Source organism: Mesorhizobium sp. ESP6-5 (assembly GCF_020164695.1).
Classification (GTDB): Bacteria; Pseudomonadota; Alphaproteobacteria; order Rhizobiales; family Rhizobiaceae; genus Mesorhizobium; species Mesorhizobium australicum.
The window spans coordinates 172,479-230,149 of the sequence record NZ_JAIUGR010000009.1 but is presented as its reverse complement, the minus strand read 5'-3'; the positions used below and the strand labels follow the sequence as shown (position 1 = coordinate 230,149).

The window sequence follows — 57,671 nt, the reverse complement described above, 5'->3', positions numbered from 1 at the left end:
GGTCAATTGGCGAGCCAAAGGCTCTTGAGCTCGTGACCAACGGCCCACTGGGTAGGAGTGTTGGTTTCATTGCATTTGGACTCATACGGGTCGCGAACCATCTGGAACTCGTTGTCGACGACGGCGCCGAACAGAAAGCACTCGTCTTGGTACTGACCGCGCTCCGCGCTCGCCATCTTCACCGTCGCCTTGACGACGATGCCGTCCAGATTGCGACCCTTCCAATTGACGGTGCCGTAGTCCTCCACCTCGGATATCACGTCAGTGGCCTTCCAGTCGTCTTGCGAAAGGCCTGCGTTCCACTTTGCGAAATCTGGGAACAGGGTCTCCACATTAATCCCAGAGGAGGTGTTGGCCTTATCTGCCGTACCCAGGACGGTCCTCTTCAGGCTATCCGAGAAGAGGTTCAGCAGGGCTGTCGCTGCCGGCCCGTTCTTCTGGCGCAAATCCGCCTGTCGGGCTGACTTGGAATTCTTCTCGTCCGCCTCGTGCTGGGCGGCGATCTTCTTCGCCTCGTCGGCGGCTACGCGCTTTGCCTCCGCGGCTTTGATTGTTTCCTTATTGGCGGCATCCAGTTTGGCCGCGGCACTGGCGGCTTCGCTTTGGTCGAGCCACACCGGGGCGAAGGCAAACTGTACGCCGTCGCGCGCCAGCGCTTCAGAGGTGCCTTTCAGGTTGGCGGCCGACGCGTAGAGCGCCCGGCACTGTTCGTGCCGTACGTCCTCGTAGGCTTTGTCGATCGACGGATACCTCACGATGCTTCCCGACATGCCTGCGAAATCGGCTATCTTGCTGATGGTTGCCTCGTGCACGGCTGCATTGCCATCGGCGACGGCGCAGATCCGGTCCAACGACTTCATCAGCAGAATGCCGCCATATCCCTCGCGGGTTCCCGACGAGACCTCCTGGGCGATCTTCAAAGCCAGCGCCTGGTCCGAATCCATGCGGGCCTTGATATCCTCGAAGTGGATGGGCTCGAACACGCGGATAGTCTTGGCCTCCATCGCTTCGAGATAGGCCGCCTGCAGCGTTGGCGGGGCTTCCAGGAAGGTCTTCCGCTGGACGAGGAAGATATCGGCGCTTTCAAGATCGTTCGCCCCGCAGTCCGACTTGACGTTTGTCGCCTTGCCGCCCATCGGGTCGATGGCCTCGAGCAGGGCCTTGTCCAAGGCAGGCGTCCTCTGTGGGCCGAGCAGGCAGATCCAAGCCTGGTTCTTCGTCAGGGAGAATTGGCCGGATATCGTGCGCAGCAGTGAAGGGGCCTTCGGACCCGCGTTGTAGAGGACCACCACTTCTTCCAGCGCGCCGCGGAGGAGCGCCTTGTTCAAGTCGGTGACCGCATAAGTCGCGGTGTTGCTCTCTATGTTGGCAATGTTTCCTGACTGGCTGGAAGCAGGCGTGCTTGCATCCAGTTCCTCCGCCAGCGCCTGGCGGGCGATCATCATCCGCACGCCTTCTCTCGCGTCGGTCAGCGAGTCCAGGTCGTTAGTGTCGGAAACATCGTCGAGCGCCTTAACTTCCTGCACGACCTCTGGAAGCTTGGTCGACGTCAGATGGCTGCTCATCCAGCGTTTGAGCGCCTGGCGGTCGGCCTGGAGCTCCGCGAAGATTTCAGCCCTCTGCTTTTCGATCGCCTGGGCACGCTCCTTGTCCCGCGATGCCGAAAACTCGGAGTACCCGGGCACCGCCAGCAGCAGGTTGCTCAGCTTGAGCGCTGAATTGTTCAGCGCATCGGTGGATGCGGTCTGGACCTGGGCATTTAACGCGGCGGCCTGTCCAGCGATCTCGACGAGGTTCGAGGTCTGAGGGTTCAACTTCACAAAGGTTTCGGCATCGGAAAGAAGCGTCGTTGCGGCGCCTCTCGCCGCCTTTAGCTTGCGGGCCTCTGCCTTGTCATAGGAGGCTTTGTCGGCAAAGCCGTTCTGCTTCGCATCGCGGTACGCGGCGGGATCGGAAAACCCAGACGCGCGGTAAGCGGCCAACTCCACTGTAGTCTTCATGCCAAGTTGGACGGCCGCACGATATTCATTGGCAGCCGTGAAGCCGCCTGTCTGCGCCCGCTGGTATTCGTCGCTGGTGCGGAAGCCGCCCGACATTGCCGCATCGTAGTCGCGTTGGGTGATGAAACCCATGCTCTTCGCCTGGGCGAATGCGCTTGCAGATGTGAAGCCGCCGGACCTTGCGTCGTTGTAGCTCTGCGCGTCCGTAAAGCCGAGATCCCGGGCGGCGTTTCGCTCCTGGTCGCTGTGGAAGCCATCGCCTGCGTTACGCTCGATCTCCGCGAGGCTGTACTCTGTCAGCAATTCGCCCGGCTCCAGGTCGAAGCGGGCAAGGTAGGCCCTGAAGGCCTTCACCGTCGTGGGCCCGATCAACCCTTCGACAGGGCCGGAATATATGCCAAGCCTGGACATGGCCGCTTGGATTCTTTGGACGACTCTCAGATAGGTCGGCTGCGTTATGAAGTCGAACGAGGCTCCCCTTTGGTAGGACATCCAGACCAGCCCATCCAACCCGTCTCCGCGAGAGAGAAACGAATCCTGTGGGATGATGCGCAACTCCTTGAGAGCCGCGAGGTTCGACTTCGCCTTATCCTGGTACAGCGTGCCGGCCACGACAGCAAAAACTCCGTTTCTGCTGTGGACGACCAGAGTCGGCCCCAGTGTCGGCGCATAGGATTGCGCAAGTGAGATGGCCTCTCCTTCGCTGGGCCGGCTCGATACAACGAGCCAAAATGCATTCGACTGCGGAGGCCTGAAAGCCATCGGCCGCGACATTTGCTGGCCGTTCTGAATGATCTGGACAAACTCGGAAAGCGATGATGCCCAGCTCATAGCTGGCAAAGCAACAGCTGCCAACAACGCAGCGACGCCCACACTGCACACGCGACGCATGGTAAACCCCTACACAACCCCGAGGACCATATTCACGAATCCTATGGGCTAGGCAAGAAGGCGGCAGGGCTTTGCGGTTTTATGCTTACCGGGCAATAGCAAATGACGAGAGCGAAACACTGCTCCGTGCGGCGATCCGTTTTACAGGAAGCATTCCAACGTCCGCGGGATCACCGCTCTAGCTTGCTCCACCGGACTGTTGGTCATCGATCCGGAAAAGGCACAGCCAAAATTCTATAAGATCGCCGACATGCAGAGTGGGCCTGTGGATTAACCGACTTATCGGTTAATCCAAACGGGGTCGTTGCTGGCGCCTGCTCGAAACAAATGGCATCACCAACAACCGGGTCGTGCCTCTTTTGGGTCGTTTATGGCGTCTGCTGAAAGCGGACTTGTCCGATAAGGGCCGCCATTCGCGCTAGTCCATGACCATCACCCATGACGGCCGTTCGACGGTCGGTCGCCGCACGCCGGCCCGCCACGGGCTTGCTCGACGCGCAGGTCAGAAGGACACGCGTGCTATGATCTTCGCGGGCCTCACTGCTCGGACCGCCGGTGCGACGGTTTCTGGTACTTGGAAGGTCCTCAGATTTTGAGCTTTGGATGTCGAGCCCGGTATTGCCGCCTCTGCTGAAGCAATATCTTTCGCGCTGACCTGCAACGATTTACAGGCTCCCTTCTCGTCCCAAAGGTTCTTGGCGATTGCGCTTCCCACGGCTGCAGTGATGGCGCTGGGTGCAACATCGTTTGGCGCGACCTGGCGCGCCGCGATCAACGCCTTGATTGCCTCGCCGAGGATCGCTGCGGAGTCCTCGAACTCGACGCCACGGACTTGGTCGAACCTCTTCTCGGTGCTGCCGTCGACGATGCAGTGATGCGCGATGAAGATCCAGTCATGGATCATGTAGGCCGGAGCGTAGCCCCAAGGTGAGAGCCCCTTAAAGGCTTGCGCGATTTTCGGGATTGAGCCGCCGTCCGTGTACATGAGGCCCGGCTTGATCTTACTACCTGGAGCCGTCGGATCGGCCCGATGGAAGATTAAGGGGTCTTGAGGGTCGGGTACGAACAGGAAATTCCCGTCGCCGGAACTGTTGCCTTCACCGACCCACATGACGAACAAGCTGCCGGATATCTGACCGGTGGTGAGCTTCCGGTAGTCTATGGAGCTGCACCCAGCTGCCGTTGCAACTGCAAGCGCGATCACGCTCGTAATGAAGCGACATGCAAATTGCCGAGACAGGCGGATCTGATCGCTGAACGCATTGTGTCGCATCGTTCCACCTCGGTCGAATAGGGTGCTGATAGTATGAGACGCTGCCAAACGAACGGACGAAGTCAGAGAAAACCGACCCAATGGCTCTCGGCAACAATCGAGATTGGCAACCCTTCGTCGCGCCAGGCGGTCGCTTTGAAAATCTTGTCGCCAAACGATGAGTGCTTCCAAGACTCCGTAGCATAGGCTCCGATCACGAGCACATCGGTCTTTTGCGTCAAGCTGCCGGCGCGGCCGCCACGATCCGCTATGGCCTGCTCGCAGTATTTCCTCTGGCCATAGTTGAACGTCCCGGTGAAACAGTACGACCGACCTCCAAAGGTCAAATGCGGAGGCGGATTGCAAAGGGGCAGGGTGGTGGGCTTCAACACTTCCCCGAGTTCGAAATCTCGGTTTGAGAAGCTGTTCAACGTATCGAGAAGTTCGGTGTGTTCATCGGCATCGAGCACGCCGTCCGCAAGGATTTCATTGACCCGTCGGTACAAGGTCCGGACGATCGGCTGATCGCTAATCTCGACATTGGCGGCCAGCCACTTTTGAAGGAACTCGACTTCCGCCTTGTTGATACTTCCGTCTGCAGCGAGGCCGCGCGCTAACCCAATCAACTCGTCTATCTGCCGCGAAGAAATACGATCGCCGCCGACGCGGTTGTAGAACTTGTCATCCATGAACCCCTCTCCCTAGCAGAGCGTCTCGCACGCTACCCCGTCACCATCCCTATCCAGCTTGCGGCCCCACGCACAGTTGTGCAGGTACCATTGGGCGTCTTCGCAGGAGCTGATTTGCGAGCAGTATCGCCGGGGCTCGCACGAAAAGCCGCCGCTTTGCGCGACCAGCTTGCGACTGATGATGCCGAGAGGCTGGCTCGACGGTCCTGCGGCGTCGCCATGCGATGCGCGCCAGTCCCACGGCGCGTCGAATTTGCCAACCCATAGACCAAGCCTCGCCGCCTTGGCCCTGGCCTGCTGCGGCGAGTAGGCGCCATTGCTGTAGCGAGGCCAATCGAGCGCCTGGCCATGCTCTACCATCCACGCCGCCACGCTGGCGCCGTCGGCGCCCCGGCAGTCGCCGACGAACCGGTGATAGCGATCCCAAGTCACAAAGATGCATGCCAACGGCCTAGAGGCCGCGAGGAAGCTATCCAGCGCTTCGGCGGATCGCCGACCGCATGGATACTCGAAGCCCTTGGCGTCGTCGCAATATTGCTTGCTCTCTGGCGCATCGATCCCGTTGAACCGAATGCGCTGCCCGCGGATCTCAATCGTGTCACCGTCAATGACGGACGCCACGCCGGTCATGGGGGCGGGCTTTGGCTCGATCCAGCTCGAAGGGGTCAGGTCGGGCAAGCGGTCACTGTGCATCATGACCGTCTGAGCGGCTAAGGCAACGACTGCAGCAGCGGTGACGAAAATCCACCGTCGCGGGACACTTGCCCGCCGCAGTGCACGAGAGCATTTTGCTCCAGTGCGCTTGCGCCAGCGATCAGAACGATTGTCGTAACGAGACCTATCCACACCCTATCCCCCAAGCGGGAGAATGCTCCTAAATGTAGAAGAGGTCTAGTGAGGCCTATTTGCTGAGGACTCCCTTAGGAGATCACGGTTTCACTGCCCTAGCGCAACAAGTGTCAGTGCCGAGCCGAGGCTCGCCAAACCGATACGCCCCGGATTCTTGAAGTCAAACGGGGCGGCTGAAGGATACGAGCCTCCACAGGTAGTGCATCAGGAAGTGCTCGTCGATGACACCAGCCGAACCGGCAAGATGTGCCATGGCCATGATTGACCCCCACCAGAGGCACGAAGCTAGGCACCTCGACCACTTTGCCGGCGGAGCGTAGCTGGAATTCTGTTGTGATCTTGGCTGAGTCGTCGCCTGTTCACAGGCGGGTCAAACATAGAACTTGAACGGTTGACGCTTCTCCCCCTTGGCCGATCCCATTGTCAGGACATCGCCGACCATCCGCGCAAAGCGCACCGTGACAGGCAAGCCATCGTTAAAGTTGCACGAGTTGTAGTTGATCTTGGTCAGACCCATGATGTCCTCAAGCACGGTCTTGATTTTCGGCTTGGGTTTCTTGGACCGCATCACCGTGATATGCAGTGGATTGGGCGTTTCGGGCCCAATGTAGGTGTCGAGTTGTGGCACGTAGCCTGTCGTCCACAGATACGCCGTCTGATCGTCGAGCAAGAGCGCTGTGCCGCGCAGCACCGGATAGTCGCCATCCCGAAAGAGCTTGGTTTCGCCCCCGGTTGGACGGATCCTTACGCCGACGACATTTGTCTCCTTCGGCGCGGCCGCGACGAAAGCATTCCACTCTTCATCGTTGAAATAGGTCTGCCCGTGAATGAACAGCTCCTTCGGGGGAGCGCCATGCTCTTCGCTGTAGGTTTTCAGCACGAGCTCAAGCAAGTCCTTAGCCGCCGGCGCCTTGAGATGATATTCATAGTCGCCGGTCTTCCAAGGACCATTGGCGCCCCGGAAAACGACGCCGTCACCCTCGCTGAGGAACATCTGAGCGGCGCAGCAGGCGTGCCCGTCAGGATCGTTCGGCAGGCTTTTGTATACCATGCCGATGTAGCAAACGCCGGGCCGCACGTCCGCCAACCGCCATGGTGGTTTCGGCTGCGTCTTATAGTAGAGCCCGGTGGCGAGATTCCATGCGACCGTTGCCGCATCCTGCGTCTTGCGGATAGGATAGTTGGCCTTGTTGAGGAAGGCGCCGGGCGCGAGCGTCGTCTCGCGCACCAACTGCGTCGGCGCGATCCTCAGAAACTCGGCCTTGATCCTGCGATGGAAGTCGGGCACATCCTCGAAAATCGCCTCGTCGGACTGATCGATGGCGCCCATGGCGGACAACAGCGGCAAGTTTTCTTTCGCCTTCTGCCGCTTCTTGAAGTCGCCCAGCTCCAAGGCAAGGGCAGTGCGCTTAGATTGCGGCCGGCAGCGCTCATAGACAATGTCGGGCAGAACAAGGACCCAGACGTCGATTGATCGCTCGTCGTTGCGGCGATGCTGCTCGACACGATCGATGTAGAGGCGGGCGACCTTGTCGACCGCTTCATTGAGATTGAAGATGCGCGTGGCGCGCTCAATATCCTTCAGCTGGATCGACAGCGCACTGCATTCATCCGGATCGAACGATATCCCGAAGGCCTCCTCGAGCCCGGGGAAGTTCGCCAGATGCAAGCGATCGGCCTTCTCACCCTTTCCAGGCGGTGGAACCGGAACGACGGACTTCAGCTTGCGTGCCCAGCTACGAAAATGCGCAATGCCGTTGCTGGTGCCGACCACCCCGACACGGATCTCGCGCGTGCCTTTCGCCTTAGCGTGGGGTCCATAGAGGAACAGACCATCCTTCGGGTGAGGACTGCGCTGCGCGTAGGCGAATTCCAGTAGCGGCTCGTTGAAATGTTCAACCTGGAGCGATTTCTCGGGAAACTTCATTCGTCGGCCTCGTCATCGTTATCCGGGCGACCCAGCGTGCTGACGTCGGCTTCTTCTTCCTCGGAATCGAGAACATCGGGAAGTACTGTGCTCACCGGAGACGCAAACAGCATCGGCGCCGCCTCGATCACCAACTCGGCGTCCTGCGCGAGCGCCAGTCGAATGTTCGCGCTGTCGCCGGACAGGAGCTCAAGGAAAGCAAGCATGCGGCTGTGCCATTGCTTGTTGCGCCATCCCTTGCAGACGCTGCGTCGCAGGCGATGCAGCTTCTTGGGATCGTCGATATCGAGCCCCGCCGGCGTGTTGTTGTCTAGGGAAAACAATACCCGCGCCTTTAGCTTCAGATGCCAGAACGGCCAGAGATAGGGCATCGCGGTGACGCCGAACTGCCAGATATGTCCCTTGGCCACGTTGCGCAGCATCGATGACCGCCGGTCCCCCTGCCTGCCCCACGGAATGCGTTGGCCGGTCCGCATCTGCGTGGCCGATGCGTGGAAGCCGACAGCGTTGGAATAGTGATATTCGACGAAGCCTCTCTCCCTGCAGAACGAGAGCCACGCCTGCTTGATCATCGCAATAACCAGGTTCGATGCGACCTGTCGCTCGATGCCAAGGTTCGGGAAACCGCTGTCGACGAAATCCAGCAACGGGATTTTGTGCTTCATCTGAAAACGGCCAGCCGATGCGAACGCGATGTTGACCTCGGTCTGGTCCGCAAAGCTGAAGAAGCCAACGCCCTGTAGGGCGCATGGATACTTGAACTGCTCGATCGCCCGATCAAGCAACCGGCTGTCGATCGCTCCAGTGCTCTCGTAGTAGCGAATGACGTCGGGCGCTTCCGCGGCGCGCAGCCAGTTCGATGTCAGGCGTTTAGCTTCGTCGACGAGCGGGACCGCGCCACGTCGGCGGAAGATTTCCCAGTTAGGATCGATCACGGCGGGACCGCAGGATCGCGGGACCTTCTGCCTCTGCAGTGCCCCAAGGAGGCTGGCGGCGCCTTCTCCCCAACCACGGACGAAATCGACCGGCATCGTGTCGCCTAGACCTTTGACCTTCTTCCCCTGCTCGACACGAAGCGGAATGATGAAGCGCGGATCGTCGATTTCCTTCGCCACGTCCAACGCAATGTCGAGATCGTCCTGCACGTTCTGGTCGGCAAGGGTCGCATCGCGCCAGACGAGGAGGACTTTCGCCGCACGGTACTGCAGGGCCTGGTTCATCTGCCGCCGCAATTTGTCACCCGGCTGCAGCGTCAGGATGTCGGCGAAAACGCGATAGCCTTCGGCCTCGAGCTTGGGGCCCAGCCACAGCGCAAACTCGTCGTCGATCGGTGTGGCCTTGAGCAGAAATATCGTGTCGCGCACCGCTAGCGCGGCACCCGCGCCAGGCGCGTTCCCTTGCTCCGGCGGCAGCAGATTGGCGAGGACAGGAGGTACCGGTCGCGGCTTTCCGAGCGCTTCTTCGAATGCTTCCTTGATCACCGATTTCAGAACGGGGGTGCTTTGCGCCCAGAGCTTCTGATGAGCTCTCTCGATCTCCGGATATTTGCGCAGCAGCGCATTGAGATCGCCAGGTCCGAATATGTCGCCGGGACCTTGCAGAGCTGGCCCAACAATCTCCGTCAACGCCGTCTTGTTTTTTGGCGTGAGCGAAGCCGATGTGACGAGGATATAGCGCGAGGGTTTCAGGCCATCGATGGCCGTGCGCTCGCTCTTCATCTTGGATTTCAGCGCCGAGAAACCCGATCGGTGATAGTGCTTTGCCTGCAGCACAATATCGCCGTCGGCGAGGGCGAGTCGCCCGTCCATCGCGTCGTCCGGTCCCTCGGGAAAGGCCTCGAAACGCTCGCCAATCTCGCGACCTACGAGGTCGCGGGCCAAGTCCTCAAACTCGTTATGAGACAAACTCGAGAAATCATAAGCCATGCGCCCAGATTGACTGCCCATTTCCTGGGCAGTCAAGCAACCGAGGGCACAATTGCGTCGCGCCTAAGCCTTACCAACAAAAAGATAAACGCGCTTTCTCAGGCAATGCGGCCGAATGATCGTTCGCGCTTGGCAAAAGCGAACGGATCAGGCTATGGCTCTCGGCAGGGGGAGAGTTATGCGGCGTGTGCGAATCCTTCAAATAGGCGATATCCACTATCCGGACTGGCATCCGTCCTCTAGCAACATCGATGCCAAGGACAGCAAGTTCGCTCCGAAAATAACGCAGAAGTTGCGCGCGTCTTCGCTGCGTGCAGTCTTGACGAAACTTCGGCGGCTGACGACTTCGAAGCCCCTGGATTCGATCGCCTTCATGGGGGATTTCACCAGCCGTGGCGACAAGACTTTCATCGCTTCGGCATTCCAGCACTTCACGTTGCTTTGCCGCGCACAGGGGCGCAGTTCACAGGCCCTTCCGTTGATATTTGTACCGGGAAATCACGATGTGAACCGTGATGACGCGCGCGAACTTGGACCGACTGAAAAATTCAGCGAAATGGCGGGTTTAGCCGTCCGCTTCGGTTGGCAGACCGTTCCTGTGGACCAGCCAGTGCATTTCAGACTTCCGACAGGATCTGGAGGCGCGAATTTCATCCTCGTCAACACAGCGATAGGCAGTTGGGAGCTTCAGAACCTTCCCGCTTTCCTTCGTGATCGTCTCAAGGAACTCAGTCCTTCTACCGAACCCGTAGATCTCGGCTCGCCGGACACCTCAGGACATTCGCCCGCGACGCCTCCCAGCGATCCAGACAAGGAGGAGTCCGACGACGAGTATTATGGTCAGATGGACACGCCATACATCTCGCGTGAGATGCTTGCAGGCCTACAGGAATTGCTCCAGCAGCCCGACATGCGTTTTGGCATCATGATCGGCCATCACAATCTGCTGCCACAGAAGATTCCGCGCATTACGCCATACGGGGAGATGCTCAACAGCGGGTTTGTCAGAACTCAGCTGCTGCAGGGCAACAAGCCTATCGTCTACCTGCATGGACACATACACGCCGATCCGGTCGAGATCGTCAACGATCCAAGGTTTCCAGACGGCAAGTTGATCTGCATCTCAGCACCAGAGATACAGTCAGGTTTCAATGAGCTCGTCTTCTTCATGACCGATCAGGGAGAGCTCGTCGGCATCCGACTTATACCCTACCGCACCAACGTCGCCGACGGGACCGTCATGGAAGGCGAACATTGCTTTATCTCGACCATATCCAACGGGAAGGCCTTTCTGAACAACGACACGTTTGACCTGCTGCGCCGGCTCCGCGACCATGCCAGGGGGCGCGGGACTGGGCTACTCTTCTGGGACGAAATCACTGAGATTGCCGCCTCCGCCGAGCTCGGACTAGATCTGGAAGACTCTCTTCTGATGCTCCAAGCGGCGCGCGCCGTCGAGATAGACGGCCTCACGAAGGCAACCTCGGCTTGGCGCATTAAGGTAAGGGACGAATAACGATGCAAAATCCGTTCGGCCCCAACAGGATTGAGTACGAAAGCCGCCCGATATTGTGGTTCAGTCAGAAGTCGGCCTTGATTTCTGCCGCCGCCAAGCCGGTCTTCGTCGCAGGGACGAGAGGCAGTGGCAAGACCAGCATTCTTCGCTCGCTTTCCACAGTCCATATCCTCGAAGACAAAAGCCTTGCGGATCAAGTCGGCAAGCTCGGCTGGTATGGCGTCTTCTTCCAGCTTAATGAGACATTCTCGCCTCTAATCGATAACGCGGTTCTGACCCTCATTCCGGAGCAGATACGTCTTGATACGGCCGCGGTGATCCCGCGGCAGTTCGTAATTTTCTCTCACTACCTGGAGCTAAAGATAGTCGAACGCCTGCTCGAGAGCATCGGCCAGCTCAGGCGCGACGGGCACCTAAAATACCGGGCCTCGGAAGACAGGGATGTCGCCCTCTCGCTGCATCGCGAAGTGCTGCACTTCATACCGCAACCTGCCCGTCTTGATTTCTTCAGCATCGATGAGCTGCGGGGCGGGATAACCCGGTACGTGGACGAATGCTTTAACGCATTCTTCTTTGCCGCCGATGCCGGTGCGACAAACTTCAGAGCGACAGACCCTGGCGCGATCATCAACAAGGTCGCGACCGCGATTAGTCCGCTTTTGGAAGGACCATCTTTCGCCAGTGACAGGATGCCTTTCTTCAAGATCCTGATTGATGACTGTGAAGCCCTGACACCGCTCCAGCAACAGTTTCTGAACACCTTGGTGAGGAAGACCCGCGGCAACGTGAAGTGGGTCCTCGCCTACATCGGCGGCCTCTACGACACGATCCGGACGATCATACCCGGCCAGTCGCTCTCGAATGCCGACCGCGACGTCGAGAATCTTGATCTAGTCGATCCGAGAGAGTTCGCAATTCTGTGCGAGAACGTGGCGTCGCTTCGGCTCTACTATGCGCTTCCTGACCATCTGCGGAGCGCTCTCAAGCGCAACGACCCGCTCAGCGCGTTTTCGCTCAAGAACCGGCTGGGGCGGCTTTCCGTTAACGACATCATCGAGCGGGTTATCGTATCGGGTCATTCCGAGGGCAGAGAAGAGCTGGTGGCAGTCGCTGATTCAGCACGTGAATTCCTCTCCGTGAATTTGAGGACGGCGGATCAGCAGCAATTCCTCCTTGATCGAAAAGCGCGGCCTTATGCCGAAGGGCTGGCGCTCGCGCTCATGAACCCGGATATTAAGCGCCGGCCCATGAGCAAGGCGGATGCTTCAAATCTGAAGAGGTCGATCGCTCGGAAACAGGGGTGGGCTTTTCTGAAGGCGTGTCGGATGCTCCGTCTCCACGACTATCCGTACGTAGGGCACCAGATCATTACATCATTGAGCGACGTCTGTATCCGCGATTTCCTCGATATAATGGGAGAGATCTTCCGCCGCAGTGTTCCGAGTGCCAGTGATCCAGGAAAACTGGTGGAGTTCATCAACTCGGATTTACAGATTCATCTCGAACAGCAAAGGCAGGCAGTGAACGCCGCATCCCAACGGAAGCTTGATGGACTTCAGGCGCTTTCACACCCATACGAAGAAGAGAGCGTGCGCATGGTGCGGGCGTTGGGCTATCTGACAGCTCGCCTCCAGACAGAGTTTGCTGAAGAAAATGCTCTCGGAACGACAGAGAGAGGCATTTTCAGGGTCGATCTGCATGAAATGCGCTCGCTAGTAAACCGACTGGAGCAACCCAGCGGAAAACTGGACGAGGTCCTGCGTCGGGCGGAAAGGGATGGGTTTATCCGGGAGGTTTCCGCCGCCGGCAACCTTGAGGTGGACCGCGCCGACCCCGCATCGAAGGAGATGATGATCAGGTTGCATCGGCGATTTGCACCTTACTTCGGGTTCTCCTATCGCGGCCCGTACGAAATCAACACAATCCCTGCGGCGCGGATGGTCGACCTGCTTTTTACCAGGCATCGGCTGCCAGAAGACTGGGCCGACTCGGTGTTTAAGGAGCTCGTCGCGCGGCCCGCACTCAAGGCCGAATTCCAGCACTCGCTTTTCGAGAGCGATCTCGAATGACCGCTTCAACTGTCGATTATCGTGTCTTCGGCCATCTGGCCGTCACCGAGAAGGCGAGAGATCCAGGTACCTGCGAAACGGTAGAGGCAGATATCGCGATCGTCGCGCTTGGCTGGGAAACGCGTTTCGCCGCGTTCGAGAACCATCTTGACCTGAAGGTCGGCAAGATCGTGGTTCTGGACTTTGCACTGAAGGAAGCGAACGTCCCGGCCGTCGAAGAAAACCGGCGAAAGCTCGTCGCGATGGGTAACCGATGGGGCGTCGAAGTGAGTGTGATCACCCTCGAGCCTTCCATCGAGTATCAGAAGAACATCAATCTCCTCGACCACCTGCTCACTCAGATGGCCGCTTCATGTGGCTCATACGAAGGAAGCCTGAGGAGGGTTTTCGTCGAATGCTCGACGATGCCGCGAATCTATATCCAATGGCTGATTGCGGTGGCATTCAAGAAAATGTCGATTCAGTCTCTCGAGTTCGGGTACGCCGAAGGTATCTACGGGAACGCGAGCGGCAAAGAAGATTTTTCCAGCGGCTTGGACCGATACGTCACCGTCCCTCACCTTCAAGGCAGCGGAGGAATGGGCGAAGAGAAAGTCCTGCTCGTGGGGATCGGAGGAGATGCCGACGTGTTCTACGGATTAATCGATATCGTTAGTCCGGAACGGATCTCGCTACTCGTGCCCAGAAGCGAAAAGAATGCGCATATCGATGCGCTGCTCGATCAGCAGGTGGCCAAGGTTCGTGAAACCCACCGGCTCGAAGATGGCGAAGTTCGCGACATCCAGGCTTTCGGACTGATGGCCCACCTCGATGCGTTCGAGACATATCTCGACGGGTTCGGCTCACGTGCGGTGGTGAACGTTTTTGTCAGTGGCCCGAAGGTTCAGGCCATCGCCGCTGCCGTGCTCGCCTGCTCCGACAGCCGCGTCCATCTCAAGGCACGAATTCCCACCTCTTATGCCCATCGCGAAGTCTCGGCGAATGGGCGGTACCATATCTACAGGCTGATCGACCTGACATCGCCTGCCTGCAGCCTTCCCGGGACGTTCTGACGCTATCTTGCATTCGAGTAGCACCTGGTCCCAGTGGCCGTTCCGGCCGAGCCTTCGGCGCATGTTCGGGAGCTGCAGCAATCGGCCCCGATCGGGTCAACGGGCACGAATCCCACTTGGAAGCTGAGGCCTGGATCTACGTCAGGTCAGGAGGAGAATGCAGACTGGCAGGATTCAGTCTAATCCGCGACTAGCTACCACATATACTCAGGCGAGACCCTTCAGTATAGAAATACTGAGAGCTGGCCAATATGTTAGGGCTCTGTCGCGGTAGCGCAACAAGCTCAGTCTTTGGGTGGGTGCATGATGAAAATAAGACGGCTGAACGTGTACAAACTCGGGCTTTTTATTGAAGCACTCGTTTTTGTCGTAAGCGCGTTCGGTGCGACGTGGCTTACCAGCTTTGTGAAAGCACCATGGTGGGCATATGTCGTTGTCGCGGCCATCGCTATGGGCATGTTCGCAGCTGTGCGTTGGGCGCTTTCTGAGCCGCAACGTATGGCACTTTTGGCACACAATACCCTAGCGGACAAATTAGCGGACGCAGCCGTCTCGTATGGCGTGACAGATTTGTATAACATGCAGAGGCTCGCAGATCAGAACCGGCGCAACAATGACACGGCGCTCACAATAAATAATGCCCACACGATGTCGCTGGCGGCGAACTCAGGAGCGTCTTATCTATCGATTGGATTGCAACGTCACTGGCCAGCCGTCAGACAGCGGTTGTGCGAAAGGGTTCCGTTCCGGGTTATCCTGCTGGATCCATTCTGCGATGAACGCGCGCTGAGAAACTCCGTCAACGTTGCGGGGGAGCGGGATGACAGCAAGCTGCCGTTTGGCGATATTATCCGCGCGTACAACGAATTCTCGAATCTGGAGATTCGATTTGTCGATGCGGGAATGAGCTGTAGCGTTTTCATTACACAGGATGAAGCTTACTTCGATCCCTATCATCTTGCTGAGGATGGCGGCAGAATCTCCAATCGCTTCATGTGCTTAAAGATGCGCAAGGGCGATGTTCGACAAGGTATCTCGAACTATGAGATGATGAGTCGCCATTTCGATGCGCTCTGGAACGCTTCCATCCCGCTGGAGGACTGGCTAAGTAAAAACGGTTATGAGAAGAAAATTGCGCTTCCAGAGCTGCATTCTCGCAAGAAACTAATTTGATAATGCGTGTAATCCTGAATTTCGAGCACCGCTGTAATTTGAAATGTAGCTGGTGTTACGTTCCTTTCGTTCGAGCCAAGCCGGATTTCGTAGTAACTAATCGGGTACTAGCCCGGCTGCATGAGTATGGGATTTCCAAGATAACGATAGGCGGAGGTGACCCCACCCTCTATCATGAGTGGCGTGACCTGGTTGCGAACGCCAAAATGGCAGGCTTGTTCGTTCACCTAGACACTAATGGCATTGGTCTTCGCCATTGCGAGAGCGACAAAACTGCTCTGCTTTCCTATGTTGATCTGCTTGGCCTACCCATTGACGGGCCCGACTCCTCGACACATGGCCTCATAAGGCAGCATCCCAAGCATTTCGAGATCGTCATTGATCGGATGAGTTGGCTCCGTGAGCTTGGCGTGGCAATCAAAATTAATACGATCGTCACGAAAAAGAACTTCTCCCTCCTGGAAGACATGTCAGAGTTAATACGTGCTCTAGCTCCATCAATCTGGAGCGTTTATGAATACTGGCCGCTTTCTGTTGGGGGAGCCAACAGGGAACAATGGGACGAACCGAGTGGGGGTCTGGCCGCTGCTATCGCTGGCCTGCCTCGATATGTCGGAAAAACCCGTATCGAAAAGAACCTCCGACATGCACGACGGCTCACTTATCCGATCGTCGCACACGACGGTGAAATCTATATCCATTCCGCTTCGGATATCGACCAGCTACAGCCGCTAGGCTCTATCTTCGAATGTGGCGTGCTGGAGAGAGCCTTCGCGTCATGCACAGAAGAAAGGGCGGAAGCTCAAAGTAGGTACACGCCATAGCTCGCGGCTTCCGGCGCGAGATCGACATTGGTTCGCAATGTGGACTTACGTCTGCCTCCCCACAAGTGCTGCCCTAGACGCTTCCAACACCAGATTTGCTGTGGTTTCGTTCTAGGCAGTGTTCCGAAATCCACTGGCGCTTGTTGAACGCCGCTGCGGACGGAGGCAGTCGTTGAGACCAGCCGGTCTCGTCGCCGCAGTCGGTCCCGCGTCGCGCCTGCGGCGCCGCTATGCTGACGCTCCTTCGGCTGCTTCATTCTTGGAGGGAAGCCGGGCCAAGGTGCTCTTTGCGCATGAGGATATCCAACACGGCCAAACAACCGGACGACACTCACACGCGAGGGGAGAGATGGTCTTGGCCATCTCTCCCCCGCGAATGCCGTCTGCGCAGAGCGAAGCCGCCCGCTCGCAAGGCGGCAAATGATCCCCATCACTTAAATTGATCCGAGCCGCCCCGCTCGCCGCGCAGCCCAGCTCCGCTCGTCGGCATTCGCCCCCCTCTCTGCCGCGCGCTCACGCGCCCCCGGAAGGCATGCCGAGGGGCATGCCTTCGGCATGTTAAGAGAAAGGACCCAGAACCATGACCATCCATGCAAAAAACGTCGAAACCGGCACCGTTAGCCAAAGCGGCACCGAGGTTTTCATTCCGCTGAACAAGCTGAAAAAGTCGCCGCGCAATGCGCGCAAGACGCCGCATAGCGAGGCGATCATCGAAGCTTATGCAGCAAGCATTGCCGCCAAGGGTGTCCTGCAAAACCTTGTGGTTGAGCCGGAACTTGGCGGCGAGGGGACTGAAACCGGCTTCTATCTCGTCACCATCGGTGAAGGCCGCAGGCTGGCTCAGCTTTTGCGCGTGAAGCGGAAGCAGATCAAGAAGACCGAACCGATCCGCTGCGTCATCGACACCGTGAACGATGCGCACGAGATCAGCTTGGACGAGAACGTTACTCGCGAGGCGATGCATCCCGCTGACCAGTTCGAGGCATTCCGTCGCCTCAATGAGGAGCGCGGATGGGGAGCGGAAGAAATCGCCGCCCGCTTCGGTGTGACCGCACACGTGGTGCGGCAGCGTCTGCGACTTGGTTCTGTCAGCCCGAGGCTGATGCAGGTCTACCGCGATGGTAATCTGACCCTCGACCAGTTGATGGCCTTCGCCATCACCGAGGATCATGCACGGCAAGAGCAGGTTTTTGACAGCCTCACCTACAATCGCGATCCGTACATGATCCGTCGCCAGCTTACACAGACCCATGTTGCGGCTGCCGACCGCCGCGCCATCTTCATCGGTGAAGAGGCCTATATCGACGCCGGCGGCATGATCATCCGCGACCTGTTCACGGATGATCGCGGTGGTTTTTATGATGACGCGGCCTTGCTCGACCGAATGGTCATCGAGAAGCTGCAAGGCGTCGCGGAAACCGTCAGGCAGGCCGAAGGTTGGAAATGGGCGGATGTCCATATCGACTATCCGCACGCGCATGGTCTGCGCCGCACCTATCCGCAGCCGGTGGCTTTGTCGGAGGAGCACGAAGCTGCCTATGCGCAGGCGTTGGAAGAGTTTAATCGGCTGACGGAAGAATGGAGCAGCGCCGAGGAACTGCCTGACGATGTCGATAAGCGTTTTGGCAAGCTTGAGGCTGAGATCGAGCACATCGACGCACTGCGCCACGCCTACGATGCCGATGTCGTTGCGCGCGGCGGAGTGTTTGTCGTGCTTTCCCATGACGGGACGGCGCGCATCGAACGCGGCTTCATCCGGGGCGAAGACGATCAGCCGGAAACGGAAGTGCAGGAAGAGAGCGATGGCTACACCATCAATGGTGATGGTGAGATCATCGAGGAAGGTGTCGGTCCGGACGGTGATAGCGACGACGAAGCGGAGGATTCCGGCAAGCCTCTTTCCGATATTCTCGTGCGCGACCTGACCGCGCACCGGACACTCGGCCTTCGCCTTGCGCTTGGCGAGCAACCGGACATCGCGCTGATCGCCGTCACGCACGCACTTGCCGCGCAGGCTTTCTATCAGGGTGCCGAAGCTCACTGCTTGGAAATTCGCCCCACCAGCACTTACTTGGCCGGCCACGCGGATGGCATCGAGGACACGGCGGCGGCCAACGCGCTGGCGGATCGTCATGCGGGATGGGCGGCGGATATGCCGGTCGATGTGGCCGACCTATGGGGCTACATCGCCGCGCTCGACCATGCCAGCGTCATGGCGCTGTTTGCGCATTGCGCCTCGCTCACGGTCAACGCCGTGAAGCAACCTTGGGAGCGCAAGCCACGCGCTCATGAGACGGCCGACATGCTGGCAACGGCGGTCGCGCTCGACATGACGGCACATTGGAGGCCGACCGTGAGCTCCTATCTCGGGCGTATCACCAAGGCACATATTCTTTCCGCCGTATGCGAGGCAGTGAGCGACGAGGCGGCCGAGAGGCTTGCTGCCTTGAAGAAGCAGCCGATGGCCGAAGCCGCCGAGCAGTTGTTGGCCGGAACAAGCTGGCTCCCGGCACTCATGCGCACAACGGAGCCCGCTGCGCTTGGAGAGGCGCATGACGTGACCGGTGAGGCAGCGGCGGCAGCAGACGAACCGTCCGGGGCGGACTTTGAGCCTCCTCAGGGCGAGACGGACTTGGCCGCAACGGATAGCGGGAGCGTGGCCGAGGAAGGCGAACCGCTCCACATTGCAGCCGAGTGATAGGCGCAGGCCGGAGCTGCTTCAGCGGCTCCGGTTTAGTTGCTTTGACAGGTACTAGAAATTTCCGGCCGCGCTTCCGCGCGGCCGGAACCTCGACAGCACGACACCATCAATCGGAACAACGAAAAGCCATTCCAAACGCGACACGCTTCAATCCCACGACGCGGCGGACGGCGGGGGACTTTCCCGCCGAAGCTCCGGCGGGGGACGCAGGTTTTTCAGTGGCCGATCATACTGCAACGCTGGGGAGGATCATTTGGGCATCGTCCGCGCTCTGGTCTCGACCAGGCTCGCACAGACCGGGGCGGCGGTCGGATATCCCGCTGGATGTGGCAGTAGTCGCTGCCCTGGCGCGGGTATGGCTTTCCGTGCCGCATCGAATGCAATGGGTTTCAAGGCAAAGAGCGGCGAAAGCCTGGATCTTCCATCGTCACCATCGTATTTCCGCGGGGCAGGATCCCTCCCTTGCCGTGTATTGGCTTCCCTGATCCACGAGCCCTTTGCGCTGTGAATCCAATTGACCGCCATTGCGGCGGTTCCTCTTTCGTCTGCCGGCAAGCCACGCCCACGGCGTCCTCGAATGGATTGGGTCTGACCGAAGACCGGCTTCGCCTCGATCGCTTCCCGCAACGGCGGCGCTGCGTTTTCTTCCCCTGGCCGAACCACCCCACTACGAAGCGTGGCGGGGACCCCGGTTTGCGCGGCCATTCCTCGCGGTCCAAGAAAGCCTCGCCCTGCCGTCTTCCACTTCGTTTCAGCCCCTTCGGGATGCGGACCGATCGTCTCCAGTCTCACGACCACCATCGAGGCCGCGATGGGCGCGGCTCGAGCAATAGAAGGAACCACCGCAATGGCTACGATCGGCATCTTCACCAGGACCGCAAAGGGCTTCAAGGGCTCAGTCAAGACCCTCAACCTCAACGTCAAGACCGTCGATTTCGTCCCCGCCGACGGCGACAACGAAAAGGGCCCGGACTACCGCATCTTCGCCGGCGCCACCGAATTCGGGGCGGCATGGAAGAAGACCTCGCGCGAAGGCCGCGATTATCACTCGGTCAAGCTCGACGACCCGAGCTTCCCCGCTCCGATCTATGCGAGCCTGGTCGAGACCGAAACCGAAGGCGAGTTCTCACTCATCTGGTCACGCCGCACCGCCGAGTGAAATCAACTCCGCCAAGAAGCCCCGGCGCGCCGCGCCGGGCTTCACCATGCTCAGTCCGCCACCGCCCGATCGTAGTCAGTTCGATGGAGCAGGCTAGGCCTTGGCAACTTTCCGTGTTTTCTTGACCGGCGACTTTGCAGCAGGCGAGGTTACGGTCGCGGCAGCTGCACGAGTCGTCCGTTTCGGCTTCTGCGCCTTGGTTATTTCTGGTGCAACCGGCTTGCGCCCGAGACCGACCGCCTTCGCCAACGCCGAGCGGGTAGCGGCATAGTTCGGGGCGACCATCGGATACTCGGCAGGCAGGCTCCACTTCTGCCGGTATCCCTCGGGGCTCAGATTGTAATGCGTGGCCAGGTGCCGCTTCAGCGATTTGAACTTCTTTCCGTCTTCCAGACAGATGATGTAGTCCGGCGTCACCGACTTCCTGATCGAAACGGCAGGCTCCAGTTTCACCGCAGGTTCGGCCACGGATGTGCCGACGTTCTGCAGAGCGACATGAATATCGCCGATCAGTTTCGGCAGCTCTGCCGCCGGCACCGGATTGTTCGACACATAGGCGGAGACAATATCGGCAGCGATCGATACGAGATCGGCTCTGGTCTATAGGTCCTCGGACACGGTCATGAAATCTTCCCTCTTGATTCTCTTGGGCAGCAATTAAAAATTTCGTGGCTGTCTATCTGATCATCAAGCAAATAATTCGTTATCATCTGACGATCGCCATTCTTGCGAATATCAACTCGGCAAGCACCACTACCATGATCTGATCGCAACCGAACGACGCTGGCGATCGTTTTCAGGGAAGCGAGGAGACTTCCCCCTCGCTTCCCCGCTATTGCCGCCTGTGCAGAGCAGGACCGCCGGCTCGCAAAGCGGCCGACCGGTCGCCAACCATCAATCAATCCATCCGCTCCGCTCGACCGTGCAGCCCGGCTCCGCGCGCCGGCAATGGCCCCCATCACTCCCGCGCGCTCACGCGCCCCCGGAAGGCATGCCGAGGGACATGCCTTCGGCATTGACGGAAAAAGGAGCGACCCCAATGAACATGACCACGAACACCAACAGCATCGACAACAGCCAGCAGCAGCCAGTTTCCGGCGGCTTTCGCGTCGACATCTCGCGCGGCGAGCGGATCGGCCGTGTTTCGTCGGAATGGTTCTCGCGCCCCGACGATGAGCGCTATCTGTCGCTGACCGAGCTTTACGATGCGGTGCGCGCCCGCACGGATCACGCCACAGCCCGCACCGTTGAGAGCCGCGCCGTCCGTGTCGAGGCGAGCCGTGAGAATGCGGAAAGGCTTTCGCTAATTGTTCCCGGACAAGACCAGCCGATTGCGCCCACCCATTGGAGCTTCGGCCAACTTTGCAGCCTTGTCGGCGCTCCCGCGACTTACATGCGCCAGCTTCCCGCGCCGCTGGCAGGCATCAACCTGCAGCACGGCCTGCTCAATCACCGCGCCGAGCTTGTCAAAACCTTGGAGGCAGAAGACGGACGCGTCGAGCTTCGTGCCGTCACCGGCCCGGACTACGGGCGCATCTGGGATCACGAGCTAGTCGCCGCCGTCATGAAGATCGCAGGCAACGGAATCGGCGACACCATGTGGAAGGTGCCGGGCATGCTGGATTGGGCGACCATGACGCACAATCCCTTCATGGACATCACCAAGGACACCACCACGCTTTACGCGAGCGATCGCGACGTGTTCCTGTTTCTGGTCGACGACACCCATCCCATCGAGGCGGGACGCCTGCCGAACGGAGAGCCGGATTTGTACTTCCGGGGATTTTATTGCTGGAATTCGGAGGTCGGCAGCAAGACGCTTGGCATCGCCTCTTTTTATCTTCGCGCCGTGTGTATGAACCGCAATCTTTGGGGCGTCGAAGGTTTTGAGGAAATCAGCATCCGTCATTCGAAATTCGCGGCGCAGCGCTTTGCCCACGAGGCGGCACCTGCCTTGACCAGTTTCGCCAACTCCTCACCCGCGCCGTTTATCGCTGGCATCAAGGCAGCCCGCGAGAAGATCGTCGCTCGCTCTAATGACGACCGCGAAACCTTCCTGCGCAAGCGCGGGTTCTCGAAGGCTGAAGCCGGCAAGGTCATCGAAACCGTCTTGCAGGAGGAGGGTAGGCCACCCGAAAGCATTTTTGATTTCGTGCAGGGCATGACAGCGCATGCGCGCACCAAATCCCATCAGGACAGCCGACTTGAGCTTGAAGGAAAGGCCAAGGCATTGCTCGAAAAGGCAAGCTGATTGTCCGACACTGCGCGGTCGGATATCTGGCCGCGCAATGGCCACGCAATTTGCCGTCGATCCGCGAACGCGGATCGACCGTCGCGGTGGCGCTTGGCTGGCTGCCCCCGCTCGCCGGGCTCCGCCCGGCTCGCGATGCGACTACGGTCATGGCTATCAAATGCATTTCGGACTTATGTACCCGTCCTGCCGATCCGCACGATCCGCTAAGCGGTACCCAGCGTCGACTTACCGTTTTGATATTCTGATGAGCTCGCATGGGTCCACATTCAGCGCAGCGGCGATTCTGCCGAGAACACTGACGCTGGCCGAAACTCGAGCACGCTCGATCGAGCCGACGTAACGCATGCTCAACCCAGAGCGGTCCGCCAATTCCTCCTGCGTCACATCCTGATCATGGCGCAAACGACGCAAATTGGTCGCCATGACCTCCTTGAGATCCATGACGACTACGGACCAGAAGAGGAACTATCGTTCTAGGAATGATCGTTCCTATTCGCTACAGTCAGATCCGGTCTGAAGAATGGTCTGTTGAAGCGGGACAGTTCACACTATGCTTAAACCTCTGCTTGATCCCGACGTCGCCGACGTTGCGCCGGTCGCCTCGATCCTGACCGGCTATGATGAGGAGCGTCTTCTCACCTACATCCGGCTTCTTGATGCGGCAGCTGAGGATGCCGACTGGCGCGAGGTGGCCAGGATCGTTCTGCACATCGATCCCGAGAAGGAGCCCGATCGCGCTTTCAGGGCTTGGGAAACACATCTCGCCCGTGCTCGATGGATGACGACCAACGGCTATCGGTATCTCCTGGCAGGCGGTGCACCACACTAGGCACCGTTGACCCTCTAGCTGTGCTGAATCAGCAAAGCGGTTTGCCGACTCTCTGACTACCCAGCCGAACTGGCGTCTCGGAAGCTGATTGCGAAGCTCGCTGCCGAACGCGAGCCTCCGATGAGGACCGTTGCCATGTCGCACAGCGATTGGACCGATCCGGCGGCATACGAGCACATGCGCGGCTACGAAGCCGATAAGTTTGCCGCCGAGTACCTGATCCGGAACGCTGATTTCGCCGCCGAATGCGACCGGCTGGCGTCACGTCCATTGATGGCAGGAGAACTCGCCGGTCCGCCAGATTTCGCCGCTCGTTGGGGCGCGCGATTTCGCGATCGTTGGTGACGAGCCTCTATCTCCTGAACACATCGTCTGGACCGAACAGGCTTCGCCACGAGTTCTTCGCGCAACGAAGTTGGCAGCTGCCGCCGGTTCCTCGCAGCCGGCCCTTCAACCTACCCAACTCAACACGGCTCACAGCTGGACCGAAGCCGAGCAGGTTCATATGATTCTCTGGCCGCAGGCGCCGGAGGCATGTCACATTGTCTCTGGTGAACCTGACGGCCTGCTCGACATTAACGCCATTGTCCTGCCGCTCGATGCGAACTTCGAAACCCGCCTCGACGCCGCGCGCCGGTTCTGGCGTGCGGCGAACGGTCGTCCACTCGGCACCCTCTATGGTTCCTTGCCTCAACAAACCAGGCTGAGGCACATACTCAATCTGCGCGTCTTTGATGGAAGAAGCACGCGGGTGCCCTATCGCCGGCTGGCCGAGGAACTCCTGTCGCGAGAACCTATCGCACCGCGCGACTGGCGCGATCATCATCTTCGCCACAAGCTACGGGCGATCCTGCGACGCGCCGACCGCCTGGTCGCCGGAGGCTATCGCGACCTTCTCCTCTATCCCCAGAGCCGCAGCCGCAAATCCGACTGCTGAGATTTTCAGCCGGGGGGTAGCAAAAACGCGCCCGCGATCTTTGCCCTCCTCCCATTTTCTCAATTCGGCCATCGTCCGTTTCGCGCGTCCCGGCAGGCCAGGGCGACAGCAGAACCCAATGGAGATTAAGCGATGTCGAAGGCGGACGCGCCCCAAAAATATCTTCGCACCAAGGAGGCCGCACCTATCGTTGGTCTCTGCGCCCGGACACTGGAAAAACACCGGACCTATGGCACTGGTCCCAAATACCGCAAGGTCGGTGGCCGCGTTCTCTACGACATCGCCGACCTGCATGCCTGGATCGAGCTTGGCGCGCGCACATCCACCAGCGACATAAACGCCGCCTATGTTCCGCCCGCCAAGCCACATGCGGCGCGCGCGCCCGCCTACGCCGGCAAGTCGCGCTGAGATTTCGAGCTGCGGGATCTGGACATGCGCCCAACACCGACAGACCTGGAGCCGATTGCGCTGTTTCATGCGCGGCCCGGCAAGATGGCGTTGCGCGATGCGCAGGACTTGATGGCCTGGCCATTCTTCTCGCTTGCCAAATCGCGGCGTATCACGCCGATCGATTTCCGAGTGGGTGAAATCGCCATCCGTGTCGAGGCTACCATCGAGCACGGCATGGCAACTATCTGGGATGCCGACATCCTGATCTGGGCCGCCTCGCAAATTGTCGATGCCCGTGACAAGGGGCTGCGGACCTCGCGCATGATGGCGGCGACGCCGCACGAAATCCTGACCTTCATCGGTCGCGGTACGTCCGCCCGCGAGTATCTGCTGCTCAAGGCAGCGCTCGACCGTCTCCAGTCGACCACCGTCGCCACCTCGATCCGCCAACCCACCGAGCGGCGCATGCACCGCTTCTCCTGGATCAACGAATGGAAGGAACGGGCCGACCATCGCGCTCGACCGCTTGGCATCGAGCTTGTCCTGCCCGACTGGTTTTATGCCGGCATCATGGTCGACGCCTTCGTGCTCACCATCGACCATGCCTATTTCGACCTGACCGGCGGCATCGAGCGCTGGCTCTATCGTCTCGTACGAAAACATGGCGGACGACAGGCGCATGGCTGGTCGTTCGACCTGCGCCATCTGCACGTAAAATCCGGCAGCCTGTCTGCCTATAAGCGCTTCGCCTTCGAGGTTCGCGGCATCGTTCGCCGGCAATCCTTGCCGGGCTATCGGCTTGCTCTGGGTGTGACGCAGGCCGGCGAACCTCTGCTCACTTTCAAGGCCTGCCATCCCGACCCTTTCAATCCCTTCGGCAAGGCCAGGGCAGCGGAGGACAAGCTGTGAATCAACTCGTCATTTCGGGAACCCGACGGCACGGGATTTCGGGAACCCGTTCCTCGTCATTTCGGGAACCCGATTACCGCTCAACCCATGGAAGCGGAAGCCGAATTCACGCTGCTAACTTATCTAACTTAGAATCCTTCGGATTCTTTCTAACGGAACATGCAGTTCCGCGCTGCTGCGAACAATCGCGGCAACGAGGCTACCGGTCCGCGTTCGGTGGGATCGAAATTCGTTCTCATGCTGGCGAGGCAATAGCTCATTCGCATCCAGCCGATGCCATTGTGACCGCCCACCTCCCGCAGGGGAGGAGCGTATGAACGAGCTCACCTATGTCGAACTGCTCTGGCTGAAAAAGCGGATCGAGAACTACATTCGCTTCGGCAACACCGTCGAGAACAGGATCATCGACAGAAGCCGCCGCGTTGTCGCTTTCGCGCCTGGCAGCATCTTCGCCTTCGTCCGCTGGACGGCCAACGACTTCGGCACCATCGCCTCACGCGTTGACATTCTGCGCGCCGTCGGTGCCGGCAAGCGTTGCTCGACCGTCGCCTATGTGCGGCCCGGCGGTGACATCCTGCTCACCGCCACTGGCTGGCCGAAGGTCGAGAAAGTGCTCGAGATCATCGACGCCATCGAGGCGACCGGCGTCGATGCGATAGATGTCTCGCCGGAGTATTGGCGACATGTCCACAGTCGCCTCGCGGTACGCGAAAACCCTCGGCCGTATACGCGGCAGGGGCATGAAGCTTGGCTTATGCGGCGGCGGATCGAGCCATGAACGCACGCGGCAAGATAGTCGTTGCGATGCTCGCCGGCACGGCGTTGATCGCTGCCCCAGCTACGATCGGATTTTCACCGAGGTTCATCTGGAACGCGTCGGCAAGCGTGCCGGTCGGGCTCTATCGCGTCGAGGCAAGTCGCAGGATCGATGTCGGCGATCTTGCCGTTGTCATGCCACCCGAACCGTTGGCGGGCTTGCTCGCCGAGCGCGGATATCTGCCCCCCGGTGTGCCGCTGCTGAAGCACGTTCTGGCACTCAGCGGCGCAACGGTATGCCGAAACGGGACCGCCATCGTCGCCGACGGCAAGACCCTTGGATATGCGCGCGAGCACGACGGCAAAGGTCGCTGGCTGCCTGCGTGGCAGGGCTGCCGTGTGCTTGCCGAAGGCGAAGCCTTCTTCATGAACCCGGATGTCGCCGACAGTTTCGACAGCCGCTACTTCGGCGCCCTTCCAGCGGCGGCCATCATCGGCCGCGCGGTTCCCGTCTGGACAGAGACGACACGTCTCCGGTGCCCTTTGTGTCCGGCGATCTGCCGCCCCGACAGTTTCCAAGAGCTCACCCACCCCGCAACGAGAGGATATCGCATGGCACAGATCGGCATCTTCACCCGCAACGATGACGGCTTCTTCGGCAACATCTCGACGTTGATGATCGACGCCAAGCTCTCCATACTGCCAGCCGAGAAATCGGGCGCCGAACACGCGCCCGAACACCGCATCTATTGCGACGGCGTTGAAATTGGCGCGGCTTGGGATCGCACGGGCGAGAAGGCTGGCGCCTATCTCTCGGTGCTGATCGACGATCCGTCATTCACGTATCCGGTCCGCGCCAGTCTGTTTCAGGCTGCTGCCGAAAAGGATGTCTGGAATCTGCATTGGAGCCGGCCCTCGAAGCGCGAAGAGCGAGCCTGAGTTCTATGCTCCGATCGCGCGTCATCGAGCTTGCTCAGGTAAACCCTTTGATCGATCGGGCGCCGGTCAAACCCTTCGACCCGATCGCCGATCAGGCGGCCGTCGCGCGCAGCGGAGGTCAAGGGCGGCCGGACACTTGTCCACCGATTGAGGCGTTGTTTGCGCTGCCACGCATAGGACGCAGGTCCAGTCGGCGTAGCCTTGCCCTTGACGGAAGCGAGCACGGCGGCAGGCTGTCGGCGTGTCGGGAAAGTGGTGCGTGCGTTACCGTTCGCCAGTGCATAGCGATGCTCTCGGTGTGCACGTCGCTCATGCTTGATTGTGCTGCCTACCCGGCGGAAGCACCTCCGCAATCGGCGCTAAAATCCTGCGCCGGAAGAGCGGTCGGGACCAGCGGAGAGTGGTCCGGTTACATATTTGAGGCCGCCAAACGTTTCGATCTTCCCGAGCGCTTGATCCGCGCCGTGATGCATGTCGAGAGCGGCGGGGATGTCCGCGCCGTCTCGTCCGAAGGCGCAATGGGGTTGATGCAGATTATGCCCACCACGTGGGAAGACCTGCGCATCAAACACAATCTCGGCAAAGATCCGTTCGCGCCCCGTGACAATATCCTGGCCGGAGCGGCCTATCTCCGCGAGATGCTCGACCGGTTTGGCCCGAAGGGATTTCTCGCCGCCTACAATGCCGGACCTCAACGCTATCAGGAGCATCTTTCCAAAGGTCGCCGGCTGCCCCGTGAGACGATCGACTACGTTGCGAAGCTTATGCCCCTGATCAACGGAGCCGTCGAGATTCTGCCCCACTCGCGAGGATTGGGAAGCAAGTCGAGCGCAGATCGGCCGCAGCGCTTCGAGCGCGGCGCTACTGCGATAAATGACGCCGTTTCGCGCGGCAGCGGAGGCGTCGATAGCGTCTACCAAACTGTGTTCACAGAGATTCGTTCAGCCGACATGCCGTCGAAGATCGACACCGCGGTGAACGATCTGACGGCGCTTGCACCGTCGCCGGATGTTGCGCCCAAAGATACGGGTCCCTCACTGAAGCCGGCTACGAAAAACCTCTTTATTGCACGATCTCTCGGTGCATCGCGATGATCACCGGATTTGTTGCAAATCGCACTTTGGCCTGTTGTGTCGCGGGATTGGCGGCGGGAGGGCAGTTCACCGGGGAAGTCGAGGAGGGATGGCGAGATAAAAGGCCGCGAGGTGCGGCTGATGGCGGTCGTGGTTTTTCAGTGGGTTACGCGCCGATTGCGCGATGTGTGCGACATTCGCACGCCTCGCGCTTTCGCGGCTTGCACAATGATTTCCGCATCTTGATGAGATGTGAAGGGCCTTGGCCATGAGCGGCGAGGACGATTTCCGCATCCGGCCGGGCCGCATCCGCTCGACCCGCGCACAGCAGGCCAGGCCCTTCATCGCCCAGGCGCTCGCCGCCGCCCAGAAGGCCGGCGGCCACGTCTCGCGATCTGGCAGGATCACAACCGGCAATCGCTCGCGCTTCGGCCGCGGCATTCGCGCGACCATTCAGGCCAACCGCCTGCTTACGGGACGGTCCCGCATTGCTGTAATCAAGACGCGCGTCGTCCGGCACTCGGCACGATCGGCACCGCTATCCGCGCACCTCAATTATCTCCGCCGCGAGGGCGTCACCCGCGCCGGGGAAAAGGCGCGGCTGTTCGGGCCCGAGACCGACCATGCTGATCCTAAAGATTTCGCGGAGCGCAGCGAGGGCGACCGGCATCACTTCCGCTTCATCGTCTCGCCCGAGGACGCGGTGGAGATAGCCGACCTCAAGACCTTCGCCCGCGAACTTATGGGCCAGATGGAAAAGGACCTCGGCACGAAGCTCGATTGGGTCGGCGTCGATCACTGGAACACCGACAATCCGCACGTCCATATCATCCTGCGCGGGCGAACCGATGACGGCCAGGACCTCGTCATCTCGCGCGACTATATCAGGCAAGGAATGCGCGACCGGGCGCAGGATCTTATCACCCAGGAGCTGGGGCCGCGCACGGACCACGAGATCCGCCGCAATCTCGAACGGCAGATCGAAGCGGAACGCTGGACCAGTCTCGATCGCCAGCTTGCGCGCGACGGCAATCGCACCGGCGTCATCGACATGGCACCGAGGCCGGACCGCCAGCCAGATGAATTCCATGCGATGAAGGTCGGGCGGCTTCACAAACTCGAAACCCTCGGTCTCGCCGATCAGGTCGGCCCCGGCCAATGGCTGATGTCCGAGAATGCCGAAGCGACGCTGCGCGAACTCGGCGAGCGCGGCGATATCATCAAGCGCATCCATCGCGGCCTGACAGAACGCGGAATCGAGCGCGGGGCAGCGAACTTTGTGTTGGCTGGCGAAAGTCTGGATGAGACCATCGTCGGCCGCCTGGTCGACCGTGGCCTCGACGATGAGTTGAAGGGTACGGTCTATGCCGTGGTCGACGGCACGGACGGACGCACCCATCACATCAAACTGCCCGACCTCGACGCAGCCGGCGACAGCGCGCCGGGCTCGATTGTCGAGCTTCGCAAATTCGACGATGCGCAGGGTCGCCGCCGGGTGGCACTTGCGATCCGCTCCGACCTCGACATCGAACGGCAGGTCACCGCGACCGGGGCCACCTGGCTCGACCGTCAGGCGATCGCGCGCGAGCCGGTGGCTCTCGGCGGAGGCGGCTTCGGCGCCGAGGTGCGCGCCGCCATGGACCGCCGCGCCGATCGTCTGATCGAACAAGGTTTTGCTGAACGGCAGGGCCGCAGTGTGATCTTCACCCGAAACCTGATCGACAGCCTGCGCAAACGCGAAATCGAGGCGCTGGGCGAAAAGCTCGCCGGCGAGACCGGACGACCGTTCAATCAATACGCGAGCGGCGACTATGTTGCCGGCACTTACCGCCAGCGTTTCGCGCTCGCCTCCGGTCGCTTCGCCATGATCGACGACGGGCTCGGCTTTAAGCTGGTGCCTTGGTCGCCGTCCCTGGAAAAGCAGCTCGGCCAGCATGTCTCCGGCGTAACGCGCGGCGATGGCGGCATCGACTGGAGTTTTGGCCGCAAACGCGGGCTCGGCTTGTAATCCCGTCCTCGTCTTGAAGAAAGGAGCGCAGCCATGTCCGCCACCAGGATCCTCTGGGGCCAGATCCTCATCGTCGTGCTGATCGTTCTCATCACGACTTGGGGGGCGACGCAGTATGTCGCGTGGCAGCTCGGATTTCAGCCGCAGCTCGGACCACCATGGTTCCGGATCGCAGGGATGCCGGTCTACTTGCCTCCAGCTTTCTTCGCGTGGTGGTTTTCCTACGACGCCTATGCACCGGAGATTTTCACCAGGGGCGCTTTCATCGCGGCATCAGGCGGCTTCATCTCAATCGCGGTCGCTATTTGCATGTCGGTCTGGCGAGCTCGTGAAGCCAAAAGTGCTGAAACCTATGGCTCGGCGCGCTGGGCCGAAAAAGGCGAGGTCGATGCGGCGGGACTGCTCGGTCCCGAAGGCGCCGTGCTCGGCAAGCTGGAGCGCGACTATCTTCGCCACGACGGGCCAGAGCATGTTCTGTGCTTCGCGCCGACTCGATCCGGCAAGGGTGTCGGCCTCGTCGTGCCTTCGCTTCTGACGTGGCCGGGTTCTGCGATTGTCCACGACATCAAGGGCGAAAACTGGCAGCTCACCGCCGGCTTCCGCGCCCGGCATGGCCGCGTCATGCTGTTCGATCCAACCAATGCGAAATCCTGCGCCTACAACCCACTGCTGGAGGTACGCCGCGGCGAGTGGGAGGTGCGCGATGTCCAAAACATTGCCGACATTCTGGTTGACCCCGAGGGCTCGCTTGAGAGACGCAACCACTGGGAGAAGACCAGTCACGCCCTCCTGGTCGGCGCCATCCTGCATGTCCTTTACGCCGAGGCCGACAAGACGCTTGCGGGCGTCGCGGCATTCCTGTCCGACCCGAAGCGGCCGATCGAGTCGACGCTCGCGGCGATGATGAAGACGTCACACCTGGGACCAAGTGGTCCACATCCCGTGATCGCCTCGGCGGCGCGGGAGCTTCTCAACAAGTCCGACAATGAGCGCTCCGGCGTGCTGTCGACCGCCATGTCGTTCCTTGGCCTTTACCGCGACCCCGTTATTGCCGAGATCACACGCTGCTGCGACTGGCGCATTGGCGACGTCGTCGGCGGCAGTCGTCCGGCGACGCTTTACCTCGTCGTGCCGCCATCGGACATCAGTCGAACCAAGCCGCTGATCCGCCTGATCCTCAACCAGATCGGCCGCCGGCTCACCGAGGACCTCAATGCGAAGGCGCACCGCCACCGGCTGCTGCTGATGCTGGATGAATTTCCGGCACTGGGAAGGCTGGATTTCTTCGAGAGCGCTTTGGCGTTCATGGCGGGATATGGCCTGAAGGCATTCCTGATTGCCCAGTCGCTGAACCAAATCGAGAAAGCCTACGGCCCGAACAACTCGATCCTCGACAACTGCCATGTGCGTGTCAGCTTCGCGACAAACGATGAGCGAACGGCTAGGCGGGTTTCGGACGCACTCGGCACCGCCACTGAGATGAGGGCGATGAAAAACTATGCAGGGCATCGCCTGTCGCCCTGGCTCGGCCACCTGATGGTGTCGCGATCCGAGACTGCGCGGCCGCTGCTCACACCCGGCGAGATCATGCAGCTCCCGCCTTCCGATGAGATCGTCATGGTGGCAGGCACGCCACCGATCCGGGCGAAGAAGGCGCGCTACTACGAGGATATCCGATTTCAGGAGCGGATATTGCCGCCGCCGCTTTTGGCAAAACCAGAGACTGCGCAGACGGACGACTGGAGTGTGCTGCCGCTCCCGGTCCGGCCGCAGACCGAGGCAACTGGTTTCGACAATGGGCGTGCCGGTGACGAGGACCCGACGCAATCGGAGCGCCGGCATCAGCCGGAGTTGAGCAAGGCCCAGACTGTCGAAACGAAGAAACCGATCGACAATGAGTTCGCGCTCGATGCAAGCGACGACGTGGAGGAGGATGCCGTGCGCAACAGCCGGCTGAAGCGCATGATGCAGGGCGTCGCCCGGCAGGTTTCGCTCGATCCCGATGACGGCATGGAGCTGTGATCGCAATGCTGAATAAGCCTCCCAAGAAACAGCGCCTGTCCGTCTATCTAGACCCGGAGGTCATGAAGGCGCTGGCCGCTTACGCGGCACGCCGCGACCAATCCCGGTCGCTGATCGCCGAAGCTGCAATCGCTTCCTTCCTGTCGCCGGATGCCGCCGAGCGGCAGGAGGCGGCAACCATCAAACGCCTCGACCAACTCGACCGCCGGATGACTCGCATCGAACGCGATCTCGGCATCTCGGTCGAAACGCTGGCGGTCTTCGTGCGCTTCTGGCTGACCACCAATCCACCGTTGCCGGAACCAGCGCAGGCGGCAGCGCGGGCCAAGGGCGCGGAACGCTACGGCGCCTTTGTCTCAGCTCTTGGACGGCGTCTCGCCAAAGGTCCGAAACTGAGACACGAGATATCTGAGGATATCGCGGAGGATGGCGTAAACTAGAGCCGTGAACTCATAAATGCGGAATGACCAAAATATCGTTGGAAAGCAGACGATGAGATTTCTATCCTCCGGGCATGAAGCATGACCGCCGTTGTGCAATCGCTCACAACTTCGCGACTTATGGCAATTAGTGGGTTGGGCTTTGTTGTCTGCTACTGCCCAACAGATTCAGGTGACTAGCACTAGCTTCCTAACCACAAATATCGATCTTGTTGCCTTTGGATTTCTTGGTAGCGTTATAGAGTACCTCCGCCAACTCACCGGTGATCGCCTTAGTGCGCTTCATCCCCTGACCCTTGTCGACGAACTCGCGCAAGAACTGAACGAAACCTACCTGCGCCTTCAGCGTGTCGAAGCCAGCTTCCTTGCTGGCGGCGAGGAAATCCTTCATGCGGCCCTGCTCGATAATGGTGCGGACATGCAGCGTCAGACCTTCCATTCTGATCGATCGTATGTAACGCCGGCTTTTCATCGCAGGTGTCCCAGCTTTTGTCGTCTTGGCCATTGATGCGCTCTCCCCTTGTCAATTGCCCAGGATGATTTCGTTGAGGACCCGATCGCGACGATCCTCCCGCTGATTTTGATCGTGGATGGCGAGCGCGCGTCTCGCCTCGGCGGCGCCGCTATCGAAATCCCGTCGCGCCTCTCCTCTCTCTGCGGCGCTGCGCGCGTTGGATACCGTTGCATTACCAACGTTAGGGAGTTGCATGATGATGGTGAGCGAATGGATATCGACCCGCTGACGCCCGCCTTTGAGCATAGCGTCGCTGAACTTCGTCGCGCCAAGCGGGGCGATCTTCAACACCGGATTGATCGCGCCCTTGAGCGTCGTTGTGAACTGGAGGTCGATGGTCTCAGTCGGCAACGGCGGCTTGTCGGCGGTGCCGGGCTTGAGCAGCTCGACTGTCTCGATCTCGCCAATGAGGTTGCCTGACTGGTTTTTGCTGACGAAGCCGTTGACGTAATAGTCCAGGCCGAGCTTGCCGACGATCGGATAGGCGAGCTGGTGGCGAGGCTCTGAATATTGGTGGTTTCTCAGGTTGTTGCAGACTCGGATGATCGGGACGTTTGTCAAAAACTGGTCTAGCCGGACGGCCGCCACCCATTGATCCGTACTTTGGCGCTTGCCCTCCACTGATCCGCTGACATCCGTCTTGACCGTACCGTGCGTAACTGCGCTCAGCAGGTCGAAGCTGCCGTCCAGATTATCTGTCTGGGTGATATCGAACTTGAACCTGTAAGCAATGAATGTCGGCGAGAAAGTTTTGATGAGATCTATCAGTTCGTTATCAGGCACCATCTTGCCGGTATTGGGCGCCTGCGGATCGGGTATCTTAACCCTCATATAGCCAGATTTAAGGAAATCGTACCAGACGTCTGACTCGTGCCTGGCCGGTATCTCTATTTTCTGATCGTCGCTAAGCGCGCTCCGATTCATTCCAGGCGGCACGTAGGCCGCCAATTTATTGCGGTCGAGAGAATCAACCGTTGCTTGGTTTACCGAGGTACCATCCTTATTCTGAATTCGGCCGATCGCCGACTGGATCCTGTCGACGAAGGCGTCGCGCATCTCGCACTGGATGGCGGCCGCGATAAGCGTCGGACTGACGTTGGTCGTGTCGTCGGTCCTAGGCACGCCGGCGCAAGACGACAGCAAGGCCGCAGATGAAACAGCACAACCGGCGCGCCAAAGCGCACGCGAGAATTTCATGAAGTTATCCCTCGAACAGCTGTCCCCACAGCTATTGGGAGCAATACAAGTCCTCCTAAGAAACTTTGTCAATAGAGCTCTAGAAGTCTAAAATACTCAATACTTGGCTCCCACGTCCGGGCGCTTTGAGGCAGTGGGCTGCCAGAAGATTTTCTTTGAAAAGCTGAGCGGCACGAAAAATGCCGACCGTCGCTAATAGAAACGTCTTTTGAACATGCTGGCACAGCTGCTTTCGCGTCAGCTCTGCGAACCACCGCTCGACCTGATTGATCCAGGACGCCGACGTTGGCGTGAAGTGAACATGCCAGTGTGGACGGCGCGCGAGCCAAGCCTTGATCCTCGGCGTCTTGTGGGTGGCATAGTCGTCCATCGCCAGATGCACGTCCGGGCCATTGGGCATTTCGGTGTCGATCCGCTTCAGGAAGTCGAGGAATTCGGACGCCTGCACCGCATTTCGCAAGTCGCTTCACGTCCATGCGCGATCTCCGGTTTTGCTTGTTGCAAGCCCCGTGTTCCTGCCCCTTCTAATCATCCCCGACCGCGGCAGCGAGGTAAACGGGGATCATCGTGGCAATCACTTATCAAGCCGGCAGGGAAGCGCTCTCGCGCGGCGCCCGCATGCTGCGGACGGCGCTCGGCCCAGCTATTGCCGGCTATCTCGAAGACCCCGCCATAGTCGAGGTGATGCTGAATCCCGACGGGCGCCTTTGGGTCGACCGGCTGAGAGAAGGGCTGTCCGCTACCGACGACATCCTGACCCCGGCTGATGGCGAGCGCATTGTGCGGCTGGTCGCACACCATGTCGGCGCGGAAGTTCATTCCGCGGCGCCTCGCGTTTCAGCCGAACTACCAGAGACGGGAGAGCGGTTTGAAGGATTACTTCCGCCAGTCGTGGCGGCACCGACCTTCGCCATCCGCAAGCCTGCCGTTGCCGTGTTCACGCTTCAGAATTACGTCGCGTCCGCCATCATGACCGGGAGCCAGGCCGACGTACTGCAACTTGCTGTTGCAAGGCGCAAGAACATCCTGGTTGCAGGCGGGACGTCTACCGGCAAGACCACTCTGGTCAACGCGCTGCTGGCCGAAATCGCGAAATCCTCGGACCGTATTGTCCTGATCGAAGATACCCGCGAGCTGCAATGTGCAGCGCCCAATCTGGTGGCGCTCCGCACGAAGGATGGCGTCGCATCGCTCTCCGACCTAGTGAAGTCGTCGCTGCGGCTTCGCCCCGATCGCATCCCGATCGGCGAAGTACGTGGCGCGGGAGCGCTCGATCTCTTGAAGGCGTGGGGCACTGGACATCCGGGTGGCATTGGCACGATCCACGCCAGCTCCGGACTTGGGGCACTGCGTCGGCTTGAACAGCTCGTGCAGGAAGCCGTCGTCACCGTTCCGCGTGCGCTGATCGCCGAGACGATCGACATCGTTGCCGTGCTTGCCGGCCGCGGTTCGGCCCGCCGTCTCGTCGAGATCGCGCTCGTTGACGGGCTTGATCCAACTACCGGCGATTACCGCATCCTCGAACCCAAGATCGAAGCCGACCCAAATCCGAATTCACAGTCCTCTGGAGCCCCAGAATGAATCCGATCTCGTTCATTTCATCGTCTATCCGTAGAATTGGTGCGGTCCGCCTGCCGGCCGCTGCTGCTGCTGCGGCCACGATGATCGTGCCCGCCCATGCGGCTGGTTCCTCCATGCCGTGGGAGCAGCCGCTTCAGCAGATCCTGGAATCGATCGAGGGACCGGTCGCCAAGATCGTGGCGGTGATCATCATCATCGTCACCGGTCTATCGCTCGCCTTCGGCGACACCTCGGGCGGTTTTCGCCGTCTGATCCAGATCGTGTTCGGACTGTCGATCGCCTTCGCCGCAAGTTCGTTTTTCCTGTCGTTCTTCTCGTTCGGCGGCGGAGCCCTGATCTGATGGAGGAGGATGTCCGCGGCTTCTTTGCGCCGGTCCACCGTGCACTCACCGAACCGATCCTGCTCGGCGGCGCGCCGCGTGCTGTCGCTATTGCCAACGGCACATTGGCGGGCGCGGTCGGGCTCGGCCTCAGGCTCTGGCTCGTCGGCGTTGCGATCTGGGCGGTCGGGCATTTCGCGGCCATGCTCGCGGCGAAGCGCGATGCGCAATTCGTCGACGTGGTTCGCCGGCACCTTCGCTATCCCGCGCATTTCGCCTGCTGAAAAGGCTTTTCCCATGATGAACCTCGCCGAGTACCGCAAGCGCTCGCAAACCCTCGCGGACTATTTGCCCTGGGCCGCATTGGTGGCACCTGGCGTCGTCCTCAACAAGGACGGCTCGTTCCAGCGAACCGCGAGCTTCCGCGGCCCCGATCTCGACAGTGCCACGCCGGCTGAATTGGTCGGCACGACAGCACGTCTTAATAATGCGCTGCGCCGCCTCGGGTCCGGCTGGGCCATCTTCGTCGAAGCTGCTCGGCTTGCTGCGCAACATTATCCGGAAGGTCTTTTCCCTGACAGTGCTTCGGCGTTGCTGGATCTCGAGCGTCGTGAACAGTTCGACGGCGAGACTGACCAGGGACCGGCCCAATGGGGCGATCGACAGACGCACGGTGAACTGTTCGAGAGCAGTTACTTCCTCACCTTCGTCTGGTTGCCCCCGGCCGAGGAAGCATCTCGCATGGAGAGCTGGCTCTATGAGGGTCGCGAAACGAGCGGCGTTGATCCGTGGGAACTCCTGAAGAGTTTTGTCGACCGCTCGGACCGTGTGCTGAACCTGATCGAAGGCTTCGTTCCGGAGGTCGACTGGCTCGACGACAGTCAGACGCTGACCTACCTGCACTCGACGGTCTCGACCAAGCGCCATCGCGTGCGTGTTCCCGAGACGCCGATGCATCTCGACGCGTTGCTGGTCGACCAGCCGCTGGCCGGCGGTCTCGAGCCGCGGCTCGGCGAATTCCATCTGCGCACGCTAACCGTCATTGGATTCCCGACCACGACCTTTCCGGGGGTCCTCGATGAACTCAACCGACTTGCCTTTCCCTACCGCTGGTCGACCCGCGCAATAATGCTCGACAAGGCCGACGCGACCCGCCTGCTGACCAAAATCCGCCGGCAGTGGTTCGCCAAACGAAAATCCGTCGCGGCGATTCTCAAGGAGGTGATGACCAATGAGGCGTCGGTCCTTGTCGACACGGATGCTGCCAACAAGGCCGCCGACGCCGATGCGGCATTGCAGGAACTCGGCTCCGACCAGATCGGCGAGGCATACGTCACCGCGACGGTTACGGTGTGGGATGTGGATCCACGAATTGGAGACGAAAAGCTGCGGCTGGTGGAAAAAATCATCCAGTCCCGCGATTTCACGGCAATCGTCGAGCGTGTCAACGCCGTCGAAGCATGGCTCGGCAGTGTCCCCGGCCACGTCTATGCCAATGTCCGGCAGGCACCACTGTCGACCCTGAATCTCGCGCACATGATGCCTCTCTCGGCGATCTGGGCAGGGCCCGCAATCGACGAGCATTTTCGTGCACCGCCTCTGTTCTTCGCCAGGACGGAAGGCACGACGCCGTTCCGGTTCAGCCTGCATGTCGGCGACGTCGGCCACACCCTTGTCGTCGGCCCCACCGGCGCTGGCAAGTCGGTTCTGCTGGCACTTATGGCGCTGCAGTTTCGCCGCTATCCAAACAATCAGATCTTCGCTTTTGATTTTGGTGGATCGATCCGCGCGGCCGTACTCGCCATGGGCGGCGATTGGCAGAATCTCGGCGGCAACCCGTCGAGCGGGCAGGGGTCGGACGATCCACTTGCGCTGCTCACATTGGCTGACCTGACCGATGACACCGGCGACGTTTCGCTGCAACCTCTGGCCGGGATCCATCATACGCCTGAACGGGCTTGGGCAGCCGATTGGCTCGTCGACATTCTCCAGCGCGAAGGCGTGCCGGTCACGCCGGAGGTGAGGGAATATCTATGGTCGGCATTGACGTCATTGGCCTCCGCGCCGGTACAGGAGCGGACGCTGACCGGCCTGTCGGTTCTGCTGCAATCATCGGCATTGAAGCAGGCGTTGCGACCCTACTGTATCGGCGGCCCCTACGGCCGGTTGCTCGACGCCGAATTCGAGCGTCTGGGGCAAGCATCCGTTCAGACATTCGAGACCGAGGGTCTGATCGGCACGGGTGCTGCTCCGGCTGTGCTTGCCTATCTCTTCCATCGCATCGAGCAGCGGATGGATGGACGGCCAACGCTGCTGATCATCGATGAGGGCTGGCTGGTGCTGGACGATGGCGGCTTTGCCGAACAGCTGCGCGAATGGCTGAAAACGCTTCGCAAGAAGAACGCTTCCGTCATCTTCGCCACGCAATCGCTTTCCGATATCGAGGGCAGCAAAATTGCGCCGGCCATTGTCGAGAGTTGCCCGACGCGGCTCTTCCTGCCGAACGAGCGCGCCATCGAGCCGCAGATCACCGATATCTATCGGCGCTTTGGATTGAACGACCGCCAGATCGAGATCGTCGCCCGGGCGACGCCGAAGCGCGATTATTACTGCCAGTCGCGGCGCGGCAACCGGCTGTTCGAACTCGGGCTCGGTCCGGTCGCGCTCGCCCTTTGCGCCGCATCGTCGAAGAGCGATCAGGCGGCGATCGAGCGGATCGTTGCGGAGAGCGGCCGCGAACATTTCCTTGAGGGCTGGCTTTCCGACCGTGGCCTCTCCTGGGCCGCTGATCTCGTTCCCCACCTCACCAACATCATCCACCAGTCCAAAGAGGAGGTTTCTTCATGAATTCCGTCCGCAACCGTCTCCACGTCCGGCATTTGGCTGCGGCCAGCCTTGTCGCTGTCGGCGTCGTCCTGTCGTGCGACCCTGCGTCTGCACTGATCGTCTTCGATCCCCGAAATTATGCGGAGAACGTGCTCTCGGCTGCCCGCGCGCTGGAGCAGATCCAGAACCAGATCACCTCGCTGCAGAACGAGGCGCAGATGCTGATCAACCAGGCAAAGAACCTCACCTCGCTGCCGACATCGCTGCTTGGCCAGATCGAAGGCAATTTCTCTGAGATGAAGAGCCTGCTCGGCGAGGCCGACAGGCTCGCCTATAGCGTCCAGGAGATCGAGAGCCAATTCAAGTCGTCCTACCAGAATTTCGGTTCGGATCTCTCCAGCCAACAGCTCGTCGATGGTGCGCGCGAACGCTGGCAAACCTCGGTGTCGTCCTTCGAGCATTCGTTGAAGGCTGGAGCTGTCGCCGTCGGCAACATCGAAGGAACCCGGGAACAGACGAGCACGGCCGTCGACGCCAGCCAGTCGGCGGTCGGGATCCTGCAGGCGACGCAAGCAGGCAATCAGCTTCTCGCCGTCCAGGCAAGGCAGGTCGCCGATCTTACCGCGATGATGGCCGCGCAAGGGCGGGCCGCGGCACTTGAGCAGGCGCGCAAAGCGGCGGCGCAGCAGCAAGCGCAAGAGCAGTTCAGCCGCTTCATGGCTGGCAGCAGCTACAGCCCGTCCTCGGTTCGCATGTTCCACGACTGAGGCTCCTCTCAAATGAATCTCAAGATCGCCGCCCGGATGATAGTCGTTCTTGGCCTTTGCGCTGCCATGGCCGCCACCCTCATGGCATTGCGCGGCAACGGCTTGCAGGAGGCGTCCTCCCCGCGCTCCGCACATCCGGGCGGCGAGCCGGCCACGCTCGAGTTGGCGCGATGCCGGGACATCGGTGTTGCCGCGGCTAGAGATCCTGCGTGCCACAGAGCGTGGGCAGAAAACCGCCGCCGCTTCTTCGGCACCGATGCGCCGCCCATGCCGATGCCGGAGCGGTTTGGTCCGTCGACAAATCGCCCGGTGTCGCCATGAACGACACCGGCGTCATCGATCGCTTTCTCGAAACTTTCACCCGCTACATCGATTCCGGCTTCGGCCTCCTTGGTGGCGAGGTCGCCTTCCTCACCTCCACCCTGATCGTCGTCGATATTACGATCGCCGGCCTGTTCTGGGCCTGGGGCGCCGACGAGGACGTGCTTTACCGGCTGGTCAGGAAGACGCTCTACATTGGCTTCTTCGCCTTTATCATAGGCAACTTCAATCGGCTCGCCGGCATCGTCTTCGAGAGCTTTTCGGGACTTGGCCTGAAGGCCGGAGGATCATCGCTTTCCGGTTCCGCACTGCTGCAGCCGGGCCGCGTCGCGCAGGTCGGGATCGATGCCGGCAATCCCATTCTTGAAGCCGCCAGCCAGTTGATGGGCTATGTCTCTTTCTTCGAGAATTTTGTCCAGATCGTCGTGCTGATGGTGGCCTGGGCCATCGTGCTGATCGCCTTCTTTATCCTGGCCGTGCAGATCTTCGTCACGCTGATCGAGTTCAAGCTGACGACGCTTGCCGGCTTCGTGCTGATCCCGTTCGCGCTGTTCAACAGGACGGCTTTCCTGGCAGAGAAAGTGCTCGGCAACATCGTTGCCTCGGGCGTGAAGATTCTTGTGCTTGCCGTCATCGTCGGGATCGGTTCGGGCCTCTTTGGCGAGTTCACCCATGGCTTCGCGGAACAACCCACGATCACCGACGCACTGTCGCTAGTGCTTGGCGCGTTGTCGCTGATGGGTCTTTCGATCTTCGGTCCCGGTATCGCGACGGGATTGGTCTCCGGCGCCCCGCAACTGGGCGCGGGTGCCGCCGTCGGCACCAGCCTTGCAGCAGGCGGCCTAGGTGCTGCGGGCTACATGGGAGCGCGCGCGGGGTTGAGTGGTGCTGCAAGTTTGATCGGGGCCGGAGGCCACATGTCGGCCGCCGCGGCGCGTGGCGGTGCGCATCTGGCGGGAAGTGCATCGGCCGCCTATGGGCTTGCCGCCGCAACGTCAGGACAGAGCGGCGCGGGCGCCGTTGCAGCCGGTCTCGGTGGTGTCGCGCGAGCCGGCGTCGGCTCTGCAGCCCAGCCTGTCAGGCAGGCCATGTCGCGTGCTGCGTCGGCGTTAAGCACCAGTCATCAATCGGGTCGCTCCTCCGCATGGACCGCGACCGGCGGAGAATCAACCGGCAGCATGGGCGAAGCCGCAAACGATTCCTCTTTTGCAAGCCCGTCCTCCGCGGCCACTCCCAGCTCGTCCGCCCGGACGCCCCCGGCATGGGCCGCTCGGATCAAGCGCGGCCAGGCCATGAGCCATGGCGCCAGCACGGCCGCGCATTCCGTGCGTTCCAGCGATCATGGCGGTGGCTCGATGAATGTTTCTCTCCATCAGGATGATCAGCGATGAACCCCTTCAGACGACCTTCAGTTCGTTATGGCAACACGCCGCAGCCCGAGACGCCGTATCAGCGTGCAGCACAGGCCTGGGACGAGCGCATAGGCTCGGCCCGGGTGCAGGCAAAGAACTGGCGGCTGATGGCCTTCGGTTCGCTCGTGCTCGCCGGTGGCTTCGCCGCGGCACTGGTCTGGCAGTCGGCGCGCGGCTCCGTCGTTCCTTGGGTCGTCCAAGTCGACAAATTTGGCGAGGCGCAGGTGGTCGCCTCGGCCATGGCCGACTTCAAACCGACCGATCCGCAAATCGCATGGCATCTCGCCCGCTTCATCGAACAGGTGAGGAGCATTGCGGACGATCCTGTCATCGTGCGCCAGAACTGGTTGCGCGCCTACGACTACACGACCGATCGCGGTGCCGTGTCTCTCAACGACTACGCCCGGTTGAATGATCCCTTCGCAAAGGTTGGCAAGATTCAGGTGGCGATCGACGTCTCGAGCGTCATCCGTGCCTCGCCTGACTGGTTTCGGGTCGCCTGGACCGAGCGCCGCTACGAGAACGGCAGTATGGCCAGCACAGAACGTTGGACCGCCATCCTTACCATCGTGATCCAGCAACCCCGCGATGCCGAGCGGCTGAAAGCCAATCCGCTCGGTGTCTACGTCAACGCCATAAACTGGTCGAAGGAGCTTTCATGATGCGTGTGGCACCGACACGGAAATCGGCTAGACTAACCGCCCGCAGCACGAGGATGACGCACATGCTTGCCGCGGCGTTGTTATCCGCCACGGCGCTTGCCGGTTGCGCCTCGAAAAAATACATTCCGCCCGAGATCGCCTACGACGATGCCGCGCCTGCCGTCCGCAAAGCCGATCCGCCCGGTCCGGTGAAGGTGGTGGAGGTCCCAAAACCGCTGCCGCTTCCCGGCCAGTTGAAGCCAGTCGGGATCAGTAAGGCGAAGCCTGAGCCGGCCGATCCCAAACAGCGGATCAGCCAGGCCAATGAGGCCGCGCGCATGCAGCCCGTCCGCGGCGGCTTCATTAACGCAATCCAGCTCTATCCCTGGAGCGAGGGTGCGCTCTACCAGATCTATGCCGCGCCCGGCCAGGTAACCGATATAGCTTTGCAGCCGGGTGAGCAGCTTGTCGGCTCCGGACCAGTCGCCGCCGGCGACACGGTGCGCTGGATCATCGGCGATACGCAAAGTGGGGCAGGGGAACTGCTTCAGGTTCACATTCTCGTAAAGCCGACCCGCCCCGATCTCCAGACCAACCTTGTCATCAACAGCGACCGTCGTACCTATCATCTCGAGCTGCGCTCGACCGAGAAAACCTACATGGCCTCGGTCTCCTGGCAATATCCGCAGGACCAGTTGATCGCGCTTCGGCGCCAGAACGCGCAGGCCTCTGCCGCACAGCCGGTCGCCTCCGGTGTCGACATCCAGAAACTCAATTTTCGCTATCGCATCGAGGGTGATGCCGCACCCTGGAGGCCGCTTCGCGCTTTCGACGATGGCGCAAAGGTCTACATCGAATTCCCGTCCGGTATCGGCCAGGGCGAAATGCCGCCGCTGTTTGTCATCGGCCCGTCAGGGGGCTCGGAACTGGTCAACTACCGTGCCCGCCAGAATTACTACGTCGTCGACCGGCTGTTTGCCGCGGCCGAACTGAGGCTGGGCGACAAGACGAGCGAGAAACGCGTCCGCATCGTGCGCACGGATGGAAGAAAGCCACAGCGCAGCGTAGGGCTGTTTCGATGAGCGACACCGCGATTTCATCTAACCCGGATGCCCGGGCGGAACTGCGGCTGCGGCCGGAACCGGCCAGGGTGACGCGCCTGTCGCGCAAGGTCCTCATCGGCCTCGGCGGCGTCGCCAGCGTTGCCACCCTCGGAACGCTCATCTGGGCGCTAGACACCAGACGTGTCCACGAGCAAGCATCCGAACTTTTCAACACGGAAAACCGTGCGACCGCTGACGGGCTCCAGACACTGCCGAAGGACTATGCTGGTGTTCCCAAGCTGGGGCCGGCGTTGCCTGGCGATCTCGGCCGGCCGATCCTGCGCGCGCAAGAGCGCGGAGAGCCGGTGCCGGACATCGGCGCACCGCGTGCGGATCCAGAAGAACAACGCCGCCGGGCTGAGATCGAAGCCGCCCGCGTGGCAAAATTGTTCACCGACGCCAACGCCTCGGCAAATCCCGCCAGACGTGGCGTCGGTCCCGCAGACGCCGTCGTCGACACCATGTCCGGCATGGCCCTGGAACCACCGGCGCTCGGTCCAGGCACCGATCAAAATATGCAGGACCGCAAAACTGCATTCATCAACGCAGCACCGGACCGTCGTACGGTAAGCTCCGACCATCTCATGAAAAAAGCCTCGCCTTACGTCGTTCAGGCGGGCACGGTGATCCCAGCGGCCCTGATCACCGGTATCCGCTCCGACCTGCCTGGTCAAACCACTGCTCAGGTCACCGAGAATGTCTATGACAGCCCAACCGGGACGTACCTGCTGATACCGCAAGGTTCGAGGCTGATTGGGCAGTATGACAGCCAGGTTGCTTTCGGCCAGTCACGCGTGATGTTGGTCTGGACTCGGCTCATCCTGCCCGATGGCAGCTCCATTGTTATGGAGCGCCAGCAGGGAGCGGACCCGTCTGGGTTTGCCGGCCTTGAGGACGATGTAGACCATCACTGGGGCCAGATGTTTCGGGCCGCAGCACTCTCGACCCTCCTCGGTATTGGGACGTCGCTTGGCTCAAGCGACAATGAAAGCGACGTCGCCAAGGCCATTCGTGAAAGCGCTCAGGATTCCGCAACGAACATCGGTCAGCAGATCGTGCGCCATCAGCTTAACGTCCAGCCGACGCTAACTGTGCGACCTGGTTTTCCAGTTCGTGTCCTCGTCAATCGTGACCTTGTGCTGGGGCCGTACGGTGCCGAGAAGGGGCCTGCATGACCAAGCTGAAGCTCTCCGGCATTGTCGATGACCGGCCAGTCAAAGTGACCGTCGAACTGCCGGCGTCCGTTCACCGGGATCTTGTCGCCTATGCAGAGGTGCTTGGCCGCCAAACGGGGCAGGCCGTTGCCGACCCGGCCAAACTCATCGCGCCTATGCTTGCACGGTTTATGCTAACGGACAGGGCATTCAGTCGAGCCCGGCGCGACAGCAAGTCAGCGTGACTGTTCAGGGCCACGCTTTGCCTTCACCAAGCGGAGCTCGACGTCCGGGCGCTCCCGAATAAAGTCGACAACCACGTCCAGGAACTCCGTCACCTGCATCAGGGCGTCGGGTCCGGACGTCAGGTTTCCGACAGCTTGTGCCTTTCTGTTTGGCTGCGCTATTGCGAGCGTGTCGTCGAGGTCTGAAAGGACACGACTGAGATTGCGCAGGAGTTTCGCCCCGAGCCTGGTTGGACGAACACCTGTCGAATGGCGTTCGAAAAGCGTTACCCCAAGCGAGTCCTCAAGGTCACGGATGCGTCGACTGAGCGCGGAATGGTGCATTCTTATTCGTCGAGAGGCGCCGAGGAAGCTGCCTTCCTCGGCGACAATAAGGGCACAGTCGAGCGAAACGAGTTGGATCCGCCGGCGCGGTGCGCTTGTGTGACTTAGTGACAAATCACGGCTCTATGGCTGAGCAAGGAGGAGTGGTACTTCCTATTCGGCAGGAGCAGTGAGCCGCATTGTGCGACCGCCATCGCCTATACCGAGAGCGCACTCGCCTTGCGGGTCTCATGCAATCGTCTTAGCGTCCGCTCATCAAACCGCGCGGTCACTGCAACCGTCTCTTCGCCCCCGATAAATTGAGGGACCCCGAGCGGCGTTACCCTGAAATGCAATTGCACGAGCCGCAGCAGCCAGAGCGGATTCATCTCAATGATGATTGTGTCGACCCCGCTGCGAAGGCCCCACTCGACGATGCCGCACAGAAGTGCGTTAGCGACCGGGCTGAGCATTCTGCCGCGCTCGCGATGCCCGGCCGCGACGCAGTAGCGCGTCCATTCCCAGATGTGAGGTCCAGCAGGCGGCTCGCCATCGCAGAGGTTCCGCAGAACTTCGGTGAGAAGGTGTGGCCTTGTCGATGGGAGCATCCGCTGATAGCCGATAACCCGGCCATCCGCGATGAAAAGCATGTGGACAGCGTGCTCGTCGTCAAAGCGGTCCCTTTCGCGACCGTCTTCGCGCGCAAGTTCGATCCAGTTCTTTTCTTGAACGAAAACCTGGTGGCGGAGCTGGAAAGCTTGATCCAATTCCGCGCCATAGAGATCGGCATTCTGATTTGTCACGATATGCAGCATTAGGGTTGTCCTCCGTTTTGAGTCCAACCCCAAGGTGCTCTTTACAAAAACAGCGACGTATCACGCGATCCCGTGAGCTGCTCAACTGATCAGGCCGAGGCGCAAGGCTTCCGCCACCGCGTGAATAGTGCTCGAAACGCTCAGCCGCTCCCGGACAGAACGCAGATGGCTGTCTGCCGTGTTGCTGCTGATGTTCAGGCGTTGAGCGATCTCATCGACAGTCAGGCCTTCCGACGCCCACCGAAGAACGTCCCGCTGCCTGGGCGAAAGGTGGACAGACTTACGACACAGTTCTCCACCGACGAGGGCTGAGGCGCAACCAAATGCGTAGGCCATAACGAACTGGAGAGCCAACCTGTCACAAGGGTCGGAATCCAGTTTCTCCCCGGCAATCGAAAACCCAACTGGATTTCGTTCGAGGGTCGAGAAAGCTATCGTAAGTCCCTGATCCAGGCCGAACTCCTTAGCCTCATCCATGATGCGGCGGCCAGACGGGCAGACCTTGCACAGGTCCCCAACCTCGCTCCAGTGAAACGGCGCGCTGGCCTGTCTGACAAGCTGGATCGTCGGGTCCCGGGCAAGATAGCCGTTCGAGAAATAGCGCGCGGTCCACTCCTCGGGCCAGGCCGCCAACACCACATGCGCGAGCTGTTCACGTCCAGACACGAAGGGCGGTGGAATGACGCCGGCAAGCAGGTTCGTGGCGCCAAACCGTCCAACGTAGCCCAACAACAAACTGCAGATGCCCTTGGGACTGCTGCATTTGCGTATCTCGTCGATTGTTACGCAGGTTTCGCTCAGTCTTCGGCGCCAGCTGCCAGAAGCTATTTCCGACCTTGATGAACTGGCTTTTCTGGTCACTGCTTTTCACACGGGCTATAAACGGGCTCAGCAGTCCAGGATGGTTCCGGCGCAGGGCAGATCGACAGTCCCTGGCGCGAGGTCAGCCATCTGCAGTCGGGGCTGGTACATCCGCTTGCCCGTCCCGGACGCCCTTGGCCTGGGCCTCAAGACCAAGGATGAGGGTTTCGATCAGGAAGTTGTAGCCGTCCGCAAGGGGTGCGATATCGCCACTCTTCCAGCGCATCACAAACGATCGGTTGTACATTTGCGGCAGGTGTCGCTTGACCAGCGGAAAGCGCGTTTCGTCGAGCGCATCGAGACCCGCGTTGAAGGCCCCGACCCATTCCGAGTCCTCCGTGGCGCCATCGGCGGCCAGTTCCATCGTGATGTAGCCTTCAAGCGCACCGACCACAGAGTTGAAGGCGTTGATCAGTGTTTGATCTTGGAACCCGGCCTGCGTCAACGCCTTGAGGATGATTTCAACCCAAGGAGCGTTGGGGGCGCCGTTTGAGCGAATATGCGGACCGAGCAGCGGCGCGGCGCGGGGATGCTCGTGGACGCGCGCACGAAAGCGCTGAAACAGAAGCCGGATCGTATCGCGCCAGTCACTTGGAAGGTCGGTCGGCGTCATCAGGGTGGCAATCAGCGCACCCGAGATTTCGGCGAGCAAATCCGACTTGGCGCCGCCGATATGCCAGTAGAGGGCGGCCGGATAGACGTTGATGCGACGGGCGAGGGCACGAACCGAAAAACCCGCTATGCCTTCATCGTCGATCAGCGCGATTGCTGCCTCGATCACGCGCTCCCGGGTCAGGCCGATGGCTGCCGCACGCCCCACGGAGCGCTTCTCCGACACAGCCTTTTTCGTCAATGCACCCACCGTTTTCCCCTAGGCAAGCGCCAGGGTGCGAGCAAGCTCCTGCGCAAATCTCTCATTGTCCTCTGCTTTTCCGACACTGACCCTGAGGTGGTCGGTGTAGCCCGGCTCCATCCATGGTTTGACGATTATGCCCTTTTGGAGCAAGGCGCCAGCCACGCGCGCAGCATCCGTTTCCAGATCGAGGAACAGGAAGTTCGCCTGGGAGGGAACAACCCGAACGCCAAGACCTCGTAGACGCTCGGCAAGACTGGCGCGGCCGCGGCGCATCTCTGCAGTGGTCTCTTGCATCCAGTCGCTATCCTGGAGCGCGGCAGCGGCAGCAATCTGCGCCGCGGCGTTGACGTTGAAGGGCGTCAGACACGCGCGCATGGCCCGGGCGATGCAACGATCCGATGAGACCCCGTAACCCACGCGCAGACCCGCAAGGCCGTACGCCTTCGAGAATGTGCGCAGCACTACCCAGGACACCCCCTGGCGCTCAATCAGAAACTTCAGACCGTCGGGGTAACCAGGGCCGACCATTTCGAAGTAAGCTTCGTCCAGGACGAACAACGTCCCGGGCGGGACCGCGTCAACCAGGCGGGCGAGTTCCCGCCGCGCAAGCGCCGCTCCGACCGGATTGGAGGGCGAGGAGATGAAAACGATTTTTGGGCCCAGTGCCAATTTCTGCGCCAATGCGTCGACGTCATAGTCAAACTCTTTGGTCATTGGCACCTTGACCAGCTGAGCGCCCGCCGCCATCGGCTCGATCTCGTGCAAGCCAAAGCAGGGCGAAATGGTCAGAACAGTGTCCCCTTTTCGCAGATAAGCCCGGCAAAGTGCCGAAATCAGATCCTCCGATCCATTGCCGCACACGATCCGGTCGGGGACGATTCCGAGCTTCTCCGAAAGCGCTTGCCGCAGTGCGCCGCACGCCGGGTCGCTGTAGCGGGATGGCACCAAGGACCCGAGTGCCTCGCTGACCCGCGGTGACGCACCATAGGGATTTTCGTTGCTGGCCAGTGCAGCGATGACATTCCGCCCACTGATCCGCCTCGCGGCAGCAACGGTGATTCCAGCATTGTATGTCGGCAGTGCCGCCACTTCCTCACGCGGCGCGAGGGCGTTCTCGGGATCTGTCTGCATTGTCCTACCTTTCTTGATCTCGGCCAAATCTCGGGAACCGGCCGTCGCGATGCTGCGCCCACGGCGAGCAAAAAAGCACCATTGACACCGGAAAAGTATATACATAATGTTTTTATTGTCCACCGAACAATAAACCACACAGCGGCGGACGAGGGTTCTCCAGGCCGTTTGTCGGCTCAGGATCACCTGGAGTGAGGAGCTCCGGCAAAAAAGGGAACAGTTCACATGATGATGGAAAAGATTGCCTCTCGTCCCCGGCACTGGCTCACAAGTACGGCCCTGTCAGTGCTGCTCATCAGTGCCGCGCCGGCGTTTGCAGTTACGCCCGCCGACACGCTGGTCGAAGGCTTCGCCATCGACGACATAATCACCATGGACCCGGCGGAAGCGTTCGAGCTGTCGACCGGCGAGGTGAGCGCAAACATCTACGACCTTCTGGTGCGGTTCGACCGTACCGACACCTCGAAGGTCAAAGGGGATCTTGCCGCGAGCTGGAGCATCTCGCAGGACGGTCTAACCTACACATTCAAATTGACGCCCGGCCTGAAATTCGCCTCGGGGCACCCACTCACAGCTCATGACGTCGCTTGGTCTTTTGAGCGCCTCATCAAGCTCGACAAGAGCCCTGCCTTTATCATTGGCCAGCTGGGCTTGACCGGCGACAATGTGACCGAGAAGGCGAAAGCCCTGGACGATACCACCTTCCAGTTCACCGTCGATAAAGCCTACGCACCGAGCTTCGTGCTGAACTGCCTGTCGACGACCGAGGCTGCGGTGGTGGACAGGGAATTGGTGGTGGAGCACGCCAAGACTGTGACACCTTCCGATGACTACAAATACGACAATGACTTCGGCAATGACTGGCTGAAGATGCATACGGCCGGATCGGGACCGTTCAAGCTACGCGAATGGCGCGCAAACGAAGCCGTCGTCCTGGATCGCAACGACAACTATAATGGCGAAAAGGGCAAGCTTGCCCGCGTCATCTATCGCCACATGAGGGAAAGTTCCGCCCAGCGCCTCGCGTTGGAGGCAGGCGACATCGACGTGGCTCGTAACCTCGAGCCGAACGACCTTCAGGCCGTTGAAAAGAACCCGGCCATCAAAGTTACCAGCGCCGGCAAGAACACGATTTATTACATCAGTCTCAATCAGAAGAACGAGAACCTGGCCAAGCCCGAGGTTCGCCAAGCCCTCAAATATCTCATTGACTACGATGCCATTGGGGCAACCCTGATCAAGGGCATAGGGCAGATCCACCAGACCTTCCTGCCCAAGGGAATGATGGGCGAGCTCGATGAGAGCCCTTTCAAGCTGGACGTCGCCAAGGCCAAGGAACTTCTCGAAAGGGCAGGGCTGACAGACGGCTTCAGTGTGACCATGGATGTCCGCAACAGCCAGCCGGTGACGGGCATCGCCGAATCCATTCAGCAGACCGCGGCCGAGGCCGGCATCAAGATCGAGATCATTCCTGGCGACGACAAACAAACGGTGACCAAGTACCGCGCCCGCAACCACGACATCTATATCGGCGAGTGGGGCGGGGACTATTTCGATCCCAACTCCAACGCACAGACATTCGCGTCCAATTCCGACAATTCGGACGAGGGCAAAAACAAGACACTCGCCTGGCGCAATGCATGGGCGGTTCCGGAGCTCTCCAAGGAGACGGAAGCCGCTCTGCTTGAGAAGGACACTGCCAGGCGCGCGCAAATGTACCGGCATCTCCAGCAGGAGGTTCTCGACGCCGGTCCTTTCGCCATCATTTACCAAAAGACCGAAGTGGCGGGACTGCGCGACAGCGTCAAAGGCTTCGAACTCGGGCCAAGCTTCGACACCAATTTCTTGAGCACCATCACAAAGGAATAGCCGGTGGAACCGTCGAGCTTAACCGCTGCTGGAATGCCGGCCGCGAGGAGCCGCGGTGCAGAACGTGCCATTGCGCTTCTAGCATCCGTCGCCTCGTTTCTCGCCATCGCGGCGATCACCTATCTTGGCCTCCTCGCTGTGACGTTTTTTATTGGCAGGGTCATACCCATTGATCCTGTGCTGGCCGTGCTTGGCGATCGGGCACCAGCCAGTGTCGTCGAGCGTACCCGGCGCGAGATGGGTCTCGACCTGCCGTTGCTGGAACAGTTCTACATCTACATCAAGGGAATCCTGAGTGGTGATTTCGGCAGATCGGTGCTGACCACAAACCCGGTGATGGTCGACATCCGCCGCGTCTTCCCGGCTACCGTCGAACTGGCAACGGTGGGTACCCTGATCGGTTCGTTCATCGGCGTGCCGCTCGGCGTCTTGGCGGCTGTCCGGCGTGGCAGCCTTTTCGATCAGATCGTTCGCGCCATAGCTTTGGTCGGCTATTCAGTCCCCATCTTCTGGCTGGCGCTTCTTTGCCTGCTGCTGTTTTACGCCAAACTGCACTGGGTGGCATTCCCCGGCCGCATCGACATCACATACGAGTACAGCTTCGAGCCGCTTACCGGCTTTTACCTGATCGATGCGGCTTGGCAGGGACAGTGGGATGTCTTCCGGGACGTCTTTCGCCACCTCATCCTTCCGGCAGCGCTGCTCGGTTACTTTTCGATGGCCTACATCAGCGCCATGACGCGCTCTTTCATGCTGAACGAGCTGTCCCGAGAATATGTGGTCGCGGCGCGGGCGAAGGGCCTCTCCGAAACACGCATCATATGGAGGCACGCACTGCGCAACGCCGCGGTGCCGATGGTGACCGTCATCGCGCTTTCCTACGCCGGACTGCTTGAGGGCTCGGTGCTGACGGAGACTGTGTTCTCGTGGCCAGGTATCGGCCTCTACATCACCAACTCGCTGCAGAATGCGGACATGAACGCAGTGCTTGGCGGCACGGTCATCATCGGCTCGGTGTTCATCGCGATCAACTTGTTTGCGGACCTGCTCTATCGGGTCCTCGATCCAAGGACGAAACCGCAGTGACCTGGCTGTCTGCTTTGGCGCTAGGCAGCTGCCCCGCGCCGGACTGTGAGAGGCTCCTTAACGCCATTCCTTGGAACGATCCCCCATGAGCTCGTTAGAACAAACAACTCTGTCATATCGCCACTGGCTGCTTTCGGAGCACCCTTCGTCACGCTCGCAGGCCCGCCTCGGTCGCGCCTATACGATGTGGCGACGTCTGGTTGCAAACAGGCTGGCAATGGTCGGGGCCTTCATTGTCGTGGCCCTCCTGTTCACCGCCGTCTTCTCCTACCAGCTCGCGCCCTACTCGCCGCTCGTCGGTGACTTGAAAAACGCCCGGCTGCTGACGCCGAACGCCGAGCATTGGTTTGGCACCGACGATCTGGGTCGCGACATATTTTCCCGCATCATCCATGGTTCGCGGCTGACGCTTTTCGTGGTTGTGCTGGTCGCCATTATTGCAGCACCGATAGGCCTCGTGGTTGGCACGACGGCCGGTTATGCCGGCGGCTGGGTAGATGCAGTGCTGATGCGTATTACTGATATCTTCCTTGCGTTCCCAAAACTGATCCTGGCGCTGGCCCTCGTCGCCGCTCTTGGCCCCGGCATCGAGAACGCCGTGCTGGCCATCGCTATCACCTCCTGGCCGCCTTATGCGCGCATTGCGCGCGCCGAGACGCTGACCGTGCGCAACTCAGACTACATTAAAGCCGTGCAACTCATGGGCGCCTCGCCCCTGCGCATCGTGCTTCGACATATCATGCCGCTGTGCACCTCATCGCTGATCGTCCGGGTGACACTCGACATGGCCGGCATCATCCTGACTGCGGCCGGCCTGGGCTTCGTTGGCTTGGGTGCGCAACCGCCGCTGCCGGAATGGGGCGCGATGATTGCCTCTGGCCGCCGTTTCATCCTCGACCAGTGGTGGGTCGCGGCCGCGCCAGGCGTTGCCATCCTGATTGTCAGCCTCGGCTTCAACCTTCTCGGTGAGGGGCTTCGCGATGCACTCGATCCGCAGGGCAACGACCAATGAACATGAGGCCCGCCAACATGAGTGCAGCGAGCGGTGATCTGCTCCAAGTAAAAGATCTGCGCGTCACCTTTCCGACCCGCACCGGCATGATCGAGGCGGTACGCGGCGTCTCCTTTTCGCTCGGCCGCGAGCGGCTGGGTATCGTCGGCGAGAGCGGCTCGGGAAAATCGCAGACTGGCCGCGCCCTCATGGGGCTGACGCCGCCCCAGGCGCAGGTGTCCGCCACAAAACTTACCTTCGACGGGCTCGATCTGCTCACACTGCCGCCGCGCAAACGGCGGAGCTTGCGAGGAAAGCGCCTGGCCATGATCCCGCAGGACCCAAAATATTCGCTCGATCCGGTGATGAGCATCGGCCGCCAGATCATGGAGACGCTGCGCACCCACGAAAAGGTGGGCAAGGCCGAGGCGCGCGAGCGCGCGCTGGCCATGCTCGAGGCGGTGCAGATCCGCGATTCCAAACGCGTCTTCGACCTGCATCCGCACGAAGTGTCGGGCGGCATGGGCCAGCGCGCCATGATCGCCATGATGCTGATCGCCGGACCGGAAATGATGATCGCCGACGAGCCGACCTCGGCGCTCGACGTCACCGTGCAGCTCGACGTGCTCGGCATCCTCGACAGGCTGGTCGCGGAGCGCGGCATGGCCCTGATCTTCATTTCGCACGATCTGCGCCTGGTTTCCTCCTTCTGCGACCGCGTCATCGTCATGTATGCCGGCAAGGTCGTCGAGCAGCTCAAGGCGTCGGAATTGAGCCAGGCCCAGCATCCCTACACGCGGGGGCTGCTCAACTGCATGCCAAAAATCGGCGCCGACCGTCACCCGCTGCCGGTGCTCGACCGCAAGCCGGAGTGGGCGCAATGACCGCAGCCATCGCCATTTCCGGCCTGGAGGTCACCTTCAAGAGGTTTCGTGCGTTAAAAGGCGTGAGCCTTGTCGTGCAGCCCGGCGGATCATTCGGCCTTGTCGGCGAATCTGGGTCTGGCAAGTCGACGCTGCTGAGGGCTATCGCTGGGCTGGCGCCGATCACATCCGGAACTGCGCTGGTCCAAGGCCGGCCGCTTGGCCACCACCGCGACATTGCATTTTATCGGCAGGTGCAGATGGTCTTCCAGGATCCTTACGGCTCGCTGCACCCGCGCCAGACCGTCGACCGCCTGCTGCAGGAGCCGCTCGCAATCCATGGCATCGGCGATGGCGAGAAGCGGATCCGGCGAGCGCTAGACGAAGTCGGACTGGGCTCTGGCTTTCGTTTCCGCTACGCGCATCAGCTGTCCGGCGGCCAACGCCAGCGCTTGGCAATAGCGCGCGCCCTTATCCTCGAACCATCAATCCTGCTGCTCGACGAGCCGACCTCGGCACTCGACGCCTCCGTGCAGGCCGAAGTGCTGAATCTCCTGCAAGACGTGCGGCAGCAGCGCAAGCTCACTTTCCTGATGGTCAGCCATGATCTCGGTGTGATCCACCACATGTGTGAACGGCTGATGGTGATGCAGAACGGCGAGAGCGTCGAAGAAGTCGCAGCTGAAGACCTCGTGGCCGGCCAGGTGCGCCAGGAATACACGCTCAATCTGCTTCGGGCCAGCAAAGGTTTCGAGCGCAGCCCGAAAGGCCTTTTGGACTGAGGCGCTCCGAGCCGAAATAGATCAATTCCATAACCAATTAGGTGGGAGATGATGAGACAGGGCCAGATCCTTGAAGGCCAAATTCTTGGCTGGATGAGTGCTTTACTGTTCGAAGTGCCGCTCGTTCACGCGACGGACGCCGTATCTCTCAGGGATTACGATCCCTCTCAAAACGTAAGTATTTGTGCTACAATGGGGGAGGGGTTTGTTCAGCTCCCGCAAAGCCCCACCTGCGTTAGGATCAGCGGATCCGTCGAGTACGAAATTACAGCCGGCGCCGACCCTTCCTCTGGTGAGCGCCGAAAAACTTGGGGCCAATCTACCAGCGCTACCCTGTACGGTGATGTCCGGACCCAAACTGAACAGGGGATGCTGCGCGCACATTTCGAATTGGAATCCAACATCGTTGATGGCGTCAATGAAGGCGTCACCTTTTCTGAGGGGGTGATTGGCCTGGGTGGTATCCAAGTCGGCGCCTCCAGCTCGCAATTTGATAGCTGGCTGGATTCGGCCGGCAATGTTCTAAACGACGATGTCATCCCCTACGCTGGCGGCAAGACAAATCAGCTGAATTACACGGCCAGCCTCGGGAGTGGGATTTCCGCGATGCTTGGCGCCGAGCAAGGGGACGAAGGCGACGATGAAAAGGGCGATCAAGGGCATGCAATCGACAGCTATATGCCTCACCTCGTCGGCGGGCTGAAGCTCGAACGGAACTGGGGGGCGATTGGCACGGTCATCGGCTACGACTCCGTGGTTGAAGAAGTCGCGGCAAAGGCGCGGCTGGACCTCAAGCTTGGCGACACCTTCTCAGTCTTCGCCATGGGTGGTTATCAATCGAACCCTGGAGCCCCGAATTACTTTGGAGCGTGGAACGGGACTTACGCGGCCTGGGGCGGCCTTTCTGTATTCCTGTTGCCAAAGCTCACCCTCAATGGCCAAGCGGGCTATGAAGATGCCGGCACCTACGCCTTGGCGTTCAACTTTGACTACGAGATCGCTCCAGGGTTCACCGTAACGCCCGAACTCGATTACACCGTCTTCGGCAGCGACCCCTCCAAGCCCAGCGACGCGCTGGGCGGCATGATCAGCATTCAGCGTGATTTCTGACGGGAACATGTCGCCAAGCGATTGCACCACTGACGCCACTGATGCGCGGACCGGCCATCAGAAAAATCAATCTGCCAGACACTTCAAGACAAGGAGAATGATCATGACCTCAACCCGGCGTTCGCTGCTTAAGATGGGACTGGCGGGCTTGCTTGTGCCGCAGGCGAGGGTTGTTTTGGCGGATCAAAAGCCAAACCAGACCTTCGAGACCTGGCGCCGCAACTTCGAAACCGGAGTTCCGGCACGCATGGCCGTGGCCAAGGTGTCAGGAGCCGCCGTGGGGATAATTTCGAAAAATGGCTCAACCAGCTATTCGGCCGGCTTTGGCTTTGCCGACATTCAACAGCAACGAAAATTCACTGCAGACACTCCAACGCATCTGGCATCGGTCAGTAAGTTGTTTACGGCCTCCGCCCTAGTCCAGCTGTTTGAGCGCAAGGGCCTCGACCTGCATCGAGACGTGAACGAGTTCATCGACTTTACCGTTATAAATCCCCACCACCCCAACATCCCGATGACGCCGCATCAACTCATCACCCACACGTCCAGCATCTCTGATGACGGATATGGAGACTACTCCGTCGTGGGAGATCCAACGCAAAGCCTGGCTGACTTCCTTCGCGACTATCTTGTGAAGGGTGGGGACACCTATTCGCCCAGGAAATCGTACTACAAGGCAAAACCTGGCAGGAAGTGGTCCTATTCCAACGTTGCCGTTGCCCTGGCAGGTTACGTCGTTGAGTGTCTCAGCAAACAGGGCTTCTCCTCTTATGTGGAGAAGCAAATATTCGAACCGCTCGGCATTCGCAACGCGCATTGGCATCTGAAACAATTTGCGCCGGACGTGATTTCGACACCTTACAGGTTCGAAAAGGGGGCTTTTGTTCCACTGCCTCAGGAAGGATATCCCGATGTCCCTGCAGGCATGTTGCGCTGTTCGGTCAGCGACCTTGCAAAGATGCTGCGTGCAATGCTCGGGGGTGAAACGGCCAGTCAGGCAATCCTATCGCCTGCCGCCGTCACCGCCATGCTGCGCGACCAGATCGACCCAGCGATCGTTCATTACCAGGGGCTTGGCTGGATCGAGGAGGAAATCAACGGGACACCCTTTGTTGGGCACTCCGGCAGCGATTTCGGCGCTTCCAACATGGTTATCCTGACGAAGGACCATCGCCATGCAGTCGCTGTGCTGATGAACATCGATGGAACGGAAAAGACTGACACGTTCAGGAGTTCGGTAATTGAAGATCTGCTCGCCGGCGCAGACCTCGCAACGTGAATTGGTCCAGAGGGAGACTTACTCCGAATAGCGGAGATTCATGCCTCTAGCAGGAAGAGCAAATGACGCATTGTGTTTTGACGGCCGAATTCACCCACGAAACTAACACCTTCAACGTGATCAAGACGGACTATGAAGCCTTTCGGAGCAGTCGCATCCTGGAAGGCAATGACGCCATTTCGGCTCGCGGCGATGCCAATACCGAATTGGCCGGATTTCTGGATGTTGCGCGCAAATACCAGTGGGATCTGGTGCATACGATCAGTGCCGATGCCGAACCTGCTGGTCCGGTCACGCGTGACGCGTTTGACCGCATCACCGATAAGATACTGGCTAAGGCGGCGGCTTTGGGCGACAAGCTTGATGGCATTTTGCTTGGCGTGCATGGCGCCATGGTGACCGATTTTTCTTCAGATGGCGAAGGTGAATTGCTTGAGCGTTTACGTCGAGTGCTGAAGCGTCGCATACCGATCGCCGTCACGTTGGACCCGCATGCCAACGTTACCGCCAGCATGTGTGAAAACGCGGACGTCCTGATTTCTTTCAAAACTTATCCACATGTCGATATTCGCGAAACCGCTCGCCATGCCGCCGAGTTGCTGCACAAGGCAATTCAAGGTTCCATCAGACCCAAGACTCTTTTGGTGCGAAGGCCAATGCTGGAGGAGGCAAATGCCGGCCGCACGGATATCGGGCCAATGATTGATTGGATAGAAGAAGCAAGGGAGCATGAAAGGAGTGCCGGTGCACTCGCGGTCAGCATCAATGGGGCCTTTCCAGGTGCCGATGTGAAGGAAGTCGGCCCCACCGTGGTGATGACCTATGACGGCGAGCCCGACAGACACATAGCTTTTGCGGAGCGCATCGCCGACAAAATCTGGGACAATCGCGAGAATGTCCTCAACAAGTTCTACACGCCTAAAGAGTCGGCCGAGATTGCTCGCTGCTACATGGGTGAACGGCCGCTCATCATCGCTGACTACGCCGATAATCCGGGTGCCGGCGCGTATGGCGACGCCACCGCGCTTCTCGATGCGCTCTTGAAGGCGCGCGTCCAGAA

At 60.2% G+C, this 57,671-nt stretch carries 53 protein-coding genes and 1 pseudogene (1 of these 54 only partly in view); 38 read left to right on the top strand and 16 right to left on the bottom strand.

The genetic code is table 11. The features are described from left to right. Positions 1 to 2: 2 nt before the first annotated feature. The 6 genes from LB524_RS17135 to LB524_RS17110 all read right to left on the bottom strand — a co-directional run bounded on the left by LB524_RS17135 (position 3) and on the right by LB524_RS17110 (position 9,488). The gene (locus tag LB524_RS17135; protein WP_224528535.1) at positions 3 to 2,891 is read right to left on the bottom strand and encodes a hypothetical protein; all 2,889 of its coding nucleotides are present in this window, start codon (positions 2,889 to 2,891) and stop codon (positions 3 to 5) included. A gap of 502 nt (positions 2,892 to 3,393) precedes the next feature. Continuing rightward, positions 3,394 to 4,164 (bottom strand): DUF1353 domain-containing protein, encoded by a 771-nt coding sequence (locus LB524_RS17130; protein WP_224528533.1) that lies wholly within the window; start codon positions 4,162 to 4,164, stop codon positions 3,394 to 3,396. 62 nt (positions 4,165 to 4,226) lie between these two features. Then, positions 4,227 to 4,832 (bottom strand): BRCT domain-containing protein, encoded by a 606-nt coding sequence (locus LB524_RS17125; protein ID WP_224528531.1) that lies wholly within the window; start codon positions 4,830 to 4,832, stop codon positions 4,227 to 4,229. A 12-nt stretch (positions 4,833 to 4,844) separates the two neighbouring features. After that, complete coding sequence (locus LB524_RS17120; RefSeq protein WP_224528529.1) at positions 4,845 to 5,528, bottom strand: thermonuclease family protein; 684 nt, start codon at positions 5,526 to 5,528, stop codon at positions 4,845 to 4,847. A gap of 523 nt (positions 5,529 to 6,051) precedes the next feature. Beyond that, positions 6,052 to 7,608 (bottom strand): argonaute/piwi family protein, encoded by a 1,557-nt coding sequence (locus tag LB524_RS17115; RefSeq protein ID WP_224528527.1) that lies wholly within the window; start codon positions 7,606 to 7,608, stop codon positions 6,052 to 6,054. Then, complete coding sequence (locus LB524_RS17110) at positions 7,605 to 9,488, bottom strand: toll/interleukin-1 receptor domain-containing protein (protein WP_224528524.1); 1,884 nt, start codon at positions 9,486 to 9,488, stop codon at positions 7,605 to 7,607. Before LB524_RS17110 ends, LB524_RS17115 begins: the two co-directional genes overlap by 4 nt. A 223-nt stretch (positions 9,489 to 9,711) precedes the next feature. Here LB524_RS17110 and LB524_RS17105 point away from each other — a divergent pair, with 223 nt between their 5' ends. From LB524_RS17105 to LB524_RS17075, 7 genes are all read left to right on the top strand, one after another. Next, complete coding sequence (locus LB524_RS17105) at positions 9,712 to 11,049, top strand: metallophosphoesterase family protein (RefSeq protein WP_224528507.1); 1,338 nt, start codon at positions 9,712 to 9,714, stop codon at positions 11,047 to 11,049. Positions 11,050 to 11,051: 2 nt separating this feature from the next. Continuing rightward, positions 11,052 to 13,118 (top strand): hypothetical protein, encoded by a 2,067-nt coding sequence (locus tag LB524_RS17100; RefSeq protein ID WP_224528506.1) that lies wholly within the window; start codon positions 11,052 to 11,054, stop codon positions 13,116 to 13,118. Then, a complete protein-coding gene (locus tag LB524_RS17095; protein ID WP_224528503.1) occupies positions 13,115 to 14,170 on the top strand; it encodes a hypothetical protein in 1,056 nt (351 codons plus the stop codon). Before LB524_RS17100 ends, LB524_RS17095 begins: the two co-directional genes overlap by 4 nt. A gap of 303 nt (positions 14,171 to 14,473) precedes the next feature. Further along, positions 14,474 to 15,343 carry a hypothetical protein gene (locus tag LB524_RS17090; protein ID WP_224528492.1) on the top strand — a complete coding sequence of 290 codons (870 nt, stop codon included), beginning with the start codon at positions 14,474 to 14,476 and terminating at the stop codon, positions 15,341 to 15,343. Positions 15,344 to 15,345: 2 nt separating this feature from the next. After that, positions 15,346 to 16,167 (top strand): radical SAM protein, encoded by an 822-nt coding sequence (locus tag LB524_RS17085; protein ID WP_224528490.1) that lies wholly within the window; start codon positions 15,346 to 15,348, stop codon positions 16,165 to 16,167. Positions 16,168 to 16,747: 580 nt separating this feature from the next. Further along, positions 16,748 to 18,865, top strand: a complete 2,118-nt coding sequence (locus tag LB524_RS17080; RefSeq protein ID WP_140787355.1) for a ParB/RepB/Spo0J family partition protein — start codon at positions 16,748 to 16,750, stop codon at positions 18,863 to 18,865. A gap of 850 nt (positions 18,866 to 19,715) precedes the next feature. Beyond that, positions 19,716 to 20,027, top strand: coding sequence for a DUF736 domain-containing protein (locus LB524_RS17075; RefSeq protein ID WP_140787357.1), 312 nt, complete (start codon positions 19,716 to 19,718; stop codon positions 20,025 to 20,027). A 93-nt stretch (positions 20,028 to 20,120) separates the two neighbouring features. On the opposite strand, the gene LB524_RS17070 is transcribed toward LB524_RS17075, so the two are convergent. Further along, positions 20,121 to 20,606, bottom strand: coding sequence for a MucR family transcriptional regulator (locus tag LB524_RS17070; protein WP_224528698.1), 486 nt, complete (start codon positions 20,604 to 20,606; stop codon positions 20,121 to 20,123). A gap of 466 nt (positions 20,607 to 21,072) precedes the next feature. On the opposite strand from LB524_RS17070, the gene LB524_RS17065 reads away from it, so the two are divergent. Continuing rightward, positions 21,073 to 22,278, top strand: a complete 1,206-nt coding sequence (locus LB524_RS17065) for a DUF932 domain-containing protein (RefSeq protein WP_411909921.1) — start codon at positions 21,073 to 21,075, stop codon at positions 22,276 to 22,278. Between the two features lie 228 nt (positions 22,279 to 22,506). Here LB524_RS17065 and LB524_RS17060 read toward each other — a convergent pair whose 3' ends face one another. After that, positions 22,507 to 22,722 (bottom strand): helix-turn-helix domain-containing protein, encoded by a 216-nt coding sequence (locus LB524_RS17060; protein ID WP_224528487.1) that lies wholly within the window; start codon positions 22,720 to 22,722, stop codon positions 22,507 to 22,509. 109 nt (positions 22,723 to 22,831) lie between these two features. Between LB524_RS17060 and LB524_RS17055 the strand changes: the two genes are divergently transcribed. The 11 genes from LB524_RS17055 (at position 22,832) to LB524_RS17000 (ending at position 32,584) form a co-directional block, all read left to right on the top strand. After that, positions 22,832 to 23,110, top strand: coding sequence for a DNA -binding domain-containing protein (locus LB524_RS17055; protein ID WP_224528485.1), 279 nt, complete (start codon positions 22,832 to 22,834; stop codon positions 23,108 to 23,110). Positions 23,111 to 23,245: 135 nt separating this feature from the next. Continuing rightward, positions 23,246 to 23,455: a transcriptional regulator domain-containing protein gene (locus tag LB524_RS17050; RefSeq protein ID WP_224528482.1), complete on the top strand. Its 210-nt coding sequence runs from the start codon at positions 23,246 to 23,248 to the stop codon at positions 23,453 to 23,455. Between the two features lie 70 nt (positions 23,456 to 23,525). Then, positions 23,526 to 24,047, top strand: a complete 522-nt coding sequence (locus tag LB524_RS17045) for a DUF2285 domain-containing protein (RefSeq protein ID WP_224528480.1) — start codon at positions 23,526 to 23,528, stop codon at positions 24,045 to 24,047. Positions 24,048 to 24,179: 132 nt separating this feature from the next. After that, on the top strand, positions 24,180 to 24,455 hold the full coding sequence (locus LB524_RS17040) for a helix-turn-helix transcriptional regulator (RefSeq protein ID WP_140787366.1): 276 nt from the start codon (positions 24,180 to 24,182) through the stop codon (positions 24,453 to 24,455). Positions 24,456 to 24,479: 24 nt separating this feature from the next. Continuing rightward, positions 24,480 to 25,346, top strand: coding sequence for a replication initiator protein A (locus LB524_RS17035; RefSeq protein ID WP_140787368.1), 867 nt, complete (start codon positions 24,480 to 24,482; stop codon positions 25,344 to 25,346). A gap of 313 nt (positions 25,347 to 25,659) precedes the next feature. Next, positions 25,660 to 26,124 carry a DUF2840 domain-containing protein gene (locus tag LB524_RS17030; protein ID WP_224528477.1) on the top strand — a complete coding sequence of 155 codons (465 nt, stop codon included), beginning with the start codon at positions 25,660 to 25,662 and terminating at the stop codon, positions 26,122 to 26,124. Beyond that, on the top strand, positions 26,121 to 27,041 hold the full coding sequence (locus LB524_RS29020) for a DUF736 family protein (RefSeq protein ID WP_140787418.1): 921 nt from the start codon (positions 26,121 to 26,123) through the stop codon (positions 27,039 to 27,041). Before LB524_RS17030 ends, LB524_RS29020 begins: the two co-directional genes overlap by 4 nt. A gap of 5 nt (positions 27,042 to 27,046) precedes the next feature. Further along, on the top strand, positions 27,047 to 28,135 hold the full coding sequence (locus LB524_RS29015) for a lytic transglycosylase domain-containing protein (protein ID WP_181171029.1): 1,089 nt from the start codon (positions 27,047 to 27,049) through the stop codon (positions 28,133 to 28,135). 247 nt (positions 28,136 to 28,382) lie between these two features. Continuing rightward, positions 28,383 to 30,122: a relaxase/mobilization nuclease domain-containing protein gene (locus LB524_RS17010; protein WP_224528474.1), complete on the top strand. Its 1,740-nt coding sequence runs from the start codon at positions 28,383 to 28,385 to the stop codon at positions 30,120 to 30,122. Between the two features lie 33 nt (positions 30,123 to 30,155). Continuing rightward, on the top strand, positions 30,156 to 32,144 hold the full coding sequence (locus LB524_RS17005) for a conjugal transfer protein TraG (protein ID WP_224528472.1): 1,989 nt from the start codon (positions 30,156 to 30,158) through the stop codon (positions 32,142 to 32,144). Between the two features lie 8 nt (positions 32,145 to 32,152). Next, positions 32,153 to 32,584: a CopG family ribbon-helix-helix protein gene (locus LB524_RS17000; RefSeq protein WP_224528690.1), complete on the top strand. Its 432-nt coding sequence runs from the start codon at positions 32,153 to 32,155 to the stop codon at positions 32,582 to 32,584. A gap of 190 nt (positions 32,585 to 32,774) precedes the next feature. Here the strand turns inward: LB524_RS17000 and LB524_RS16995 are convergent, their stop codons facing one another. The 3 genes and pseudogenes from LB524_RS16995 to LB524_RS16985 form a co-directional block, all read right to left on the bottom strand. After that, positions 32,775 to 33,089 (bottom strand): hypothetical protein, encoded by a 315-nt coding sequence (locus LB524_RS16995; protein WP_224528469.1) that lies wholly within the window; start codon positions 33,087 to 33,089, stop codon positions 32,775 to 32,777. An 18-nt stretch (positions 33,090 to 33,107) separates the two neighbouring features. Next, the gene (locus LB524_RS16990) at positions 33,108 to 34,295 is read right to left on the bottom strand and encodes a hypothetical protein (RefSeq protein WP_224528466.1); all 1,188 of its coding nucleotides are present in this window, start codon (positions 34,293 to 34,295) and stop codon (positions 33,108 to 33,110) included. Between the two features lie 223 nt (positions 34,296 to 34,518). Then, positions 34,519 to 34,740: pseudogene (locus LB524_RS16985) on the bottom strand (transposase); the annotation flags it as partial. Positions 34,741 to 34,913: 173 nt separating this feature from the next. On the opposite strand from LB524_RS16985, the gene trbB reads away from it, so the two are divergent. From trbB to LB524_RS16930, 11 genes are all read left to right on the top strand, one after another. Beyond that, on the top strand, positions 34,914 to 35,876 hold the full coding sequence (trbB, locus tag LB524_RS16980; protein WP_224528463.1) for a P-type conjugative transfer ATPase TrbB: 963 nt from the start codon (positions 34,914 to 34,916) through the stop codon (positions 35,874 to 35,876). 80 nt (positions 35,877 to 35,956) lie between these two features. Further along, positions 35,957 to 36,217: a TrbC/VirB2 family protein gene (locus tag LB524_RS16975; protein ID WP_245262400.1), complete on the top strand. Its 261-nt coding sequence runs from the start codon at positions 35,957 to 35,959 to the stop codon at positions 36,215 to 36,217. Then, positions 36,217 to 36,480 carry a VirB3 family type IV secretion system protein gene (locus tag LB524_RS16970; RefSeq protein ID WP_224528459.1) on the top strand — a complete coding sequence of 88 codons (264 nt, stop codon included), beginning with the start codon at positions 36,217 to 36,219 and terminating at the stop codon, positions 36,478 to 36,480. Before LB524_RS16975 ends, LB524_RS16970 begins: the two co-directional genes overlap by 1 nt. 13 nt (positions 36,481 to 36,493) lie before the next feature. Then, on the top strand, positions 36,494 to 39,043 hold the full coding sequence (gene trbE, locus LB524_RS16965) for a conjugal transfer protein TrbE (RefSeq protein WP_224528688.1): 2,550 nt from the start codon (positions 36,494 to 36,496) through the stop codon (positions 39,041 to 39,043). After that, positions 39,040 to 39,789, top strand: a complete 750-nt coding sequence (gene trbJ, locus LB524_RS16960) for a P-type conjugative transfer protein TrbJ (RefSeq protein ID WP_140787374.1) — start codon at positions 39,040 to 39,042, stop codon at positions 39,787 to 39,789. Before trbE ends, trbJ begins: the two co-directional genes overlap by 4 nt. A gap of 12 nt (positions 39,790 to 39,801) precedes the next feature. Continuing rightward, on the top strand, positions 39,802 to 40,110 hold the full coding sequence (trbK-alt, locus tag LB524_RS16955) for a putative entry exclusion protein TrbK-alt (RefSeq protein ID WP_140787376.1): 309 nt from the start codon (positions 39,802 to 39,804) through the stop codon (positions 40,108 to 40,110). Next, entirely contained in the window at positions 40,107 to 41,501 is a 1,395-nt protein-coding gene (gene trbL, locus LB524_RS16950) for a P-type conjugative transfer protein TrbL (RefSeq protein WP_224528445.1), read from the top strand. Before trbK-alt ends, trbL begins: the two co-directional genes overlap by 4 nt. Continuing rightward, positions 41,498 to 42,184, top strand: coding sequence for a conjugal transfer protein TrbF (gene trbF, locus LB524_RS16945; RefSeq protein ID WP_224528439.1), 687 nt, complete (start codon positions 41,498 to 41,500; stop codon positions 42,182 to 42,184). The genes trbL and trbF overlap by 4 nt, the downstream gene beginning before the upstream one ends. A gap of 53 nt (positions 42,185 to 42,237) precedes the next feature. Next, the gene (gene trbG / locus LB524_RS16940) at positions 42,238 to 43,245 is read left to right on the top strand and encodes a P-type conjugative transfer protein TrbG (protein WP_411909917.1); all 1,008 of its coding nucleotides are present in this window, start codon (positions 42,238 to 42,240) and stop codon (positions 43,243 to 43,245) included. Further along, complete coding sequence (locus tag LB524_RS16935) at positions 43,242 to 44,441, top strand: TrbI/VirB10 family protein (protein ID WP_140787383.1); 1,200 nt, start codon at positions 43,242 to 43,244, stop codon at positions 44,439 to 44,441. The genes trbG and LB524_RS16935 overlap by 4 nt, the downstream gene beginning before the upstream one ends. Then, complete coding sequence (locus tag LB524_RS16930) at positions 44,438 to 44,665, top strand: DUF2274 domain-containing protein (protein WP_140787385.1); 228 nt, start codon at positions 44,438 to 44,440, stop codon at positions 44,663 to 44,665. Before LB524_RS16935 ends, LB524_RS16930 begins: the two co-directional genes overlap by 4 nt. Here LB524_RS16930 and LB524_RS29095 read toward each other — a convergent pair. The 5 genes from LB524_RS29095 to hisC all read right to left on the bottom strand — a co-directional run bounded on the left by LB524_RS29095 (position 44,657) and on the right by hisC (position 48,631). After that, on the bottom strand, positions 44,657 to 45,103 hold the full coding sequence (locus LB524_RS29095) for a LysR family transcriptional regulator (RefSeq protein WP_140787387.1): 447 nt from the start codon (positions 45,101 to 45,103) through the stop codon (positions 44,657 to 44,659). The genes LB524_RS16930 and LB524_RS29095 overlap by 9 nt on opposite strands. A gap of 83 nt (positions 45,104 to 45,186) precedes the next feature. Then, a complete protein-coding gene (locus LB524_RS16920; protein WP_140787389.1) occupies positions 45,187 to 45,783 on the bottom strand; it encodes an acyl-homoserine-lactone synthase in 597 nt (198 codons plus the stop codon). Positions 45,784 to 45,864: 81 nt separating this feature from the next. After that, positions 45,865 to 46,644, bottom strand: coding sequence for a helix-turn-helix transcriptional regulator (locus tag LB524_RS16915; protein WP_140787391.1), 780 nt, complete (start codon positions 46,642 to 46,644; stop codon positions 45,865 to 45,867). An 82-nt stretch (positions 46,645 to 46,726) separates the two neighbouring features. Continuing rightward, a complete protein-coding gene (locus tag LB524_RS16910; RefSeq protein ID WP_140787393.1) occupies positions 46,727 to 47,506 on the bottom strand; it encodes a TetR/AcrR family transcriptional regulator in 780 nt (259 codons plus the stop codon). Positions 47,507 to 47,515: 9 nt separating this feature from the next. After that, positions 47,516 to 48,631 carry a histidinol-phosphate transaminase gene (gene hisC / locus LB524_RS16905; RefSeq protein ID WP_140787395.1) on the bottom strand — a complete coding sequence of 372 codons (1,116 nt, stop codon included), beginning with the start codon at positions 48,629 to 48,631 and terminating at the stop codon, positions 47,516 to 47,518. 225 nt (positions 48,632 to 48,856) lie between these two features. Here hisC and LB524_RS16900 point away from each other — a divergent pair, with 225 nt between their 5' ends. The 8 genes from LB524_RS16900 to LB524_RS16865 all read left to right on the top strand — a co-directional run. Further along, complete coding sequence (locus tag LB524_RS16900; protein WP_140787397.1) at positions 48,857 to 50,500, top strand: ABC transporter substrate-binding protein; 1,644 nt, start codon at positions 48,857 to 48,859, stop codon at positions 50,498 to 50,500. 33 nt (positions 50,501 to 50,533) lie between these two features. Further along, the gene (locus tag LB524_RS16895) at positions 50,534 to 51,586 is read left to right on the top strand and encodes an ABC transporter permease (RefSeq protein ID WP_224528436.1); all 1,053 of its coding nucleotides are present in this window, start codon (positions 50,534 to 50,536) and stop codon (positions 51,584 to 51,586) included. 85 nt (positions 51,587 to 51,671) lie between these two features. Next, positions 51,672 to 52,598 (top strand): nickel transporter permease, encoded by a 927-nt coding sequence (nikC, locus tag LB524_RS16890; protein WP_224528686.1) that lies wholly within the window; start codon positions 51,672 to 51,674, stop codon positions 52,596 to 52,598. A gap of 2 nt (positions 52,599 to 52,600) precedes the next feature. After that, on the top strand, positions 52,601 to 53,461 hold the full coding sequence (locus LB524_RS16885; RefSeq protein WP_411909920.1) for an ABC transporter ATP-binding protein: 861 nt from the start codon (positions 52,601 to 52,603) through the stop codon (positions 53,459 to 53,461). Beyond that, complete coding sequence (locus LB524_RS16880; protein WP_140787401.1) at positions 53,458 to 54,222, top strand: ABC transporter ATP-binding protein; 765 nt, start codon at positions 53,458 to 53,460, stop codon at positions 54,220 to 54,222. Before LB524_RS16885 ends, LB524_RS16880 begins: the two co-directional genes overlap by 4 nt. A gap of 51 nt (positions 54,223 to 54,273) precedes the next feature. Beyond that, positions 54,274 to 55,332 carry a porin gene (locus tag LB524_RS16875; protein WP_181171032.1) on the top strand — a complete coding sequence of 353 codons (1,059 nt, stop codon included), beginning with the start codon at positions 54,274 to 54,276 and terminating at the stop codon, positions 55,330 to 55,332. Between the two features lie 103 nt (positions 55,333 to 55,435). After that, entirely contained in the window at positions 55,436 to 56,611 is a 1,176-nt protein-coding gene (locus LB524_RS16870) for a serine hydrolase domain-containing protein (protein WP_140787405.1), read from the top strand. A gap of 62 nt (positions 56,612 to 56,673) precedes the next feature. Continuing rightward, positions 56,674 to 57,671 carry the 5' portion of a M81 family metallopeptidase gene (locus LB524_RS16865; protein ID WP_224528433.1) on the top strand. It continues 484 nt past the right edge of the window, so only the first 998 of its 1,482 coding nucleotides appear in the window; it begins with the start codon at positions 56,674 to 56,676; the stop codon falls past the right edge of the window.

Bases quoted from the DNA above. Each gene is read 5' to 3' on its own strand.
- LB524_RS17135 (WP_224528535.1), bottom strand. From the start codon at position 2,891: ATGCGTCGCGTGTGCAGTGTGGGCGTCGCTGCGTTGTTGGCAGCTGTT.
- LB524_RS17130 (WP_224528533.1), bottom strand. From the start codon at position 4,164: ATGCGACACAATGCGTTCAGCGATCAGATCCGCCTGTCTCGGCAATTT.
- LB524_RS17125 (WP_224528531.1), bottom strand. From the start codon at position 4,832: ATGGATGACAAGTTCTACAACCGCGTCGGCGGCGATCGTATTTCTTCG.
- LB524_RS17120 (WP_224528529.1), bottom strand. From the start codon at position 5,528: ATGATGCACAGTGACCGCTTGCCCGACCTGACCCCTTCGAGCTGGATC.
- LB524_RS17115 (WP_224528527.1), bottom strand. From the start codon at position 7,608: ATGAAGTTTCCCGAGAAATCGCTCCAGGTTGAACATTTCAACGAGCCG.
- LB524_RS17105 (WP_224528507.1), top strand. From the start codon at position 9,712: ATGCGGCGTGTGCGAATCCTTCAAATAGGCGATATCCACTATCCGGAC.
- LB524_RS17100 (WP_224528506.1), top strand. From the start codon at position 11,052: ATGCAAAATCCGTTCGGCCCCAACAGGATTGAGTACGAAAGCCGCCCG.
- LB524_RS17095 (WP_224528503.1), top strand. From the start codon at position 13,115: ATGACCGCTTCAACTGTCGATTATCGTGTCTTCGGCCATCTGGCCGTC.
- LB524_RS17090 (WP_224528492.1), top strand. From the start codon at position 14,474: ATGATGAAAATAAGACGGCTGAACGTGTACAAACTCGGGCTTTTTATT.
- LB524_RS17085 (WP_224528490.1), top strand. From the start codon at position 15,346: ATGCGTGTAATCCTGAATTTCGAGCACCGCTGTAATTTGAAATGTAGC.
- LB524_RS17080 (WP_140787355.1), top strand. From the start codon at position 16,748: ATGACCATCCATGCAAAAAACGTCGAAACCGGCACCGTTAGCCAAAGC.
- LB524_RS17075 (WP_140787357.1), top strand. From the start codon at position 19,716: ATGGCTACGATCGGCATCTTCACCAGGACCGCAAAGGGCTTCAAGGGC.
- LB524_RS17065 (WP_411909921.1), top strand. From the start codon at position 21,073: ATGACCACGAACACCAACAGCATCGACAACAGCCAGCAGCAGCCAGTT.
- LB524_RS17060 (WP_224528487.1), bottom strand. From the start codon at position 22,722: ATGGATCTCAAGGAGGTCATGGCGACCAATTTGCGTCGTTTGCGCCAT.
- LB524_RS17055 (WP_224528485.1), top strand. From the start codon at position 22,832: ATGCTTAAACCTCTGCTTGATCCCGACGTCGCCGACGTTGCGCCGGTC.
- LB524_RS17050 (WP_224528482.1), top strand. From the start codon at position 23,246: ATGTCGCACAGCGATTGGACCGATCCGGCGGCATACGAGCACATGCGC.
- LB524_RS17040 (WP_140787366.1), top strand. From the start codon at position 24,180: ATGTCGAAGGCGGACGCGCCCCAAAAATATCTTCGCACCAAGGAGGCC.
- LB524_RS17035 (WP_140787368.1), top strand. From the start codon at position 24,480: ATGCGCCCAACACCGACAGACCTGGAGCCGATTGCGCTGTTTCATGCG.
- LB524_RS17030 (WP_224528477.1), top strand. From the start codon at position 25,660: ATGAACGAGCTCACCTATGTCGAACTGCTCTGGCTGAAAAAGCGGATC.
- LB524_RS29020 (WP_140787418.1), top strand. From the start codon at position 26,121: ATGAACGCACGCGGCAAGATAGTCGTTGCGATGCTCGCCGGCACGGCG.
- LB524_RS29015 (WP_181171029.1), top strand. From the start codon at position 27,047: ATGCTCCGATCGCGCGTCATCGAGCTTGCTCAGGTAAACCCTTTGATC.
- LB524_RS17010 (WP_224528474.1), top strand. From the start codon at position 28,383: ATGAGCGGCGAGGACGATTTCCGCATCCGGCCGGGCCGCATCCGCTCG.
- LB524_RS17005 (WP_224528472.1), top strand. From the start codon at position 30,156: ATGTCCGCCACCAGGATCCTCTGGGGCCAGATCCTCATCGTCGTGCTG.
- LB524_RS16995 (WP_224528469.1), bottom strand. From the start codon at position 33,089: ATGGCCAAGACGACAAAAGCTGGGACACCTGCGATGAAAAGCCGGCGT.
- LB524_RS16990 (WP_224528466.1), bottom strand. From the start codon at position 34,295: ATGAAATTCTCGCGTGCGCTTTGGCGCGCCGGTTGTGCTGTTTCATCT.
- trbB (WP_224528463.1), top strand. From the start codon at position 34,914: ATGCTGCGGACGGCGCTCGGCCCAGCTATTGCCGGCTATCTCGAAGAC.
- LB524_RS16975 (WP_245262400.1), top strand. From the start codon at position 35,957: ATGATCGTGCCCGCCCATGCGGCTGGTTCCTCCATGCCGTGGGAGCAG.
- LB524_RS16970 (WP_224528459.1), top strand. From the start codon at position 36,217: ATGGAGGAGGATGTCCGCGGCTTCTTTGCGCCGGTCCACCGTGCACTC.
- trbE (WP_224528688.1), top strand. From the start codon at position 36,494: ATGATGAACCTCGCCGAGTACCGCAAGCGCTCGCAAACCCTCGCGGAC.
- trbJ (WP_140787374.1), top strand. From the start codon at position 39,040: ATGAATTCCGTCCGCAACCGTCTCCACGTCCGGCATTTGGCTGCGGCC.
- trbK-alt (WP_140787376.1), top strand. From the start codon at position 39,802: ATGAATCTCAAGATCGCCGCCCGGATGATAGTCGTTCTTGGCCTTTGC.
- trbL (WP_224528445.1), top strand. From the start codon at position 40,107: ATGAACGACACCGGCGTCATCGATCGCTTTCTCGAAACTTTCACCCGC.
- trbF (WP_224528439.1), top strand. From the start codon at position 41,498: ATGAACCCCTTCAGACGACCTTCAGTTCGTTATGGCAACACGCCGCAG.
- trbG (WP_411909917.1), top strand. From the start codon at position 42,238: ATGACGCACATGCTTGCCGCGGCGTTGTTATCCGCCACGGCGCTTGCC.
- LB524_RS16935 (WP_140787383.1), top strand. From the start codon at position 43,242: ATGAGCGACACCGCGATTTCATCTAACCCGGATGCCCGGGCGGAACTG.
- LB524_RS16930 (WP_140787385.1), top strand. From the start codon at position 44,438: ATGACCAAGCTGAAGCTCTCCGGCATTGTCGATGACCGGCCAGTCAAA.
- LB524_RS16920 (WP_140787389.1), bottom strand. From the start codon at position 45,783: ATGCTGCATATCGTGACAAATCAGAATGCCGATCTCTATGGCGCGGAA.
- hisC (WP_140787395.1), bottom strand. From the start codon at position 48,631: ATGCAGACAGATCCCGAGAACGCCCTCGCGCCGCGTGAGGAAGTGGCG.
- LB524_RS16900 (WP_140787397.1), top strand. From the start codon at position 48,857: ATGATGATGGAAAAGATTGCCTCTCGTCCCCGGCACTGGCTCACAAGT.
- LB524_RS16895 (WP_224528436.1), top strand. From the start codon at position 50,534: ATGCCGGCCGCGAGGAGCCGCGGTGCAGAACGTGCCATTGCGCTTCTA.
- nikC (WP_224528686.1), top strand. From the start codon at position 51,672: ATGAGCTCGTTAGAACAAACAACTCTGTCATATCGCCACTGGCTGCTT.
- LB524_RS16885 (WP_411909920.1), top strand. From the start codon at position 52,601: ATGAGGCCCGCCAACATGAGTGCAGCGAGCGGTGATCTGCTCCAAGTA.
- LB524_RS16880 (WP_140787401.1), top strand. From the start codon at position 53,458: ATGACCGCAGCCATCGCCATTTCCGGCCTGGAGGTCACCTTCAAGAGG.
- LB524_RS16875 (WP_181171032.1), top strand. From the start codon at position 54,274: ATGAGACAGGGCCAGATCCTTGAAGGCCAAATTCTTGGCTGGATGAGT.
- LB524_RS16870 (WP_140787405.1), top strand. From the start codon at position 55,436: ATGACCTCAACCCGGCGTTCGCTGCTTAAGATGGGACTGGCGGGCTTG.